Annotated in this window: 52 protein-coding genes, 3 tRNA genes, 1 rRNA gene and 2 pseudogenes (2 of these 58 only partly in view); 35 read left to right on the top strand and 23 right to left on the bottom strand. The window is 23.8% G+C overall.

The window, feature by feature from the left end; genetic code table 11:
* The 3 genes from D9V63_RS01250 to D9V63_RS01260 all read left to right on the top strand — a co-directional run.
* A 16S ribosomal RNA gene (locus D9V63_RS01250) occupies nt 1-506 on the top strand (it extends 1,043 nt beyond the left edge of the window).
* A gap of 57 nt (nt 507-563) precedes the next feature.
* Nucleotides 564-640, top strand: a tRNA-Ile gene (locus D9V63_RS01255).
* A gap of 36 nt (nt 641-676) precedes the next feature.
* Nucleotides 677-749, top strand: a tRNA-Ala gene (locus tag D9V63_RS01260).
* Here the strand turns inward: D9V63_RS01260 and gloB are convergent.
* Nucleotides 731-1,498 (bottom strand): hydroxyacylglutathione hydrolase, encoded by a 768-nt coding sequence (gloB, locus tag D9V63_RS01265; protein WP_158368662.1) that lies wholly within the window; start codon nt 1,496-1,498, stop codon nt 731-733. The two genes, D9V63_RS01260 and gloB, sit on opposite strands and share 19 nt — an antisense overlap.
* Nucleotides 1,495-1,986 (bottom strand): ribonuclease HI, encoded by a 492-nt coding sequence (gene rnhA / locus D9V63_RS01270; RefSeq protein ID WP_158368664.1) that lies wholly within the window; start codon nt 1,984-1,986, stop codon nt 1,495-1,497. The genes gloB and rnhA overlap by 4 nt, the downstream gene beginning before the upstream one ends.
* A 36-nt stretch (nt 1,987-2,022) precedes the next feature.
* On the opposite strand from rnhA, the gene dnaQ reads away from it, so the two are divergent.
* The 5 genes from dnaQ to D9V63_RS01295 all read left to right on the top strand — a co-directional run bounded on the left by dnaQ (nt 2,023) and on the right by D9V63_RS01295 (nt 4,733).
* Nucleotides 2,023-2,730: a DNA polymerase III subunit epsilon gene (gene dnaQ, locus D9V63_RS01275; protein ID WP_158368666.1), complete on the top strand. Its 708-nt coding sequence runs from the start codon at nt 2,023-2,025 to the stop codon at nt 2,728-2,730.
* A gap of 88 nt (nt 2,731-2,818) precedes the next feature.
* Nucleotides 2,819-2,892, top strand: a tRNA-Asp gene (locus tag D9V63_RS01280).
* Between the two features lie 36 nt (nt 2,893-2,928).
* Nucleotides 2,929-3,507: a D-sedoheptulose 7-phosphate isomerase gene (lpcA, locus tag D9V63_RS01285; protein ID WP_158368668.1), complete on the top strand. Its 579-nt coding sequence runs from the start codon at nt 2,929-2,931 to the stop codon at nt 3,505-3,507.
* 100 nt (nt 3,508-3,607) lie between these two features.
* Nucleotides 3,608-4,072: a xanthine phosphoribosyltransferase gene (gene gpt, locus D9V63_RS01290; protein ID WP_158368669.1), complete on the top strand. Its 465-nt coding sequence runs from the start codon at nt 3,608-3,610 to the stop codon at nt 4,070-4,072.
* A gap of 91 nt (nt 4,073-4,163) precedes the next feature.
* On the top strand, nt 4,164-4,733 hold the full coding sequence (locus D9V63_RS01295) for a nucleotide exchange factor GrpE (RefSeq protein WP_187308583.1): 570 nt from the start codon (nt 4,164-4,166) through the stop codon (nt 4,731-4,733).
* Between the two features lie 76 nt (nt 4,734-4,809).
* On the opposite strand, the gene D9V63_RS01300 is transcribed toward D9V63_RS01295, so the two are convergent.
* A complete protein-coding gene (locus tag D9V63_RS01300) occupies nt 4,810-5,106 on the bottom strand; it encodes an RnfH family protein (protein ID WP_158368673.1) in 297 nt (98 codons plus the stop codon).
* A gap of 113 nt (nt 5,107-5,219) precedes the next feature.
* On the opposite strand from D9V63_RS01300, the gene smpB reads away from it, so the two are divergent.
* Nucleotides 5,220-5,699 (top strand): SsrA-binding protein SmpB, encoded by a 480-nt coding sequence (gene smpB, locus D9V63_RS01305; RefSeq protein ID WP_158368675.1) that lies wholly within the window; start codon nt 5,220-5,222, stop codon nt 5,697-5,699.
* A gap of 15 nt (nt 5,700-5,714) precedes the next feature.
* On the top strand, nt 5,715-6,170 hold the full coding sequence (gene tadA, locus D9V63_RS01310) for a tRNA adenosine(34) deaminase TadA (protein WP_158368676.1): 456 nt from the start codon (nt 5,715-5,717) through the stop codon (nt 6,168-6,170).
* Between the two features lie 13 nt (nt 6,171-6,183).
* Here tadA and acpS read toward each other — a convergent pair whose 3' ends face one another.
* The 5 genes and pseudogenes from acpS to lepA all read right to left on the bottom strand — a co-directional run bounded on the left by acpS (nt 6,184) and on the right by lepA (nt 11,046).
* Nucleotides 6,184-6,564, bottom strand: a complete 381-nt coding sequence (gene acpS, locus D9V63_RS01315; RefSeq protein ID WP_158368678.1) for a holo-ACP synthase — start codon at nt 6,562-6,564, stop codon at nt 6,184-6,186.
* A gap of 124 nt (nt 6,565-6,688) precedes the next feature.
* Nucleotides 6,689-7,507 carry a GTPase Era gene (gene era, locus D9V63_RS01320; protein WP_261979550.1) on the bottom strand — a complete coding sequence of 273 codons (819 nt, stop codon included), beginning with the start codon at nt 7,505-7,507 and terminating at the stop codon, nt 6,689-6,691.
* Nucleotides 7,504-8,184 (bottom strand): ribonuclease III, encoded by a 681-nt coding sequence (gene rnc, locus D9V63_RS01325; protein WP_158368682.1) that lies wholly within the window; start codon nt 8,182-8,184, stop codon nt 7,504-7,506. Before rnc ends, era begins: the two co-directional genes overlap by 4 nt.
* A 121-nt stretch (nt 8,185-8,305) precedes the next feature.
* Nucleotides 8,306-9,243 (bottom strand): annotated as a pseudogene (lepB, locus tag D9V63_RS01330) (signal peptidase I).
* 12 nt (nt 9,244-9,255) lie between these two features.
* Nucleotides 9,256-11,046: a translation elongation factor 4 gene (gene lepA / locus D9V63_RS01335; RefSeq protein ID WP_158368684.1), complete on the bottom strand. Its 1,791-nt coding sequence runs from the start codon at nt 11,044-11,046 to the stop codon at nt 9,256-9,258.
* Nucleotides 11,047-11,310: 264 nt separating this feature from the next.
* On the opposite strand from lepA, the gene mnmA reads away from it, so the two are divergent.
* From mnmA to ribA, 10 genes are all read left to right on the top strand, one after another.
* Entirely contained in the window at nt 11,311-12,414 is a 1,104-nt protein-coding gene (gene mnmA / locus D9V63_RS01340) for a tRNA 2-thiouridine(34) synthase MnmA (RefSeq protein ID WP_158368686.1), read from the top strand.
* 157 nt (nt 12,415-12,571) lie between these two features.
* On the top strand, nt 12,572-13,945 hold the full coding sequence (purB, locus tag D9V63_RS01345; RefSeq protein WP_158368688.1) for an adenylosuccinate lyase: 1,374 nt from the start codon (nt 12,572-12,574) through the stop codon (nt 13,943-13,945).
* A gap of 36 nt (nt 13,946-13,981) precedes the next feature.
* Complete coding sequence (locus D9V63_RS01350; RefSeq protein ID WP_158368690.1) at nt 13,982-14,593, top strand: transglycosylase SLT domain-containing protein; 612 nt, start codon at nt 13,982-13,984, stop codon at nt 14,591-14,593.
* 91 nt (nt 14,594-14,684) lie between these two features.
* Nucleotides 14,685-15,467 carry an enoyl-ACP reductase gene (locus D9V63_RS01355; protein WP_158368692.1) on the top strand — a complete coding sequence of 261 codons (783 nt, stop codon included), beginning with the start codon at nt 14,685-14,687 and terminating at the stop codon, nt 15,465-15,467.
* A gap of 111 nt (nt 15,468-15,578) precedes the next feature.
* On the top strand, nt 15,579-17,519 hold the full coding sequence (gene rnb, locus D9V63_RS01360) for an exoribonuclease II (RefSeq protein ID WP_158368694.1): 1,941 nt from the start codon (nt 15,579-15,581) through the stop codon (nt 17,517-17,519).
* Nucleotides 17,520-17,626: 107 nt separating this feature from the next.
* Nucleotides 17,627-18,268 carry a YchE family NAAT transporter gene (locus D9V63_RS01365; protein ID WP_158368696.1) on the top strand — a complete coding sequence of 214 codons (642 nt, stop codon included), beginning with the start codon at nt 17,627-17,629 and terminating at the stop codon, nt 18,266-18,268.
* A 55-nt stretch (nt 18,269-18,323) separates the two neighbouring features.
* Nucleotides 18,324-18,977, top strand: coding sequence for a lipoyl(octanoyl) transferase LipB (gene lipB, locus D9V63_RS01370; RefSeq protein ID WP_158368698.1), 654 nt, complete (start codon nt 18,324-18,326; stop codon nt 18,975-18,977).
* A 73-nt stretch (nt 18,978-19,050) separates the two neighbouring features.
* Entirely contained in the window at nt 19,051-19,950 is a 900-nt protein-coding gene (gene lipA / locus D9V63_RS01375; protein ID WP_158368700.1) for a lipoyl synthase, read from the top strand.
* A 53-nt stretch (nt 19,951-20,003) separates the two neighbouring features.
* Nucleotides 20,004-20,714 carry an orotidine-5'-phosphate decarboxylase gene (gene pyrF, locus D9V63_RS01380; RefSeq protein WP_261979551.1) on the top strand — a complete coding sequence of 237 codons (711 nt, stop codon included), beginning with the start codon at nt 20,004-20,006 and terminating at the stop codon, nt 20,712-20,714.
* Nucleotides 20,715-20,793: 79 nt separating this feature from the next.
* Nucleotides 20,794-21,384: a GTP cyclohydrolase II gene (gene ribA, locus D9V63_RS01385; protein WP_158368705.1), complete on the top strand. Its 591-nt coding sequence runs from the start codon at nt 20,794-20,796 to the stop codon at nt 21,382-21,384.
* Nucleotides 21,385-21,603: 219 nt separating this feature from the next.
* Here ribA and cls read toward each other — a convergent pair whose 3' ends face one another.
* The 8 genes from cls to trpD form a co-directional block, all read right to left on the bottom strand.
* A complete protein-coding gene (gene cls, locus D9V63_RS01390) occupies nt 21,604-23,064 on the bottom strand; it encodes a cardiolipin synthase (protein ID WP_158368707.1) in 1,461 nt (486 codons plus the stop codon).
* Between the two features lie 253 nt (nt 23,065-23,317).
* Nucleotides 23,318-23,728, bottom strand: coding sequence for an acyl-CoA thioester hydrolase YciA (gene yciA / locus D9V63_RS01395; RefSeq protein WP_158368709.1), 411 nt, complete (start codon nt 23,726-23,728; stop codon nt 23,318-23,320).
* A 30-nt stretch (nt 23,729-23,758) separates the two neighbouring features.
* Entirely contained in the window at nt 23,759-24,292 is a 534-nt protein-coding gene (locus tag D9V63_RS01400) for a septation protein A (protein WP_158368711.1), read from the bottom strand.
* Nucleotides 24,293-24,318: 26 nt separating this feature from the next.
* On the bottom strand, nt 24,319-25,062 hold the full coding sequence (locus D9V63_RS01405; protein ID WP_158368713.1) for a YciC family protein: 744 nt from the start codon (nt 25,060-25,062) through the stop codon (nt 24,319-24,321).
* A gap of 119 nt (nt 25,063-25,181) precedes the next feature.
* The gene (gene trpA / locus D9V63_RS01410) at nt 25,182-25,985 is read right to left on the bottom strand and encodes a tryptophan synthase subunit alpha (protein ID WP_158368714.1); all 804 of its coding nucleotides are present in this window, start codon (nt 25,983-25,985) and stop codon (nt 25,182-25,184) included.
* Nucleotides 25,982-27,169 (bottom strand): tryptophan synthase subunit beta, encoded by a 1,188-nt coding sequence (gene trpB / locus D9V63_RS01415; RefSeq protein WP_158368716.1) that lies wholly within the window; start codon nt 27,167-27,169, stop codon nt 25,982-25,984. Before trpB ends, trpA begins: the two co-directional genes overlap by 4 nt.
* A 38-nt stretch (nt 27,170-27,207) precedes the next feature.
* The gene (trpCF, locus tag D9V63_RS01420; protein ID WP_158368718.1) at nt 27,208-28,563 is read right to left on the bottom strand and encodes a bifunctional indole-3-glycerol-phosphate synthase TrpC/phosphoribosylanthranilate isomerase TrpF; all 1,356 of its coding nucleotides are present in this window, start codon (nt 28,561-28,563) and stop codon (nt 27,208-27,210) included.
* Nucleotides 28,541-29,572, bottom strand: coding sequence for an anthranilate phosphoribosyltransferase (gene trpD / locus D9V63_RS01425; RefSeq protein WP_158368720.1), 1,032 nt, complete (start codon nt 29,570-29,572; stop codon nt 28,541-28,543). The genes trpCF and trpD overlap by 23 nt, the downstream gene beginning before the upstream one ends.
* Nucleotides 29,573-29,779: 207 nt before the next feature.
* Between trpD and D9V63_RS01430 the strand changes: the two are divergent.
* The 3 genes and pseudogenes from D9V63_RS01430 to topA all read left to right on the top strand — a co-directional run bounded on the left by D9V63_RS01430 (nt 29,780) and on the right by topA (nt 34,397).
* Nucleotides 29,780-30,681, top strand: a pseudogene (locus tag D9V63_RS01430) (DMT family transporter).
* The gene (locus D9V63_RS01435) at nt 30,678-31,412 is read left to right on the top strand and encodes a pseudouridine synthase (protein ID WP_158368721.1); all 735 of its coding nucleotides are present in this window, start codon (nt 30,678-30,680) and stop codon (nt 31,410-31,412) included. Before D9V63_RS01430 ends, D9V63_RS01435 begins: the two are co-directional and overlap by 4 nt.
* A gap of 417 nt (nt 31,413-31,829) precedes the next feature.
* Complete coding sequence (gene topA, locus D9V63_RS01440) at nt 31,830-34,397, top strand: type I DNA topoisomerase (protein WP_158368723.1); 2,568 nt, start codon at nt 31,830-31,832, stop codon at nt 34,395-34,397.
* Nucleotides 34,398-34,407: 10 nt separating this feature from the next.
* Here topA and D9V63_RS01445 read toward each other — a convergent pair whose 3' ends face one another.
* The gene (locus D9V63_RS01445; RefSeq protein WP_158368724.1) at nt 34,408-35,199 is read right to left on the bottom strand and encodes an inositol monophosphatase family protein; all 792 of its coding nucleotides are present in this window, start codon (nt 35,197-35,199) and stop codon (nt 34,408-34,410) included.
* Between the two features lie 208 nt (nt 35,200-35,407).
* Here D9V63_RS01445 and rlmN point away from each other — a divergent pair, with 208 nt between their 5' ends.
* From rlmN to glyA, 4 genes are all read left to right on the top strand, one after another.
* Nucleotides 35,408-36,490, top strand: coding sequence for a 23S rRNA (adenine(2503)-C(2))-methyltransferase RlmN (gene rlmN / locus D9V63_RS01450; RefSeq protein WP_158368726.1), 1,083 nt, complete (start codon nt 35,408-35,410; stop codon nt 36,488-36,490).
* 105 nt (nt 36,491-36,595) lie between these two features.
* Nucleotides 36,596-37,708: a flavodoxin-dependent (E)-4-hydroxy-3-methylbut-2-enyl-diphosphate synthase gene (gene ispG / locus D9V63_RS01455; protein ID WP_158368727.1), complete on the top strand. Its 1,113-nt coding sequence runs from the start codon at nt 36,596-36,598 to the stop codon at nt 37,706-37,708.
* Nucleotides 37,709-37,751: 43 nt separating this feature from the next.
* Entirely contained in the window at nt 37,752-39,029 is a 1,278-nt protein-coding gene (gene hisS, locus D9V63_RS01460; RefSeq protein WP_158368729.1) for a histidine--tRNA ligase, read from the top strand.
* A gap of 56 nt (nt 39,030-39,085) precedes the next feature.
* Nucleotides 39,086-40,339: a serine hydroxymethyltransferase gene (gene glyA, locus D9V63_RS01465; RefSeq protein WP_158368731.1), complete on the top strand. Its 1,254-nt coding sequence runs from the start codon at nt 39,086-39,088 to the stop codon at nt 40,337-40,339.
* 59 nt (nt 40,340-40,398) lie between these two features.
* Here the strand turns inward: glyA and bioD are convergent, their stop codons facing one another.
* Both bioD and bioB read right to left on the bottom strand, forming a co-directional pair.
* Nucleotides 40,399-41,103 (bottom strand): dethiobiotin synthase, encoded by a 705-nt coding sequence (gene bioD, locus D9V63_RS01470; RefSeq protein ID WP_158368733.1) that lies wholly within the window; start codon nt 41,101-41,103, stop codon nt 40,399-40,401.
* 199 nt (nt 41,104-41,302) lie between these two features.
* Nucleotides 41,303-42,325, bottom strand: coding sequence for a biotin synthase BioB (bioB, locus tag D9V63_RS01475; protein WP_158368735.1), 1,023 nt, complete (start codon nt 42,323-42,325; stop codon nt 41,303-41,305).
* Between the two features lie 79 nt (nt 42,326-42,404).
* On the opposite strand from bioB, the gene bioA reads away from it, so the two are divergent.
* Nucleotides 42,405-43,691 carry an adenosylmethionine--8-amino-7-oxononanoate transaminase gene (gene bioA / locus D9V63_RS01480; protein ID WP_158368737.1) on the top strand — a complete coding sequence of 429 codons (1,287 nt, stop codon included), beginning with the start codon at nt 42,405-42,407 and terminating at the stop codon, nt 43,689-43,691.
* Nucleotides 43,692-43,698: 7 nt separating this feature from the next.
* On the opposite strand, the gene pgl is transcribed toward bioA, so the two are convergent.
* Together pgl and mfd are read right to left on the bottom strand one after the other, a co-directional pair.
* On the bottom strand, nt 43,699-44,703 hold the full coding sequence (gene pgl, locus D9V63_RS01485) for a 6-phosphogluconolactonase (RefSeq protein WP_158368739.1): 1,005 nt from the start codon (nt 44,701-44,703) through the stop codon (nt 43,699-43,701).
* Nucleotides 44,704-44,751: 48 nt separating this feature from the next.
* Entirely contained in the window at nt 44,752-47,160 is a 2,409-nt protein-coding gene (mfd, locus tag D9V63_RS01490) for a transcription-repair coupling factor (protein ID WP_158368741.1), read from the bottom strand.
* Nucleotides 47,161-47,538: 378 nt separating this feature from the next.
* On the opposite strand from mfd, the gene D9V63_RS01495 reads away from it, so the two are divergent.
* From D9V63_RS01495 to gap, 4 genes are all read left to right on the top strand, one after another.
* Nucleotides 47,539-48,738, top strand: a complete 1,200-nt coding sequence (locus tag D9V63_RS01495) for an ABC transporter permease (RefSeq protein ID WP_158368743.1) — start codon at nt 47,539-47,541, stop codon at nt 48,736-48,738.
* Nucleotides 48,731-49,423 carry a lipoprotein-releasing ABC transporter ATP-binding protein LolD gene (gene lolD, locus D9V63_RS01500; protein WP_158368745.1) on the top strand — a complete coding sequence of 231 codons (693 nt, stop codon included), beginning with the start codon at nt 48,731-48,733 and terminating at the stop codon, nt 49,421-49,423. The genes D9V63_RS01495 and lolD overlap by 8 nt, the downstream gene beginning before the upstream one ends.
* Complete coding sequence (locus D9V63_RS01505) at nt 49,420-50,658, top strand: FtsX-like permease family protein (RefSeq protein ID WP_158368747.1); 1,239 nt, start codon at nt 49,420-49,422, stop codon at nt 50,656-50,658. Before lolD ends, D9V63_RS01505 begins: the two co-directional genes overlap by 4 nt.
* Nucleotides 50,659-50,758: 100 nt before the next feature.
* Entirely contained in the window at nt 50,759-51,757 is a 999-nt protein-coding gene (gap, locus tag D9V63_RS01510) for a type I glyceraldehyde-3-phosphate dehydrogenase (RefSeq protein ID WP_158368749.1), read from the top strand.
* Between the two features lie 95 nt (nt 51,758-51,852).
* On the opposite strand, the gene queF is transcribed toward gap, so the two are convergent.
* Both queF and fldA read right to left on the bottom strand, forming a co-directional pair.
* Complete coding sequence (gene queF / locus D9V63_RS01515) at nt 51,853-52,644, bottom strand: NADPH-dependent 7-cyano-7-deazaguanine reductase QueF (RefSeq protein ID WP_158368751.1); 792 nt, start codon at nt 52,642-52,644, stop codon at nt 51,853-51,855.
* Nucleotides 52,645-52,730: 86 nt separating this feature from the next.
* Entirely contained in the window at nt 52,731-53,240 is a 510-nt protein-coding gene (gene fldA / locus D9V63_RS01520) for a flavodoxin FldA (protein WP_158368753.1), read from the bottom strand.
* A 274-nt stretch (nt 53,241-53,514) separates the two neighbouring features.
* On the opposite strand from fldA, the gene phrB reads away from it, so the two are divergent.
* The 3 genes in view from phrB to D9V63_RS01535 are tightly spaced (at most 57 nt apart) and all read left to right on the top strand, a layout consistent with a single transcriptional unit that may run on beyond the window.
* Nucleotides 53,515-54,939 carry a deoxyribodipyrimidine photo-lyase gene (gene phrB / locus D9V63_RS01525; RefSeq protein WP_158368755.1) on the top strand — a complete coding sequence of 475 codons (1,425 nt, stop codon included), beginning with the start codon at nt 53,515-53,517 and terminating at the stop codon, nt 54,937-54,939.
* A gap of 15 nt (nt 54,940-54,954) precedes the next feature.
* Nucleotides 54,955-55,698, top strand: a complete 744-nt coding sequence (locus D9V63_RS01530; protein WP_158368757.1) for a Nif3-like dinuclear metal center hexameric protein — start codon at nt 54,955-54,957, stop codon at nt 55,696-55,698.
* A gap of 57 nt (nt 55,699-55,755) precedes the next feature.
* Nucleotides 55,756-57,671, top strand: partial view of a 2-oxoglutarate dehydrogenase E1 component gene (locus tag D9V63_RS01535; protein ID WP_158368759.1) — the 5' portion only. 865 nt of this gene lie beyond the right edge of the window; the window shows 1,916 of its 2,781 coding nt (coding positions 1-1,916); it begins with the start codon at nt 55,756-55,758; its stop codon lies beyond the right edge, outside the window.

Here is a 57,671-nt window from a genome sequence, read left to right on the forward strand (position 1 = left end):
TGAGACAGGTGCTGCATGGCTGTCGTCAGCTCGTGTTGTGAAATGTTGGGTTAAGTCCCGCAACGAGCGCAACCCTTATCCCCTGTTGCCATCGGTTCGGCCGGGAACTCAGAGGAGACTGCCGGTTATAAACCGGAGGAAGGTGGGGACGACGTCAAGTCATCATGGCCCTTACGACCAGGGCTACACACGTGCTACAATGGTTTATACAAAGAGAAGCAAATCTGCAAAGACAAGCAAACCTCATAAAGTAAATCGTAGTCCGGACTGGAGTCTGCAACTCGACTCCACGAAGTCGGAATCGCTAGTAATCGTGGATCAGAATGCCACGGTGAATACGTTCCCGGGCCTTGTACACACCGCCCGTCACACCATGGGAGTGGGTTGCAAAAGAAGCAGATATCCCAACCATTTTTTGGAAGGCGTCTACCACTTTGTGATTCATGACTGGGGTGAAGTCGTAACAAGGTAACCGTAGGGGAACCTGCGGTTGGATCACCTCCTTAAAAATATATACTTTTTTTTAAGTGCCCACACAAATTATCTAATAAAACTTTTTAGAAAGGCTTGTAGCTCAGATGGTAAGAGCGCACCCCTGATAAGGGTGAGGTCGGTGGTTCAACTCCACTCAGGCCTACCATATAAAACAAGCTATATAGACCATATAATATAATATGGGGCTATAGCTCAGCTGGGAGAGCGCCTGCCTTGCACGCAGGAGGTCAGCGGTTCAATCCCGCTTAGCTCCAAAAATATCTTTATTTTTTCTTAAATAGCAAAATATTTCAAAATCATCTTTATTCTTTTCAAATCCCATAGAATTTTTTAAAAAATACTCATTTGTTCTTAAAAATATATTTATTTTTTTTTCATTATTAAGATAAAATGGAAATATATTTTTTCTTAAAAATATTTTTTTCTGTACTTTTTTATAATAATGTTTAATATTTTTATCGTTTGGTAAAAAATACATAGAAAAAATCAAATTCGATAAAGTATATTCATGAGAACAACACAAAATAGTATTGCCTGGAAATGATTTAATTAATTGAATAGAATTATACATACTTATATAATTATTTTGAAAAACTTTACCACAACCAGCTGAAAAAATAGTATCCCCACAAAACAAATATGGTTTTAAGTAGTATGAAATATGACCTAATGTATGACCAGGTGTGGAAATAATATTAATATCTTTTTCTAATAAATGTATTTTATCTCCTCCTTGAATAATTTTATGAACATTAAATTTTTCTGTTTCTCGCGGACCAAAAACAATAATTTTAGGATATATTTTTAAAATTTTTTTTACTCCATCTGTGTGATCTTGGTGATTATGAGTAAGTAAAATAGCTTTAGGATTCCATTTTTTTTTAATAATTTTTTTTACTACAATTTTTGATACACCTGGATCAATAATGATACAAGAATTATTTTTATCATATAAAATCCAAATATAATTATTCTCTAGTGCTTTTATACTTGTTAAAATCATAATTTTTTCTTCACTTTATTATAAAAAACTATTTCATAAAATTTATCTTGCATTGATGGATGATTTGCAGATTTTCGTGCAATTTTATCACATATTTCGTTTTCTAGATGACCAACATGCGCTTTTATCCAAAACCATGTAATGCAATGTTTTTTTAATAAATCATTAATACGTAACCATAAATCTATATTTTTTATTAATTTTTTATTATTTTTTTTCCATTTTTTTTCTTTCCACTTATGCATCCACTTTGTTACTCCTTGCTGGACATATTTACTGTCTGTAAAAATTTCAACTATACAAGATTGCTTTAAAAATTCTAGTCCTGATATTACACCTATAAGCTCCATTCTATTATTAGTAGTTAAAAAAAATCCTGAAGTTAGTATTTTTTCAGTTTCTTTGTAACGTAATATAGTTGCATATCCACCCGAACCTGGATTTCCTAAACAAGAACCATCTGTAAACATTTTTACTAATTTTAACATTATATTAAATATTCCAAAAGATTAGTTAAATTAAAAATGACAAATAATAAAAAAAGAACAATTGTATTAGATACTGAAACTACTGGTATGAATAATTTTAAAAAACCTTTTATTAATCATAGAATTATTGAAATTGGAGCTGTTGAAATTATTAATCGTCGTTTTACAGGAAATAATTTTCATGTATATATTCAACCTAATAGATCAATTGATTCAGAAGCTTTTAAAATTCATGGGATTAGCAATAATTTTTTATTAGATAAACCCTTGTTTAAAAATATAGCCAAAAAATTTTTTAAATATATTCAAAATTCACAGTTAGTTATTCATAATGCATCATTTGATATAGGATTTATAAATCAAGAATTTTCTCTATTAAAAAATCAAGTAATAGACATATCAAAGTTTTGTTATATTATTGATACTTTAAAAATTGCAAGAAAATTATTTCCTGGAAAAAAAAATACATTAGATGCACTTTGCAATCGATATAAGATAAAAAATTCTCATAGAGTTTTACATGGCGCTCTTTTAGATTCTTTTTTGCTAGGAAAATTATATCTTTTAATGACTAGTGGTCAAGAATCTATGTCATTTTATAATGATATTGAAAATATAAAAAATTTTGAATCTTGTGGCAAATTAATAATAAATAAAAAAAAATCTTTAAAAATATTAAAAGCAAATTCAGAAGAATTAAAACTTCATACAAAATATATAAATTATATAAAAGCTAGAAAATAAAAAATATTTTTAGAAATTAAATATTAATAACTATAAAAAGATCATTGACTGATTTTTTTAAAATATGTACAATAATAGAAGTATAAAAGGTGCGGTAGTTCAGTTGGTTAGAATACTGGCCTGTCACGCCGGGGGTCGCGGGTTCGAATCCCGTCCGCACCGAAAAAAATTTTTATCTTTTTAACATAAGTTATAAAAATGTATAAAAAAATTATTTTTTTTGAATTAAATATTTCATTAAATGTATTAAAAAATTTTTTAGAAAATAAAGATCAAATAAAAAATATTGAAAAGTCCGCTATTTTAATTTCCGAAGCATTTAAAAACAAAAAAAAAGTAATTGCCTGTGGAAATGGAGGCTCCCATTGTGATTCTATGCATTTTGCAGAAGAACTCACAGGTCTTTATAGAGAAAAAAGATCAGGATATCCAGCAATTGCTATTTCCGATACAAGTCATATTTCTGCAATAGGCAATGATTTTGGATACGATTATGTTTTTTCACGTTATATAGAAAGCGTAGGAAATTCTAGTGATATATTATTAGCTATTTCTACATCAGGTAATTCCAAAAATATTATTAATGCAATAAAAGCAGCTCGAAAAAAAGAAATGAAAATAATTGTTTTAACAGGAAATGACGGAGGAAAAATTAAAAAATTATCTGATATAGAAATATGCGTACCATATTATGGTTACTCAGATCGAATACAAGAAATGCATATTAAAATTATTCATATATTAATCTTAATTATTGAAAAAGAAATGAACAAATAAATTAATCAATAATTTTATTTCAATATTTTAACATCCTAAAATAACTACACATTATTTCCACTTTTCTAATAAATACTATTTTATAGTTTTGGAATTTTTTATGAGTGAGAAATATATTGTCACTTGGGATATGCTTCAGATTTATACTAGAAAGTTAGCTAGTCGATTGATTAAAATAAATTCATGGGATGGCATTATTGCCGTTAGCAGAGGTGGTTTAGTTCCTGCTTCTTTATTAGCAAGAGAATTAAGTATTCGATATGTTGATACAATCTGTATTGCAAGTTATAATTATAATTGTTTGCAAAAAAATAGAAAAATTATAAAAAAAACAAAAATTAATGATGAAAAAATTATTGTAGTAGACGATCTTGTAGATACAGGTGGAACTGCAAATATTATTCGATCTTTATATCCAAAAGCATACTTTGTGACTATTTTTGCAAAACCTATGGGTAAATTATTAGTAGATGATTATATTATTGATGTCGATCAAAATATCTGGATCGAACAACCTTGGGATATGTCAATATCTTACACCCCCCCTCTTATTAAAAAAAAATAAAATATTTTCAATTTATTATTTTTAAAATTTTTAGTAAATTTTTATCAAGATAATTAGCATATTTATAAAAATGTATAAAAAGGATATGTTTATGACAAATGAAAAAAAAATAAACAACGAAATAATAAGCGATGTAAATACAAAAGAAGTTTTAAATGATACAAACAATGAAAATAATTTAACTAATACTTTAGAAAATCAATTAAAAATATCTGAAGAAAAAATAAAAGAGCTAATTTTACAGCAAAATCAAGAGGTATTAAAAGTAACAAATCGATTAAAAAAAGAAATTAAAAAATATCAAAAATTTTCTTTAGAAAATTTAATTGTTGAATTTCTTTCAATTACAGATAACATTGAACGCGCTTTTACTTTAATACAACAAAAAAAAGAAAATATATATATTGAAATTTTAAATAATATTGAAAAAATTCTTTCTTTAATAAAAAATATGTTTATTCAATTTCAAGTATCTAAAATAAGTGATATAAAAGTTGTGTTTAATCCTAATATTCATCAAGCTATATCGATTAGATGTGATAATACAATTGAACCTAATAAAATACTTGAAGTTATGCAATCTGGTTATATCATGTATAATACTCGTTTATTACGTCCAGCAATGGTAGTAGTATCAAAAAACAGTATGAATAATTCTTGAAAAATTAAAAATACAATTTTTTAATTGTAATAGTACTAAAAATTAAATATTATTTTCTTTCATCTATATGAAATTTTTAATTTTTAAATAATTTTTTTAAAGAATAATACTTATTTCTTCTTCTTTCTTTTGGATCTATTATTAAATTTCTATAAATTTCAATTCGATCTCCATTTTTTATTTTTTTGTTTAAATGAACTAATTTATTATAAATACCGACATTATTTTTATAAAATTGTATATTTTTTACTATACTAAGTATATTCGAAGCCAATATAGCATCTTTTACAGTTGAATTAGATTTTATATACACTTTTCTAATATATTGTATGTCTGATAACGCATAAATGATTGTGACTTGAATCATATTCATAAAAATTTTAATTTTTATATTATTTATAAAAAATTTATTAACATAATTTTTTTAAAAAATCAATTTATATTAATTAAAAAAATCAAATCAATTTCTTTGGATTATATCCAACTATGTTAAATAAAAAAAAGTATAATTTACAATCTCCTATTTTTTGCATAAATAAAAAAGCACATTATAATTACTTTATAGAAGAAGTTTTTCAATCAGGTTTAGTTTTAAAAGGATGGGAAATTAAATCGATTAGATTAGGAAAAATTAATATTTCTGAAAGTTATATTAGCAATTTTTCAGATGAAATGTATCTGTGTAATGCTATTATTCAACCTTTACAAACAGCTTCAAATCATTTATTTTATAATCCTACAAGAAAAAGAAAATTACTTTTACATAAAAATGAAATCAAATATTTGTCTATAAAAAAAAATCAAATAGGTTACACCTTAATTTCACTTTCTTTATTATGGAAAAAATCTTGGTGCAAATTAAGTTTTGGATTAGCTAAGGGAAAAAATAAAGTGGATAAAAGAGAAGAAGAAAAACAAAATACATGGAAAAAAGAAAAATTAAGAATACTTAAAAAACTAAGATGATAAATTAAAAATTTTATGATATCTAAAAATGATGAATATTGGATGAAAATTGCTTTAAAACATGCACATTATGCTGAAAAAAAAGGAGAAATACCTATAGGAGCAATATTAGTTTTAAAGGAAAAAATTATTGGACAGGGATGGAATAGTTCAGTTATTAACAATGATCCTACTGCTCATGCTGAAATTATAGCTTTACGTCAAGCTGGAAAAATAATAAAAAATTACAGACTAAATAATACTACATTATATGTTACATTGCAACCTTGTATAATGTGTTTTGGAGCAATTATACATAGTCGTATTGAAAGATTAGTATTTGGAGCTAGTTATAAAAAAGATAAAAAATGTCCTTTTAAAGACATTTTTTTTGATTTGCAAAAAAAATATAAATTTAAAGTACAAAAAAATATTATGGAATTTCAGTGCGCTCAAATATTAATTAATTTTTTTAAAAATAAAAGAAAGTAATTGAGTTAACTAGTTAGCTTTCTAAAATTACTATAGCATGTGCATATAGCTTTTGATCAGTTATACTAACATGTATAAATTTACATTTTTTTTCTTTAAATTTTTGAAGAGCATAATCTAAAAAACGAAAATTTGGTTTTCCTAAAGAATTATTATATAATTCCAACTGATTAAAAGTTATTCTATTGCTGATACCTGTTCCTAATGCTTTAGCAGCAGCCTCCTTAGCTGCAAATTTTTTTGCAATAAAATTAATTTTATTTTGAGATTTTATATATTCTTTCCATTCTTTTATAGATAAAATCTTTTTAGCTAACTTATTTCCAAATTTAAAAAAAATTTTTTTAATACGTTCGATTTCTACGATATCAATTCCTATACCTATAATAGACATCAATTTGATTCCTTCTAATGTTCTAAAATTAAAAAAAATAATTTTATTTTTAAAATTAGTTAAAATCTTTTAAGTATTTTAACTAATTTTAAAAAATAAAGTTATTTTTTTAACATTTTTAAATTTATACGTTTTCTCTTACCCATATTAATAAATGTACTTTTTTATTATTTTCTTGTTCTAGATAATACCTAGATGACATACTAATTTTTTTAATCATTTCGCCTTGATTGCCAATAACAATTTTTTTTTGTCTTTTGTTCTCCACACAAATAATTGCATTAATATGTATTTTTTTTGTATTATATTTAATTGATTCAATTTTTACTTTTAATATTGATGGCAATTCATTTCTTAAAAAAAATATTAATTGTTTTCGAATAATTTCAGATATAGAAAATTCAAAAGAATTTGTAGTAATATAATTTTTAGGAAAAATATGTTTATTTTTTGGTAAATATTTTTTTACGACTTTTTCTAGTGTAATAACATTTTGTTTTTTCTTTACTGAAATTGGAATAATTTCTGTTGAATTAGTTTTTTTTGAAAGTATTTTAATATAGGATAAAATATAATTTTTATTTAACAATTGATCCATTTTATTAATTGCATAGATTATTGGAATATTCATTATTTTAATTTTATTATAAATAATTTCATCTTCTTTTTTCCATATATTTCGATCTATAACAAATATAATTAAATTTGTATTTTTTATTATTTTTAAGTTTTTTATATCATGATAGTATACTCCAGGTGTATCTATATAAATAGATTGATAATTTTCATTATTCTTAATACCTATAATATTAAATTGTGTTGTATTTTTCTTTTTTGATGTAATAGAAATATTTTTTCCAACTATTTCATTAATTAAAGTTGATTTTCCAACATTCGGTCTTCCGATAATAGTTATATATCCGCAATATTCTTGTGTTTTCACTCTACACCTAACTGAATTAATGCTTTTTTAGCTGCATTTTGTTCTGCTTTTCTTCTACTTGTGCCTTTACCAATAAACATTTTTGAATTAATACTGATTTCGCAATGGATAGTAAATAGTTGATTATGAGCTTCTCCGCACACCTTTACTATAAAATATGTGGGTAATGATAAATGTTTAGATTGCAAATATTCTTGTAATCTTGTTTTTGGATCTTTTTGCGTATCTCCCGGGCTTATTTTTTCTAAACGTTTTTCATACCATTTAAGTATTAGTTCTTCTACTGTTTTAATATTACTATCTAAATAAATACTTCCAATTAAAGCTTCTACTGTATTTGCTAAAATAGATTCACGTCGAAAACCCCCGCTTTTTAGTTCTCCCTGACCTAATTTTAGGTATTCTCCTAAATCAAATTCATATGCTATTTCTGCTAAAGTATTTCCTCGAACTAAAGTCGCTCTCATACGACTCATATCTCCTTCGTTAATATATGGAAAATGTTGATATAAAGCATTAGCAATTACAAAACTTAATATAGAATCGCCTAAAAACTCAAGTCTTTCATTATGGTTACTACTTGCACTACGATGTGTAAGTGCTTGTTTTAATAATTCTTTTTGATTAAAAGTATATCCTAATACTTCCTGTATTTTATTTGTTACGATATGGTTCATGTTATACCAATTTCAACGAGATTTTAATTGATTTGTATATATAACAGGAAAAACAGTAAAATTTGATAGAATTAAAAAAAACATTTTAAAATTTATTAGATTAATATTATATAATTTGTTTTTAATATATTTTTTTTCCAATTCTATTAATACGTATACCTGTCGGCCATTCATTTTCTTTTTTTTCAAAACTCATCCATACTCTTAAAGCTTTTCCTAAAATATTTTCTTCTGGTACAAAACCCCAATAACGACTATCTAAACTATTATCACGATTATCTCCCATTACAAAATATTTATTTTTTGGTACTATCCAAGTAAATTTTGGTATTTGATCTTGTTGATAATAGTTATTTGTTTGGTTGTTAATTTCATCTAATAATAATATATTATGTTTAAAATTATTAATGTTTTCTTCTGTTACTTTAAAGTAAACAGAATTATATATTTTTTCTTTTTTTAGATGATTTTCTTGGAATAGATATATTTTTTGAGTAAATTCAGTTAAATGTTTTTTTGAGTAATTAATGGGTAATGCATGTTTACAATCGTTTGTGTTTATGTAATTAACACAAATTTTAATTTTTTTATTATATATATTGTACTCAATTTTATCTCCTGGTAATCCTATTATACGTTTAATGTAATTTGTACTAGATTCTATAGGATGCTTAAAAACTATAATATCTCCACGTTGAGGATATTTATGAAATATTAAAGTTTTATTCGAAATAGGATTTTTAATGCCATATGAAAATTTTTCTACTAAAATAAAATCTCCTACTAAAAGTGTAGGCATCATAGAACTTGAAGGAATTTGAAATGGTTCATATATAAAAGAACGTATTATAAAAACAATAAATAGCATTGGAAATAACGATGATATAAATTGGAAAATATTTTTTTGATTTTTAAAAAATATTTTTTTGTTTGAGAAAATTATATTTCTTTTTTTTTATTAAAAAAATAATTGATAATCGATTGAATATGAGTAAAAAACCAAAAAAAACCAGTAAATAATGTACTAAATATTATAAATAAAGTTAATATGTTAGGCATTTTTTTCTCTTTTTAATTATTAATGTTTAAAATAGTAAGAAACGCTGTTTTTGGCATATTAACATTGCCTATTTTTTTCATTCTTTTTTTTCCATCTTTTTGTTTTTTTAGCAATTTCTTTTTCCTACTAATATCACCACCATAACATTTAGCTAATACATTTTTTCTTAATTGTTTAATTGTAGCTCTAGCAATAATTACGTTATTTATGATTGCTTGAATACTAATATCAAATTGATGCCTAGGTATGAGTATTTTCATTTTTTCAACTATTTCGCGAGCTCGATATTGTGCATGTTTATAATATGTAAGAGTAGTTAATGCATCAACTCGTTTTGAATTAATTAATATATCTATGCGAACAATTTTAACTGATTTAAAATGTTTAAAATCATATTCTAGCGAAGCATATCCACTAGAAATTGATTTTAATTCATCAAAAAAATTTAAAACAACTTCACTCATTGGTATATAATACTTTAAAGCAACTTGACTTTCATAATATACTAAATCAATTTGTACCCCTCTTTTTTTTATACATAATTTCATTATTGAACCAAGAAATCTAGGGGGTAATAAAATATTACATTCAGCAATTGGCTCTTTAATTTTTTTAATTATATTCGTCATAGGAAAATTTGAAGGACTGTCTAAATAAATTTTTTTCCCATTAGTTAATTCTATTTGATAAATAACAGTTGGAGCAGTTGAAATTAAATCAAGCGAATATTCTCGTTCTAATCGAGCTTGTACAATTTCCATATGCAATAAACCTAAAAATCCACATCTAAAACCAAATCCAAGAGCATTTGAATTTTCTGGTTCATAAAATAAAGAAGAATCGTTTAAACTTAGTTTTTCTAACGCATCTCTAAACGTTTCATATTGATCTGATGTAACAGGAAATAGACCTGCATAAATTTGTGGTTTTATCTGCTTAAATCCAGCTAACATTTTTTTTGACGGATTATAATAATTAGTTAAGGTATCCCCAACTGGTGCTGCAGAAACATTTTTAATACCACATATGATCCAACCTACTTCACCACATCGTAATTTTTTTTTATTTATTTTTTTAGGTGTAAAAATACCTACTTGATCAACTATATAGCTTTTACCAGTGCTCATTACTTGTATTTTGTCTTTTATAGATATAAATCCATTTTTAATTCTTATTAAAGAAACTACACCTAAATAATTATCAAACCATGAATCAATTATAATTGCCTGTAATGGTTTTTTTTCATCTCCATTTGGATGAGGAATTTGACTGATAATTTTTTCAATAAGATGTGGAATACCTTTTCCGGTTTTAGCTGAACACTGAACAGCATGAAATGCGGAGATTCCAATAATATCTTCAATATCTTTTATAACTCGTTCTGTATTTGAGCTGGGTAAATCAATTTTATTTAAAACTGGGAGAATAGATAAGTTCATTTCTAAAGCAGTATAACAATTAGCTAATGTTTGTGCTTCTATACCTTGGGTCGTATCAATAACTAATAATGCACCTTCACAGGCTGCTAACGATCTAGATACTTCATAAGAAAAATTTACATGACCAGGTGTGTCAATAAAATTTAGTTGAAAAACATTTCCTGTTTTATCCGTATAATCAATCATAACACTCTGTGCTTTAATGGTGATCCCTCTTTCTTTTTCTAAATCCATAGAATCTAAAATTTGATCAGACATTTCTCTTTCAGATAATCCTCCACATTCTTGAATTAAACGATCAGATAAAGTTGATTTTCCATGATCAATATGAGCGATAATAGAGAAATTTCTTATATTTTTCATTTTTTTAATTTAACTTATTTAAAATGCATTAAAAATATTTAATTTTAATTTAAAATTTATTTTATATTAATATTTTTTAAAAGTATAAATATTTAATATATTTCTTATGTTTATTTCAATATAATATATGCTAATTATTATTCATTGTATTTAATAAATAATATTATTTTGAACAATTTTTTAAAATTATACATCAATTATATTTTGGTTTGAACATTATTCAATTTAATATTCTTTTAATAAAAAAATAAGATGTCATTTTTTATGAGAAATCAAAAAAAAAAAGTTATTGTTGCCATGTCTGGAGGTGTAGATTCATCTGTGGCTGCATGGTTTTTAAAAAAAAAGTCTTATGTAGTCGAAGGCTTATTTATGAAAAATTGGGAGGAAGACGACAAAGATGGTTATTGTCATGCAGCACAAGATTTATACGATACTGAGAATGTTTGTAAAAAATTAAACATTTATCTTCATAAAATAAATTTTTCTCAAGAATATTGGGAGAAAGTATTTAAGAATTTTTTAAACCAATACAAAAAAGGAAAAACTCCTAATCCTGATATATTATGTAATAAAGAAATCAAATTTAAACTATTTTTTGATTATTCTATTATACAACTTAAAGCAGATTATATTGCCACTGGTCATTACGCTCGTATTTTAAAAAAAAATGGAATTAATTATCTTTTAAAAGGAATAGATAAAAATAAAGATCAAAGTTATTTTTTATATACTTTAAATACTAAGCAATTAGAAAAAATTTTATTTCCTATTGGTAAATATAAAAAATATCAAATTAGAATAATCGCAAAAAAAATAGGTTTAAAAGTTGCAGAAAAAAAAGATTCTACTGGAATTTGCTTTATAGGTCCAAAAAATATAAATATTTTTCTTTCTAGTTATCTTAAAGAAAAAAACGGTAATATAATTACAATTAATGGAGAAATTATTGGAAAACATCATGGCTTGTTTTATTATACTTTAGGTCAACGTAAAGGTTTAAAAATTGGAGGAATGAAAGAAAAATATAGTATGCCATGGTATGTAGTTGATAAAAATGTAAAAACAAACTCATTAATTGTAGCGCAAGGGTCTAATAATGTTTATTTAATGTCAATAGGTTTAATAGCTGAAAAAGTTAACTGGATAAATAATATTACATTTAAATTACCATTTTTTTGTAAAGTTAAAACAAGATATCGTCAACATGATATTTCTTGTAGAATAAAATATATAGATAATCTTTATACTAAAGTTTTGTTTGATCTTCCTGTACTTGCAATTACACCAGGACAATCAGTAGTGTTTTACTTATCTGATATTTGTATTGGAGGGGGAATTATTAAATATAAATTACCTTTAATTTAATTTTTTTATAATTTATAAAAATTTATATTAATTATATAAACATTACTATGTATCATCATCTTAATAATTATACATTAAAATTTAAACTAAAAAAATTATTAAATTTGAATAAATTGTAATTTTTATCAAAACATTTTGAAAAATAGGAATAAAAAATATGTGTTTAACTTTATTAACAGCTATTTCTCCTATTGACGGTAGGTATTTTGAATCAACTAAATCATTAAGATGCATATTTAGCGAATTTAGTTTTTTAAAATATCGTCTCAAAGTAGAAATTTTGTGGTTAAAAAAAATAATAAAGATGGATAATATAATTAACACTGAAAAGATACAAAAAACAGATATTTTATTCATTGATAATATTTTAAAAAATTTTACTATAAAAGATGCAATATATATTAAAAATATAGAAAAAAAAATTAATCACGACGTTAAATCCTTAGAATATTTTTTAAAATATAAATTTTCTAAATCAAAAAGATTATCATTTATATCAGAATTTATACATTTTGGATGTACTTCAGAAGATATTAATAATATAGCATATGCTTTAATGATAAAAGATTCGCTTAATCAAGTTATTTTGCCCTTATGGTCTGAAATAATAAGTTTTTTGAAAAAATATGCAATTCAATATAAAAATAGTGCTTTGCTATCTATGACTCATGGTCAACCAGCAACTCCTTCTACTATGGGTAAAGAAATTTTAAATTTTTATTATCGCATGCAACGTCAATTTTTTAAATTAAAAAAAATCGAAATATTAGCAAAATTTAATGGAACTACTGGAAATTATAACGCATATGTAGCAGCATACCCAGATATTAACTGGCATGCCATTAGTCAAGAATTTATAACATCGTTAAATCTCATTTGGAATCCATGCACAACACAGATTGAACCACATGATTATATTGCAGAAATATTTGGATGTATATCTCTTTTTAATAATATCTTAATTGATTTTAATCGTGATATTTGGGGATATATATCTCTTAATTATTTTAAACAAATATCAATCGATCATGAAATAGGTTCATCTGTTATGCCTCATAAAATCAATCCTATTGATTTTGAAAATTCTGAAGGTAATTTAGGATTATCAAATGCTTTAATGAATCACATGAGAAACAAACTGCCTATTTCTAGGTGGCAACGTGATTTAAGTGATTCTACAGTTTTAAGAAATTTAGGAGTAGCACTATCTTATTCAGTTATTGCATATTGTTCTATGTTACGTGGTATAAAAAAGTTAAAAATTCATAATTCTCAACTTTTAAAAAATTTAAATAAAAACTGGTCAGTGTTATCTGAAGCTATTCAGACTGTTATGAGAAAATATAATATTAAAAATTCTTATGAACAATTAAAGAAATTAACTAGAGGTAAAGAAATAAATCAAATTGATATACATAATTTTATTTCTAATTTGAATATTCCAGAGATAGAAAAACAACGTTTAAAAAATATAACTCCAGCTAATTACCTTGGATTATCTGTTCAAATTATAGAAGAAGAAACTAAATAAATATTTTTTAAAAATTTATTTTTTAAGGAATTTTCTATGAGGTTAAAAACTCTTATTTTTTCAATTATTCTTATATTAGGTTGTAATAAATCTTTAAATATAAAAAAAAATTTTTCTTTTAGTAAAAAGCAAATTGAAAAAACAATGTATCATTGGAATTTTCTCATTAAAAATGCATCAAATAAATATAATGTTGATGAAAAATTAATTAAATCTATTATATATGCAGAGTCCTCTGGAGATCCTTTTGCTAGAAGTAGTTCTAATGCAATTGGATTAATGCAAATTAAACCATCTGCAGCAGGTTTAGACATATATCGGATAAGAGGAAAAAAAGGCGAACCTTCTATCAAAGAACTATATAATCCTAAAATTAATATAAATATTGGAACTTCATATATTCGTTTATTACAAAAAAGAAATTTATTTGGAATTAAAAATAAAGAAATAATGAGATATGCAACTATTGTTTCTTATGTTAATGGAGCAAGTGCATTATTAAAAATATTTTCTAAAAATCAACATACAGCAATAAAAATTATAAATAGTATAACAATAAAAAAATTTTTTCAATATGTAAAAAAACATCCTTCTAAGCAAGCGTCAAATTATTTAGAAAAAGTAATAAAAATTTATAAATTAATTTAGATATATTGCTGTTTTTTTATATATCAGTAGAAATTAGATTTTATCTACTATAAAATATTTTATATATAAAATTTACTTTTGGATATACAGTATGGGGTTTTTAAAAGGTAAAAAAATTTTAGTAACTGGTATATCTAATGAAAGATCTATTGCTTTAGGTATAGCAAAATCTTTATATAAACAAAAAGCAGAATTAAGTTTCGTATGTAAAAATAAAAAAATTATTGATAAAATTAAAAATGTGATTAATACAATGAATGTAAGTTCTATTTTTTTTTGTGATGTATCTGATGATGAAAATATTAAAGAATTATTTTTTAATTTAAAAAAAGTATGGAATAAATTTGATGGATTTATTCATGCCATTGCTTATTGCCCTAAAGGACAAATGTATAAAGATTTTATTGAAAATAGTAACAAAGAATCTTTTAATTTAACTCATCAAATTAGTTCATATAGCTTTCTAAGTATGGCAAGAGAATCGAAAAATATGTTAAATAAATTTTCTTCTCTAATTACGCTATCTTATTTAGGATCGCAAAGAGTTTTATCTAACTACAATATGATGGGACTTGCTAAAGCTTCTTTAGAATCTAATGTTCGATATATGGCTTATTCATTAGGTGAAAAAAATATTAGAGTAAACGGAATTTCATGCGGACCTATTAAAACTATATCTTCTTATCAAATTAAAAATTTTTGTAAAATACAAAAATATCATAAATCAGTTTCATTCATTAAAAATTATATTACTAGCAAACAAATAGGTAACGTTGCTGCTTTTTTATGTTCGGATTTATCTATTGGAATCACTGGTTCAATTATTTATGTTGATAATGGATTTAATGTAAATATACCTAATGAAATAATTTGACATTTAAAATCAAAAATTTTTAGATAAAATTTATCTATGATAATTTATAAATAAGTTATATATTAAAATTTCCTAAATAAAATTATTTTTAAATAGTTAGGTCTTATAATCATGTTCCAAAACAATCCATTACTTAAACAATTAAAAAAAAATTTACATAAGACAACACCCAGGGTTGAAGGAATAGTAAAAAGCACAGAAAGAGGATTTGGTTTTTTAGAAATTGATTCGCAAAATAGCTATTTTATTCCTCCTAAAAATATGAAAAAAGTTATGCATGGAGATAAAGTATTAGCTTTATTAAAAATGGAAAAAGATCGTGAAATAGTTGAACCTGAAAAATTAATCGAACCTGTTTTAAAAAGATTTGTAGGAAAGATTGAAAAAAAAGATGATAAGTTATTTATTCTGCCAGATTATCCTTTTTTAAAAGATTTAATTATAATATGTTACCCGAAAAAAAATTGTACTAATTCATTTCAAACTGGAGATTGGGCTATAGCTAATTTAGTGCAGCATAAACTCAATGGTAATACTATATTTTGTGCTGAATTAATTGAAGAAATTGTAAAACATAACGATCCTTTAACACCATGGTGGGTAACTTTATCACGTCATAAACTCGAAAAAAAAGAACCTTTAATTGAGCAAAAAGATTTTCTATTAAAAGACAATTTCAAAAGAAAAGATTTAACACATCTTGATTTTATTACAATAGATAATCTTAATACAAAAGATATTGATGATGCCTTGTTTATTCAGAAAACTAAAAATGGAGATTTTTGTTTAACGGTAGCTATTGCAGATCCAACTTCATATATAGAAATTGGAAGTAAATTAGATATAATTGCTTCTAAAAGAGCTTTTACAAACTACCTACCAGGTTTTAATATTCCCATGTTGCCTAGGGAACTATCAGAAAATATATGTTCATTAATACCGAATGAACGTCGCCCAGTGTTAGCGTGCTCTATAAAAATTAAAAAAGATGGCAATATTTCAAATACAGTTGATTTTTTCTTAGCTTGGATTATATCAAAAGAAAAGTTATCTTATGACGATGTATCAAATTGGATTGAGAATAAAGGATTATGGAAACCATCAAAAAAATCTATTGAAAATCAAATTTTACTTTTATATCAATTATGTTTGTCTCGTATACAATGGAGAAAATTAAATGCAGTATTATTTAAAGATAGTTTAGAATATAGATTTCAATTTTCTGAAACCGGTATAGTAAAAAATATAGTTGTTGAAAAAAGAAGAATTGCTCATAAAATTATTGAAGAATCAATGATTATAGCAAATATTGTAGCTGCAAATTTTTTATCAAAAAATCTTGGATTTGGAATATATAATATTCATTCTGGTTTTGATTCTATTAATGCTGAAAATGCTGTGTCTTTTTTAAAAAATTATCATTTAAAGTTTACTGCAAAAGAAATAATGACATTAAAAGGGTTTTGTAATCTTAGACGCGTTTTAAATGTTTTATCAAATAGTTATATTGATAGTCGTATTCGACGATATCAATCTTTCGGGGATTTTAGTACTACCCCCAGTCCACATTTTGCATTAGGATTTTCAGAATATGCTACCTGGACATCACCTATTAGAAAATATAGTGATATGATTAATCATCGTTTGTTGAAATCAATTATAAAAAAAGAAAAAAGCATTAAACCTAATGAAGAAATAAAATTAAAAATTAGTGAACAAAAACGTAAAAATAGAATAGCTGAAAGAGATATTTCAGATTGGCTTTACACATTACTTTTACAAAAAAAAGAATATCAAAATAAAACATTCTCTGCTGAAATTATTGATGTATCTAGGAGTGGAATACGAGCCAAAATTACAGAAAATGGTGCTAATGTTTTTATTCCTGCATTATTTTTACATCCTGTTAGAGAAGAGTTAATGTTGAATCAAGAAATCGGACAAGTATTTATTAATGGTAATTTACATTTTAAAGTTTCTGATTTAATTCAAATAGTATTATGTGAGATTCGATTAAAAACAAGAAGTATTATTGCAAAACCTGCTTATTAAATATGAATTTAATATTTTAAAATAATTTAAAAATTTTAGTTATTTTTAAAATTTTAAAATCATTTTAATTGAATTATAAGAATTTCAATATTAATAAAGAGTTCAATATGCATATTTCAATTTTTGATTTTTCTATATATATAAAGTTTTTTATCAGTTTATGCGCACTAGTTAACCCGATTGGAATGATTCCTATTTTCACTAGTATGACTGCGCATCAGTCTACTGTAGAGCGAAAAAAAACTAATTTAGTATCTAATTTTTCTGCATTTTTAATATTATTAATATCATTGTTTTTAGGTGATAGTATTTTAAATATTTTTGGTATATCTATTAATTCGTTTCGTATTGCAGGAGGTTTGTTAATAATGGGTATTGCTTTTTCTATGATTAATGGAAAATTTACAAAAAATAAACGAATGAAAAAAGATCAAGAAATAACTCAAGAAAACATTAGTGTCGTTCCATTAGCTATGCCTTTAATTGCTGGACCAGGCGCTATTAGTTCAACTATTGTTTGGAGCACATATTATTCTACTTGGCTTAATTTAGTAGGTTGTACAATATCTATTTTTTTATTTTCTTTAGTTTGTTGGTTATGTTTTCGAGCTGCTCCATGTGTTGTTCAAATATTAGGAAAAACAGGAATTAATATTATTACGCGAGTTATGGGTTTGTTATTAATGTCTTTAGGAATAGAATTTCTTAGTACTGGAATGAAATCTATTTTAAACGAATTATTACATTAATTTTAACAAATTTCATTTGATATTTTACTTGTTAAACATCATATTGGACATTTCTTTGCAAAACAAAATTATTTTTTTTAAAAATATAGGATTAATAGATTGGATTATAACATCTGATAAAATGAATCGTTTTACAGAAAAACGCAATAGTTTTACATTTGATGAAATTTGGTTTGTAGAACATTATCCTGTTTTTACAAAAGGTTTATTAGAAAAAAATTATTCAATAATATCTAAAAATAATTTTATTAATAATATTCCTGTAATGACTTCTAATAGAGGTGGTAAAATTACATATCACGGCCCCGGACAACAAATGTTATATTTTTTAATAGATTTAAAACGGAGACAAATTAATATTCGTCAATTTATAGATATTATGCATATTTTAATAGTAGAGACGTTAAATTATTTTTCTATTAAATCAAAAACTAAAAAAAAATTTCCAGGGATATATGCAAATGATAAAAAAATTTGTTCTTTGGGATTAAGAGTTAAAAAAGGTTGTACTTTACATGGTTTATCATTAAATGTGGATATGGACTTAACTCCATTTAATTATATTCATCCTTGTGGAGATCTGTATATTAAAATGACACAAATAAAAGAATTTAATGCCTTTTTAACATTAGAAGATATTCGTATAGTTTTAATTAACAAAATATCTCAATTATTAAATGTTAAAATTATAAAAAAATTGTGTTTATAGAAATTTGAAAACATTTTAAAAAATATTTTTTTTAATTGTAATATATATTTTTTAAATTAGCGAAATAAAATTTATGAATAAAAAAATTAATTTAATACCTATTAAAAATATTTTAACTAAAAAAAATAAATTGAATAAACCAGATTGGATAAAAATTAAATTACCTATTTATACATCTCAAATCAATAGAGTTAAAAATGCTTTACGAAAAAATAATTTATATTCTGTTTGTGAAGAAGCTAATTGTCCAAATTTATCAGAATGTTTTAATAATGGAACTGCAACTTTTATGATTCTTGGGGCTATATGTACACGTAACTGCCCATTTTGTGCAGTATCACATGGAAAACCTAAAAATATAAATTTTGAAGAACCTAATAAGTTAGCAAATGCTATATTTGATATGGGAATTAATTATGTAGTGATTACATCTGTTGTAAGAGATGACTTATATGATGGTGGCGCACAACATTTTGTTAATTGCATGAATTCTATTAGGAATAAAAATACAGTAAAAATTGAAATATTAGTTCCTGACTTCAGAGGAAGAATTGAATTAGTTTTAAGAATTTTTAATTCTGAATTACCTGATGTGTTTAATCATAATATAGAAAATGTTCCTCGACTTTACAAAAAAATTCGTCCTGGAGCAAATTATAAAAAATCATTATTATTATTAGAATCATTTAAAAAAAAATATAATCAAATTCCTACTAAATCAGGTTTAATGTTAGGAATAGGTGAAAAAGATAAAGAAATTACTCAGGTAATGAAAGATCTTTATTCTAGTGGTGTTACATTATTAACAGTAGGACAATATCTTCAACCTAGCAAAAAACATCTTCCAGTAAAACGTTATATATCACTATCAGAATTCGAAAACATTAAAAAAGAAGCAATATCTATTGGTTTTAAAAACGCTTATTGTGGACCATTTGTACGTTCATCATATCATGCAAGTTTTCAAAATTAATATATAACGTAATTAATTATATTTTTAAAAAATATTTGAATAGAGGTTGAATAGTGCTAAAACTAAATTGTGCTAATATTCCAAAAATAATTATTGCATTAGATTTTAACGATAAAAAAAATGCCATGAAATTAGTAGATCTTCTTAATCCAGATGTATTTTATTTAAAGATCGGAAAAGAAATGTTTACAATGTTAGGAAAAAAATTTATTTATGAATTACATCAATTAGGATTTAATATATTTTTAGATTTAAAATTTCATGATATTCCTAATACTGTTTTTAATGCCACAAAAGCAGCAGCAGACATGGGAATATGGATGTTAAGTATACATGCATCTGGTGGGAAAAAAATGCTAATATCTGCTAAAAAAGCATTGCAATCATTTAAAACACGTCCTTTATTAATTGGTGTTACTGCATTAACTAGTTTAACACATACAGATTTAAAAGATATTGGTATTCAAATGCCATTACAAGATTATATTTTAATTTTATCTAAGCTATCTAGCGATTGCGGTTTAGATGGTGTTGTATGTCCGGGAAAAGAGGCTGAAAAAATTAAATTATTATGTGGTAATAAATACAAAATAATAACCCCAGGTATTAGATGTTTAAATGATTCTACATTTGATCAAAATCAAATTATTACTCCAAAACAGGCAAAAAAATTTCCAATCGACTATATAGTAGTTGGGCGTTCTATTACTTCTTCAAAAAATCCAATTAAAAAATTAAATTTTATAATACAATCTATGCAATAATATTTTATATTTAAAACATTTTTTATATATTTATATTAATTTAAATCTATAAAATACTAATAGAAATAGTGGAGTCTTTATGCAATTAATTAAAATAGAAAAAGCTATATTACCTACTCGTTGGGGAGATTTTATCATATTTGGATTTGAAGAGAAAAAAAATGGAAAAAATCATATTGCTCTTGTTTACGGTGATATAAAAAAAAATATACCTATTTTGTCTAGAATACATTCTGAATGTTTAACAGGAGATGCTTTGTTTAGTTTGAGATGCGATTGTGGAGATCAATTAAAAATGGCAATGAATAAAATTGCACATGAGGGTAGAGGCATATTGATATACCATCGTCAAGAAGGTAGAAACATTGGTCTTCTAAATAAAATTAAAGCATACTCTCTTCAAGATCAGGGTTTAGACACTGTTGAAGCTAATTTAAAACTTGGTTTTTCTGCAGATGAACGAGATTTTTCATTATGTGCTGATATTTTTAATATTTTAAATGTCAAACAGATTCGATTATTAACCAATAATCCATATAAAGTCGATATGCTTACTGCTGCTGGAATTGATATTGTAGAAAGAGTTTCTCTCATAGCTAAAAAAAATAATAAAAATTATTGTTATTTAAAAACTAAAGCAGAAAAAATGGGTCATTTACTATTTAAGTAAAAATTTTTTTAAAAGATATATATAATACAAATTTTATTAAGCGAACTTTAATATACTATTTAATAGTATTACGTATATTTTTTAAAAAATTTTATACTCTCTAGAATAGAAGGGGTTTTATTAAACCCCAACTGAATCATTTAATTAAGTTATCTTTTTAAATTAAAAATTGTTTTACTATGTAAAATAGTTTAAAAATATAATTTTTTTGAAAAATATTTATAATAACGGACTTAAAAAATAAAAAAGTTTTTCTAATATCTTTTTCCAATATGCACGATTAGACCAAATATTTTCATCTAGTAATTCAGAATGAGAAATATACTCTTTTTGTATTAAAGATAATTTATTACTAAAATTAGTATCATCAATGACTAAAGTAATTTCAAAATTTAACCATAAACTTCTCATATCTAAATTAGCAGTGCCAATTAAACTCAATTGACGATCAACTAATATACTTTTACTATGTAATAATCCATTTTTAAATTGATAGATTTTTACTCCTGCTTCTAATAATTCACTAAAAAAAACTCTACTTGCCCATTTCACTAAAATAGAGTCGTGATCGAGTGGTATAATAATACTTACTTTTACACCTCTTTGAGCTGCTGTGCAAATAGCATGTAATAAATCATCACTAGGTACTAAATATGGAGTAGTCATAATCAATTCATTTCTTGAAGAATAAATTGCTGTTAATAAAGCCTGATGAATCATATTTTTAGGAAAACCAGGTCCTGATGCAATAACTTGAACGCTAGAATTTTGACTAGATGTATTCTTCAACATTTCTTTGTTAGGTAATTTAGGTAAAATTTTAAAACCGGTCTCAATTTCCCAATCACATGAGTAAATCATACCTATTGTTGTCGCTATTGGACCTTCAATTCGTGTCATTAGATCAATCCATTGACCAATTCCTGAAGATTTTTTAAATAGATTTGGATCCACTAAATTCATGCTTCCAGAGTATGAGATATAATTATCGATTAATATTATTTTTCTATGTTGTCTTAAGTCTAATCGGTGTAAAAACATTCTGACTAAATTAACTTTTAATGCTTCTACAATTTGAATTCCAGCTTTTTTCATTTTTTGAACCCATGGACTTCTAAAAAAATCGAGACTACCAGCTGAATCTAGCATTAGTCTGCACTGTATTCCTCGTTTCGCGGAATCCATAAGTGCTATTGCTACATCATCAGCAAGTCCTCCTGGTTTCCAAATGTAAAATACCATTTCAATGTTTTTACGTGCTAGATAGATATCTCGAATTAAAATATTAATAGTTTTTTTATTATCAGTTAACAATGTAATTTTATTATTTTTAATTCCAGACATTCCTTGTCTATGTTTACATAATTGAAACAAAGAGGTAGCGACATCACTATTTTTTATTTGAAAAATATATTTACAAGATTTAAGTTGATTGAGATATTGATTGGATATAGACCAGATTTTTCTTGCTATTTTTTTATGTCGTTTTTCTAAGTAAAACTCACCGAAAAAAAACCAAATTGCAATACCAATAAAAGGAATAATATAAATAGTTAAAAGCCAAGACATAGAAGTCGGTATGCTACGACGTTTAATTAAAATACAGTAGGTAATATTAACAATAATTAACCAATATATTAAAACAACTAGACACGTAGTTGAATCATAAAAAATATCCATTCATTTAAAGATCCTATTTATACTTTTTTAAAAAAGTTTTTTATTTAATTGAATGTTTTATGTTTTTAAATAATTTTATTTATACGTAATAAAATTATTACTTTTTGTAAAGTATTTAAAATTAAATTTATTTTCAACACTTTTAAAAAAGTAATATTTTAAATAAAAATATTCATATTATTACTTTTTTAAAGTGTTAATTTTATTTAAAAAGTTTGATTTTTATTTAATTTAAAACTTTTTAAATATATTTTTAAATAATGCTCATTGGCAATAATTCACGAGGTTTTCCCATTTTATCAATTGCTACATAAATAAATATTGCTTCTGTAGCACAATAATATTGTCCTAATGGTTTAGAATAAATTTTTTTAATCCAGACTTCTACATTAATAGTAATCGAACTTTTACCAATTTTAATACAATTTGCATAGCAACTCACAATGTCACCAACTGATACAGGTTTTAGAAAAGTAATCCCATCTACTCTAACAGTAACTACTTTACCTCCCGCTAGTTCTTTAGCTAGTATAGCTCCTCCCATATCCATTTGAGACATAATCCACCCCCCAAATATATCACCATTAGCATTCGTATCTGATGGCATTGCGAGAGTTTGCAATACAATTGTTCCCTTGGGTAATAATTTGTTTTTTTTTGGCATTATTAAAATATTCACTCTATTATATAAAAATTATTTCTTTTTTAATGTTTTATAATTTATATAAACACTTGTAATTACAATAGAAAAAAGCATTAAAATTGAAAGTCCAAAAACTTTAAAATTTACCCAAGCTTCTTCTGAAAAACAAAACGCGATATAAATATTTAAAATACTACAAAATAAAAAAAACAATGCCCAAAAAAAATTAATTTTTTTCCAATAAATACTAGAAAGTTTAATATTCTTTTCTAAGAATTTTTGTATCATTGGTTTTTTTTCATAAAATTGACTAATTAATAATATAATAGAAAAAAACATATAAATTATTGTTATTTTCCATTTAATAAATTGACTATTATGAAAAAGTATAGTTAATGAACCTAAAATACTAATTAAAATAAAACTAATTAAATTAATTTTATCTACTTTTTTGTAAAAAATAAAATGTAATATGCAAGTTAAACCTGATGTAATAATTAAAAATTTAGATGCTATAAAAATATCATATGTTTTATAAAATATAAAAAAAGTTATTATTGGTAATAAATTTAGTATTTTTTGCATATCAAGACCTAAAAAATTTTTTATTTTTAAGTACGTAACAACAACATATAAAACCTAAACAAATATATTATTAAAATAGAAAAAAATACATTTATATTGACATTTAATATAAAAAAAATAAAATTTTTATTCATAAAATGAAGATTTAGTAAAACTTTTGTTGAAATAAATTTCATACACATCCAAAATAATACTCCTGTGCTTATGATATTTATATATTTCCAAGAAATAGAAATACTTAAACGTATAGATTCTATTAAAGTATTTTTTTGAAATGATAAAATAATAGGTGATAAAGCAAGTAATATTGATAAAAATATACCTGGAAGAACAAAAAACATAAAACCTATTTGTATAATAATATTAGTAATACAATTTAATATAAATAAACTTGGCAAAATTTTAATAAAAAACATTAAAGAAAGCGTAATTCGTTGTTTTGTGTTATTAGATAAATATGTAATTAAAGTGATTATACTTCCCAATAAAAAAGTTTTACTAGTTAAAAATTCAATTATTTTAAATATTGAATATTTTAATAATTCTTTTTTTTCATATTCACTCATATTGTTTATAAAATCAAAAACTGAATAAGAATTAATAAACTTATTATTTTCTATTATAGAAATAATATGCATATCCGGTTTAATTAAAATATTTATTATAATACTTATAAAAGTAGTTATAATAGATATAAAAAAAATAGATTTGATTTCTTTAGATACAAAGTGAGATGTATCATTATATAATTCACGTATTGTAATAAACATATGCATATCCTCTGTAGATATTATATAAAATTTTAAGATAATACATATTATTTTAGATTAATATATTCTTTAAAATAATTTAAAACATAAAAAATAAATTTTTTAAAAATTTATTAAAATTATTTCGTAGCTTGTATTAATTTAAAACTAAAATTTTTTATTTTTTTTATCATTTCTTTTTCTTTGTTTAAATTTTTTTCAATAATATTTATAATTGCTGAACCACATATTACACCATTAGTACCGGATAAAATTGATTTTTTAACTTCTATAGCATTTTTAATCCCAAATCCCTGTAACAATGGAAGAGTATTATATTTTTTTACTTTTTTTACAAATGTATTTGAAAGTGTAATTGTATTTTTTTGAATTCCAGTTACACCGGGACGAGATAACAAATAAATATAACCTTTTGCATATAGAGAAAGTTGGATTAAAAATTTTTTATCTGCATCAGGAGGGCATATAAAAATAGAGTCAATATTAAATTTATTAGCATATTTATAAAAAATATTATATTCTTCAATAGGAACGTCTGCTATTAATACAGAATCTAAATCATATTTTAAACATTGTTTATAAAAACTTTTAATACCCTGACTATATATAAGATTAGCATATAATAATATACCTATAGGTAGGTTAAAATATTTTTTACGTACTATTTGAATAACTTCAAAATATTTTGAAATACTGTAATTGTTAGATAAAGCACGTAAATTTGACTTTTGAATTATAGGCCCATCTGCTAATGGATCTGAAAAAGGTATTCCTAATTCTAATGCATCTGATCCATTTTCAATTAGCGTTTCTATAATTTTAATTGAAGTTTCTAAAGAAGGATCTCCCATTACTATAAATGGAACAAAACATCCTTTTTGAAGAAGATTTGTTTTTTTAAACATTTTTTTATAACGACTCACAATTTTTTCCTATTTTTTAAAATTTTGTTTACTGTAAAAATATCTTTATCTCCACGACCAGAAAGATTAACAATTAAAGTTTGATTTTTACTAGGATTAAGATTCATTATTTTTAATGCATAAGCTATTGCATGAGAAGATTCTAAAGCTGGAATAATGCCTTCTTTTTTAGATAAAATTTTAAATGCTTCTAATGCTTCTTTATCAGTAATTGAGACATATTGAGCACGATTAATACTATTTAACCAAGCATGTTCAGGACCTACAGAAGGAAAATCTAAACCTGCAGAAATTGACCAAGATTTTTGAATTTGACCTTCTTTGTTTTGCATTAAATAAGACTTCATTCCAAAATAAATGCCTGTTCTACCAGCATTTAATGGTGCTCCATGTTTACCCGTATCCATGCCTTGACCAGCTGGTTCTACTCCAATTAAATTAACTTTCTCGTTTATAAAATCAGAAAATATACCAATAGCATTCGACCCTCCTCCAACACATGCGATAATAGAATTAGGTAATTTTTTTTCTCTTTCTAAAATTTGTTTCTTCGTTTCTTCACCGATAATTTTTTGAAATTCTTTAACAATTCTTGGATATGGATGAGGACCTGCGGCTGTTCCTATCATATAATATGAATGTTTATAACTGCTAGACCAGTCTCTTAATGCTTCATTACATGCATCTTTTAAAGTACCAGAGCCAGTTTTAACTGGTATCACTTCTGCACCCATCAATTCCATACGAAATACATTTGGTTTTTGGCGTTCAATATCTTTAAATCCCATATAAATACGGCATTTTAAATTGAGTAATGCACAAGCAATAGCAGTTGCAACACCATGTTGTCCAGCACCAGTTTCAGCAATTATTTCTTTTTTATTCATCTGAGTCGCTAACATCGCTTGGCCTAATACTTGATTAGTTTTATGCGCTCCTCCATGTAATAAATCTTCTCTTTTTAAGTAAATACGTGTTTTTGTACCTTGAGTCAAGTTTTCACATAAAGTTAAAGGTGTGGGTCTTCCTGCGTAGTTTTTTAAAAGATATAAAAGTTTTTTTTGAAAATTTAAATTTTTTTTTGCAGAAACGAAATTTTTTTCTAACTCATATAAAGCTGGAATCAATATTTGAGGAACATACATCCCTCCAAATTCCCCAAAATAAGGATTAAGTAAAGTCATTGACGGTTTTTCCTCTTATTTTTACAAAAAATAATTTATTAACATCTTAATTTCTGAAAAATTAATTTTATTTTTTTATGATCTTTAATACCAGGAGATATTTCTACTCCAGAATTTAAATCTAATCCATAACAATTGAATCTTAATGCAAGACTACAATTTTCTATGTTAATACCTCCTGCTAAAATTACATTGTTTAATATACATTTTTTTAAAATAGACCAATTAAATGATGTATTGCTTCCCCCAGAATAAGAATCAAATACATATTTATTTATATAATTCCAGTTAAGTAAAGGTAATTTTGATTGAATAGAAAATGCTTTCCAAATTTTAATGTTTTTAGATAATTTTTGTCTTAATAAATCAATATATTTTTGGTTTTCGTATCCATGCAATTGTATAGCATGTAAACATAATTCATTAGAAATCTCTACAATAGTTTTAATATCTTGATTTTGGAAGATTCCTACGTACCTTAAATGACTATTAAAAATAATATCTTTTGCGGCTTTTTTTGTAATCTTACGAGGTGAATTTTCTGCGAAAATTAAACCTCCATAAATTGCACCATATTTTTCACTTATTTGAGCATCAATAGAACGAGTTAAACCACATATTTTATTATTACCAAAAATTAAAGATTTAGTACTAATTTCTAAATTTTTCTTTGACATTAAACTGGAACCAATTAAAAAACCATTAACTATTTGACTAAGTTCTTTTATTTGAGAGTGTTTAGTTATTCCTGATTCGCTAATAATTATTCTGTTTTTTATTAATGGTGATAAAATTCTAGTACGATTTAAATCAATTGATAAATCATGTAAATTACGATTATTTATTCCGATGATTAAAGCATTTAATTCAAGCGCACGATTTAATTCCTTTGTATTATTAACTTCGGTTAAAATTCCCATATTAAGTTTTTGTGCTATTTTAGACAATGTAATATATTGATGATCATCTAAAATAGATAACATAAGTAATATAGCATCTGCATTATAATATCTAGCTAAATAGACTTGATATGAATCAATAAAAAAATCTTTACATAAAATTGGTTGAGAAACATTGTTTTTTACAATATTTATAAATTTTAAGTTTCCATGAAAATATTTTTCGTCTGTTAATACTGAAATTGCAGAAGCGTATTTTTTATATACATTAGAAATTTCAATGAGATTAAAATTTTTTTTAATAATCCCTAAAGAAGGAGATGATTTTTTACATTCTAATATAAAAGAAGGATTTTTATCTTTTAATGCATGTAAGAAATTTCGAGTTTTTATATTAATTTTTTTTTTGATATCTTTGAAGGGTTCTTTTTTTTTTCTATCTTTAATCCAAGCTATTTTGTGTCTTATAATTTTATTTAGTATTGTTTCTTCCATATTTGTCTTCTTTTAACATATTAGAAATTTTAATTATATGTTTGTAAATCTCGCCGCTACGAATTTTACTCAATACCATTTTCGTATTTTTTTTTAAGTCTGTATATCCAAAAATTTTTAATAAAATTGCAACATTAACAGCAATTAATTCTTCATGTAACTGATCCCCTTTACCTTGCATAGTTTGTTTGATAATATCATAGCTTTCTTCCGGAGAACTGACTATACATGTTTGTTTAGAATGTGCTTTAAGACCAAAATCTTTTGCTTCTAATTGATATGAATAAATTTTATTATTTAATAATTCTGAAATATATGTAACACCATTTAGTGTAATTTCATCAGTGCCATCACCATGAACGACAATTCCTCGTTGATATTTTAATTCTTTTAAAATTTTTACCATAGGATTAATTAAATCTTTTTTATAAACACCTATTACTGTAAATACAGGGCGAGAGGGATTTAAAAATGGTCCTAACAAATTAAAAATAGTTTTAATTTTTAAAGTTTTGCGAATACTAGAGACGTATTGAAAACCATCGTGATATCTAGGTGCAAACAAAAAACAAATATTTAATTTATCTAATGTTTTTAAGGAGTCTTGTATAGATGGATTTAAATTAATTTTAAATTTTTTTAAAATATCGGATGAACCGGATGTACTTGATACACCTTTATTACAATGTTTAATAATCTTGAATCCACAGTAAGATGCAACAAAAGCACTAGCAGTTGAAATGTTAATTGTGTTTTTATTATCTCCACCTGTACCAACTATATCAGAAAAAATATAATTAGGTCGAGGAAAAAACTGCATAGTTTCCAAACAAGCGAAAATTGCCCCTAATATTTCTTCTATTGATTCATGTCGAACATGCATAGCTGTTAAAATAGATGATAATTGTATTTCATTTATTTTTCCAGAAATAATAGACTTAAATAACATATAACTTTCTTCTTGATTCAAAGAATCTAATTTATAAAGTTTTTTAAATATATTTTGCATTGATAACCTTTTAAAATTTTAATCTATAATTAAAGTTTTTATTATTTTATAATTTTTCACAATAATCGATTGAATTAAATAATTCAATTTAAATTTAAAAAAACTTTATTTATAATATCATTTATATTTAAAAAAATTTTATTCATATATTATATGACTATTAATGTAATATGTTATATATGATAATTTTATTATTGGAAATTTAAAATGAACAAGATAATAATATTATTATTATTTTCCTTAGTCTCTATTACTTGGGGGACTACTTGGATAGCAATGAAAATTGCTGTAGAAACCATTCCTCCATTATTTGCGACCGGAATGCGATTTTTAATTGCTTCTCCTTTACTCATTATTCTTTCTTACGTTAAAAAAGCACCTCTTTTATTTCCATATGGTCAAAGAAATCTTCAAATTGTTATTTCCTTTTTTTATTTTTCAATACCTTTTACATTAATGTTATATGGAGGAAAATATGTCAATTCTTCTATTTCTTCGGTTATTTTTTCCGTTATGCCAGTTGTTGTGCTAATACTTTCTTCTTTTTTTTTAAAAAAAAAATAAATTTAATTAAAAAAATTGGTATATTTATTTCTTTAATTACATTGTTTATTATTTTATTAATTAATTTAGAATCAGAATGTTTTTTCCAATGGAAGGGAATTTTAGCTTTAATTTTAGCACTTTTTAGCCATGCATTAATTTACATAGAATGTAAAAGAAAATGCACTAATATTTCGGTTATCACATTTAATGCACTACCATCTTTAATATCAGGAGTATTTTTATCTGGTATTTCTTGGTTTTTAGAAAATCCTAATATTTATTTATTTTCTCATAAGTCAATTTTAGCTATTTTTTATCTTGGAAATTTTTCAGGAGTATTTGGTATTTTATCTTATTTTTATTTACAAAAACAAGTTAGTTCGTTTTATGCTTCTACTATTTTTTTAATTTTTCCTTTAATTTCCTATATTTTAGAAATTTATTTTTATAAAAAAATATTTTATTTCTATGAATTATGGTGTATTTTACCCCTTTTTATAGGAATATTGTTAACATTAGTGCCAATAAAATTTTTTAAAAAAATTAAAAGGTATTTTGAATGACAGAAAAAATACAAAAAATACTTTCTAACTTAGGATATGGTTCACGTCGTTATATAGAATCAATAATTAAAAAAGGAAATGTATTTATAAATGGGGAAAAAGCAATTATTGGGCAATATTTAAATAAAGACAATCCCGGAGAAGTCTTTATTGAAAAAGAGAAAATAATCTTTAAGAAAAACAAAAAATTAGAAATTATTATTTATAACAAACCTATAGGTGAAATTTGCACTAGAAATGATCCAAAAAAACGATTAACTGTATTTAATAATTTACCTTTTTTAAACTTAGGTAGATGGATTAGCATTGGACGTTTGGATATAAATACAAAGGGATTATTACTATTTACAAATAATGGAGAATTAGCGAATAAACTTATGCATCCAAGAAATCAAATTGAACGTGAATATTATATACGTGTTTTTGGTGAAATAAATAAAAATCAAATAAACAGTTTAAAGAAAAAAGTTAAAATCAAAGATGGATATGTTGCATTTAAAAACATTCAGTTAATTTCAAAAAATAAAAGCAAAAATAAATGGTTTAAAGGTGTTTTATGTGAAGGTAAAAATCGTGAAATTAGATTAATTTTTCATTCAATTAAATGCCAAGTAAATAAATTGATTAGAGTACGATACGGTAATGTTGTTTTACCAAAAAATTTAAAAGAAGGACAATGGAAAAAGTTAAATGATACATTGATAAATAATTTATGTAATTTAACTAAGTAATATATTTCAATTGATTAATAATGTTTTATCAGATTAATATAAAAATTATTATAACCTAATGGTAAGTTTTTATAAAAATATAATTATATTAAGTTGTAATATTTTATTAAAAATTAAATTACATGTTTTTTAAATTATTTAAATTTTATTTGTTGAAAATTCAATGAATCATGAATTATTAACAAATGTTTTTTAAAATTATATAATACTAAGTCAAATAAAACTAAAATTTTTTAAAAATAAACAGATGAAGTAATTTGTTCAATTCAAAAATTAAATAAATTGTCTGTTATTTTAATTATCTAAAATAATAAAATTTATATTTTTATTTTATTATTAAAAATGTTTTTAAATAAAATAGTAAAAATTTTAATTATAATGCTTATATAATATTCACATTATTTATTGGATTAAAAAATGTATAAATCTCTAGTTATAGTTGAATCACCAGTTAAAGCAAAAACTATAAATCAATATTTAGGCGATAAATATATAGTTAAATCTAGTATTGGTCATGTACGAGACTTGTCAAGCAATCAAGCCAAAAAAAGAAAAAATTCTAAATATTCTTTTTCAGAATATTATGAAAAAAAAATTTTAATTCAGCAAATGGGGATTAATCCATATAAAAATTGGAATGTTGAATATCATATTTTACCTGGTAAAGAAAAAATTATTGAGGAATTAAAAAAAATTGCAAATACAGTTGATTATATATATCTTGCCACAGATTTAGATAGAGAAGGAGAAGCAATAGCTTGGCATTTAAAAGAAGTAATTGGAGGAGATTCCTCTAAATTTATTCGTGTAGTATTTAATGAAATAACTCAACATTCAATTAAAAAAGCTTTTCAAAATATTGGACAAATTAATATGCACCGAGTTTATGCGCAGCAAGCTCGTAGATTTATGGATCGAATTGTAGGGTATATGATTTCCCCTTTATTATGGGGAAAAATTTGCAGAGGTTTATCTGCAGGTAGAGTTCAATCAGTAGCTGTAAGAATTGTTGTTGATCGAGAAGATGAAATAAAAAACTTTGTATCGAAAGAATATTGGAAACTAAATATTAATTTAATTACATCTAAAAAAAAAAATATTATGATGGAAGTCACACATTATGAAAATAAAATACTTACTTTAAATAATAAAAAACAAGTTAATATAATGATTGAAAAACTCAAAAATCAATCCTTTTTTATTACCGATCGAAAAGATAAAATTTTATATAGAAAACCAACTGCTCCTTTTATCACATCTACTTTACAACAAGCATCTAGTCTGCATTTAGGGTTTAGTGTAAAAAAAACTATGTTTTTAGCACAAAAGTTATATGAAGAAGGATACATAACATATATGAGAACTGATTCTTGTTTTTTAAGTAGTTATGCAATTAAAAAAGCAAGAAATTATATAAAATATTTTTATGGCGCACATTTCTTACCTAACATACCTAATATATATTTAAATACTAAAGATGCTCAAGAAGCTCACGAAGCGATACGTCCTACAGATATAACAATAACAACTATTGATCAAGATAAAATTAATTCTGATGCTATTAAATTATATAAACTAATTTGGAATCAATTTATAGCTTGCCAAATGAAACCAGAAAAATATAAATCTATTATAATCAAAGTAATAGTAGATAAATTTATATTACACGCATCTGAAAATATAACAATTTTTTCAGGTTGGACGACAGTCAAAAAAAAATTAAATTTAATTCAAAATCAATTCGAAGATCTTATAGTAAGTGAAGCGTTATTTTTAAAAAAAATTTTACCTATCCAAACCTTTACGAATCCATCTCCAAGATTTAATGAAGCATCATTGGTTAGAGAATTAGAAAAAAAAGGCATTGGAAGACCTTCTACTTATGCAAGTATCATAACAAAAATAAAAGATAAAGGATATTTAAAAATTCAAAATAAAAAACTTTATGCTACAAAAATAGGTAGAATTCTTATTACTCAATTGAAAAAATATTTTACTGATTTAGTAGATTATGATTTTACTGCACGTATGGAAAAAAAGCTCGATCAAATTTCTGATAACAAAATTTTTTGGAAAAATGTACTCAATGTATTTTTTAAAAATTTTTTAAAACAATTTGAACAAGCAAAAAAACCTTCAGAAGAAGGTGGAATGGAAAATAACACTATTATTTTGACAGATATTAATTGTTGTAATTGTAATAAAAAAATGGGTATTAAACATGCTATTACAGGTGTTTTTTTGAGTTGTTCAGGATATAATTTAAAATCTAAAGATCGCTGTAAACACACTATCAATTTAATTTCATCAAATGATTTTAATTTCATAAAAAAAAAATATGTTACTAAAAAAGAAATAAAAAGAAAATGTGAAAAATGCAATATTATAATGGATGATTATTTAATTAATAAAAATTTAAAAATTTATATTTGTAGCAACAGTCCTACGTGTATTGTTTATTATATCGAAAAAGGAAAATTTGATAGCCCTGTTTATTTATCTAAAAAATTATATTGTGAAAAATGTAAAAATCATATGTTATTAAAAACAGGAAAATTTGGTAAGTTTTTTATGTGTGTTAATCAAGCATGTAAAAATACAAGAAAAATTTTATCTAATGGTAAAGTGTCGGAACCTAAATTAGAGCCTATTCCATTCAAAGATATACTATGCGATAAGTCGGATACATGGTTTGTTTTAAGAGAAGGAATATCTGGTATTTTTTTTGCTGCTCATACTTTTCCTAAATCAAGAGAAACTAGATCACCTTTCGTAGAAGAATTAGCTAAATTTAAACATTTATTACCTACAAAACTACATTATTTAGCTGATGCTCCAAAAATAGATGAAAAAGGAAATAAAACTATAATTTGTTTTGATAAATTAAGCAAAAAACAGTATATTGCTTCTAAAAAAGAAGGTAAATTTACAGGTTGGTCAGCGTTTTTTATTAAAAATCAATGGTTTATTTCTAAGAAATCATAACTAAAAAAAATTATATTTTTAATATATAGTATTTACGTATTTTTTCAGCGATTAATTTAATAAATTTAGGACTGCTAGTTAAATTTAAAATAAAATCAATATTTTTTTCTTGAAGATTACTTATTAAGCATCCAGATTCTCTTGCTTGTAGCTGACCTGCAATAAAATTATTAGAATTTAATAAATTATAATTAATAATTAAACAATCTATTTTTCCAGAAGATACATATGCTAGATCAAGCAAGACTGAACCAGTACATCTAAATGAAATACCAGATAAAATTAATTCTTTATATATCTCTAAATATGATTTAGATTGTATTTTTTTACATTTCAAATTTGTTGATATTATAACGTCATTTAAAGTTTTTATATTGGTACAACGGGTACGGTATCCATTTAATTGTGATCCTTGACCTCTAACAGAAGTAAACAAATCATTTTTTATCGGATCATATATTGCTGATATTTCCGTATTTTTTTTTATTATCACTGCTATTGATATACAAAAATGTGGAAAATTTTTAATAAAATTTTTTTTACCATCTAATTCGTTTATGATCCATAAAATTTTTTTATCATTTAATATACAGTTTGTATTTTTTTTAATAACAATATGACTTGGATAATATTTGTAAATAATTTCACTAATCACTTGATATGTTTTATACATTACTTGCTTGATAAAGTATTGTTTTTTTTCATAATCGTCTTTAATAAATTTTTGAGCATCATAATTTTGTATAATAATATTCCCTCCTTTTCGAATTGCACGAATTGCGATATTTAACATGGGATGCATTAAATTCTCCTAATTTAAAAATAATTTGTTTATTTTAAAAATATATTTCATATAAAATAATAGTATCATAATTTCTATATATTTAATATTTTTAATCTTTTAAATGAACTGATATCACCAAAATTAAATTATTAATTAAATTTTTTTAAACATAGTTTTATACTTATTTTATAGATAAAATTATTATTTTTTAATTAAGGTATTGTAGATGGATACAAACATTAATTTAAACGTTTTTAATTCTCAAGTAAATTTATTAGATTTAGATTTTAAAAAAATTCAATTATTTTTAACATCTATTGGGGCAAAAAATTTTACTACTGAACAAATTATGACATGGATTTATAATCATAATTGTTATGATTTTGATAAAATGTCAAATATTAGTAAAAATATTAGAAAAAAATTAAGTCAAAATTCTTATATAAAAATATCAAATTTTTCCGAAGAAAAAGTATCTTCTGATGGAACAATAAAATGGGTTACATCTTTAAATAATCAAAAAATAGAAACAGTTTATATACCGGAAAAAAAACGTTCTACTCTTTGTATTTCATCACAAATTGGTTGCGCTTTAAAATGTGATTTTTGTGCTACAGGCAAACAAGGATTTAGTAGAAATTTAAAAGTATCTGAAATTATTTCTCAAATTTTACAAGCTAAAAAAAAATTAAAAGGTACAAGATTAACTAACATAGTCTTTATGGGAATGGGTGAACCATTGTTAAATTTAAATAACGTTATTACAGCATTAAAAATTATTTTAAACACAAATGGTTTTGGATTATCTAAACGTCGTATTACTTTATCAACTTCAGGAATTATACCTGCACTAGATAAATTAAGTAAAAAAATTGACATTAATTTAGCAATTTCTTTACATGCTTCTAATAATCATATTAGAAACCTTATTATGCCAATTAATAAAAAATATAATATTGAATCTCTTTTAACTGCAGTATCTCGATATTTAAAACATTCTAATGCAAATCGAAACGGAGTTACTATAGAATATGTAATGCTGCAAGATATTAATGATTCTATTAAAAATGCTGAGGAATTAGCTTACATTTTAAAAAAAATACCTAGTAAAATAAATCTTATTCCTTGGAATTCTTTCAAAAATTCAAACTTTGTATCTAGTAATAGAAATACAATTAACGTTTTTGCAAACATTTTAAGAAAAAAAGGATTTAATACAACAATTCGTAAAAATAGGGGAAAAGATATTCACGCTGCTTGCGGTCAATTAACAGGAAATGTAATTAATCGTAGCAAAAATCATTTATAAATTTTTAACAATATTATATATTAGTTTCATTTACTTTAAGATTAATATAATTAAAAATTTAAAATTACTTATTTATTCTAATCTTAACAACGTATATATAATAACATGAATAAATATAAAACTATTGATAGAAGAAAATCTGATCGTATTTATGTAGGAAATGTACCTATCGGAAATAACGCACCTATTTCTGTACAATCCATGACAAATACAAAAACAACAGATATTCAAAAAACAATTGATCAAATTAATCAATTAAAAAAAGTAGGAGTTGATATCATAAGAATTTCTATTCCAACAGAAGAAGCAGCAGAAGCATTTAAAATAATTAAAAAAAAAATAAATATTCCGTTAATAGCAGATATACATTTTGATTATAGATTAGCTATAAAATCTATAAAATATGGAGCTGATTGTTTAAGAATTAATCCTGGAAATATTGGTCAAAAAAGAAAAATCAATGAAATAGTAAGCTGTGCTAAATATAATAACATTCCAATCAGAATAGGTATTAATTCTGGATCACTAGAATATGATATACTAAAAAAATATAAATCTCCTCTTCCAGAAGCTTTAGTAGAATCTGCTATAAGAAATGTAGAATATTTAGATAGTTTAAATTTTAATCAATTTAAAGTTAGTGTAAAAGCGTCTAATGTTTTTTCTGCAGTACAAGCCAATAAAATATTAGCAAAAAAAATTACACAACCTATACATATTGGGATAACAGAATCCGGTAGTTTACGTAACGGTACAGTAAAGTCGTCCATTGGAATTGCTTCTTTATTGTTAGATGGGATTGGAGATACTTTAAGGGTCTCTTTAGCAGCGCATCCCATTGAAGAAGTAAAAGTAGGTTATGATATTTTAAAAGTTTTAGGAATTAGGTTTAGAGGAATTAATTTTATTGCGTGTCCTACTTGTTCGAGACAAGAATTTGATGTTATTAAAGTAGTAGAGGAATTAGAAAAAAAATTAGAAGACATTGACACTGCTATGGATGTTTCTATTATTGGATGTGTTGTTAATGGAATAGGAGAAGCTAAAATGGCTACCTTAGGAGTAACTGGGGGGTATAAAACAAGCGGATTATATAAAGATGGTGTACGTCAAAAAAATAAACTAAACAATAAAGATATAGTTCAAGAACTAGAAACTTATATTCGTAAAAAATCAAGTGAATTAAAAATGAAAATAAAAAATGAAAATGATAATTAATTTATTAACAATTTATAAGTATCTTCATACATAAGAGATCATAGTGAATAAGCAAATTAATTCAATTAGAGGAATGCATGATTATTTTTCTGAGGATTTAGATATTTGGCATAAATTAGAAAAAAAATTTAAACAGGTTTTAAATAGTTATTCTTTTGAAGAGATCAGGCTTCCTATATTAGAAAAAACAGAGATTTTTCAAAGAGCGATTGGCAACGTTACAGATATCATAGAAAAAGAAATGTATTCATTTTATGATAAAAAAGGAAACAGTTTAACTCTAAGACCTGAAGGAACTGTCGGTTGTGTTCGAGCTATAATACAAAACAATTTATTGCATAAAAAAAAATTAAAATTTTGGTATTTAGGACCGATGTTCAGATATGAACGTCCTCAAAAAGGACGTTATCGTCAATTTTATCAACTAGGTGCAGAAATTTTTGGATTAAGCTCAATAGATATTGATTTAGAAGTAATTCTATTAACAAATCGTTTATGGAAAATTTTAGGTATTAATTGTTACTTAACATTAGAAATCAATTCAATTGGTTTACAATTAGATCGAATTAAATATCAAAAAGAACTAGTTTTATTTCTTGAAAAACATAAATCTTTTTTAGACGAAGAATCTAAAAGGCGTTTATATTCTAATCCATTCCGAATTTTAGACTCTAAAAATTTAAATATTCAAAATATATTAAAAAAAGCTCCATTGTTAAATAATTTTATTAATGAAAAATCATTAAATCGATTTGATAATTTATGTCATATGATGAATTTATATAGTATTGAATATAAATATAATCCTAATTTAATAAGAGGTTTAGATTATTATAATGATACAGTATTTGAATGGAAAAGCGATTTAATCGGAGCTCAAAACACTATTTGTGCGGGTGGTAGATATAATTCTTTAGTTCAAGAATTAGGAGGTATAAAAAAATCAGCAATAGGATTTGCTATAGGCATTGAACGTTTAATTTTATTGATAAAATCATTAAATATTTTTTCTAAAAAAATAGAAAAAATTAATATTTATATTATTTTTATAGGAGAAGAAAATAAAATTCATGCTATTAATTTATCAGAAGAAATAAGAGATATATATCCTAAACTGAAAATATTTGTAAGTTTTTCAAATTGTAGTCTTGTAAAAAAAATCAAACACGCTGTTGAATCATTATCTCGCATTGCTATTTTAATAGGTCCAAATGAAATTGAAAAAAAATATTATTTGACAAAAGAACTAGAAACAAAAAAAGAATTTTATCTTTTTAAAAGTGAATTAATGCTAAAAATTAATAGTATTTTTAGCAAATAGTTTTTAAAGATAATTAATTGCTTAAAAATTTATTTAATTTTAATTATAGGAAAACAATGTTCAATAAACAGATAGAATTCGAAAAATATGATCCAGAATTATCAATAGCTATGTTAAAAGAGCAAGAAAGACAAGAAAATCATATAGAATTAATTGCATCAGAAAATTATGCCAGTACTTATGTAATGCATGCTCAAGGGTCTCAATTAACTAATAAATACGCAGAAGGTTATCCAGGGAAGCGATATTATGGTGGTTGCGAACATGTAGATGTTATAGAACAATTAGCTATTGATCGAGCAAAAAAGTTATTTGGCGCTGATTATGCAAATGTACAACCTCATTCAGGTTCTCAAGCAAATTTTGCAGTGTATATGGCGCTTTTAAAACCTGGAGATATAATTTTAGGACTGAATTTATCTCACGGAGGTCATCTAACACATGGTTCTTCCGTAAATTTTTCAGGAAAATTATATAACGCTATTGCATATGGGGTAGATCATAACGGAGAGATTAATTATAAAGAAATATATGAATTAGCAAAAACACATCGACCTAAAATGATTATTGGTGGTTTTTCTGCATACTCTGGTATATGCGATTGGTCAAAAATGCGTAATATTGCAGATGAATTTAATGCTTATTTAGTTGTCGATATATCTCATGTTGCTGGCTTAGTTGCTACACAACTTTATCCAAACCCAATAGATTATGCACATGTTGTTACGAGTACTACACATAAAACACTAGCAGGACCTCGAGGAGGAATTATTCTTGCTAAAAACGGAAATAATGCATTTTATAATCGATTAAATTTATCTGTTTTTCCAGGTGGTCAGGGCGGTCCACTCATGCATGTAATTGCAGGAAAAGCAATTGCTTTTAAAGAAGCTTTAGAACCAAATTTTAAAAAATATCAAAAACAAATTTTAAAAAATTCTAAAATTATGGTTCAAACATTTTTAAAAGAAGGATATGAAATCATTTCAGGAAATACTTTTAATCATTTATTTTTAATAAATCTAACAAATAAAAAAATTACAGGTAAAGATGCTGATCTTGCATTAGGTAAGGCTAATATTACTGTCAATAAAAATACTATTCCTAATGATATCAAAAGTCCTTTTATTACTTCAGGTATACGTATTGGAACACCTGCGGTCACAAGAAGAGGTTTTAAAGAATCAGAAGTTTCACAAGTTGGATTATGGATTACAAATATTTTAAATGACATTCAAAATACAAGAAAAATTTTAAAAATCAAAAATCAAGTATTAGAAATGTGTTCTAAATACCCTGTTTATATTTAAATTTTTATCAATATATCCATCTTTGTTAAATATAATATTAATTTTGCTAAAAATATATTTTATTCAGGTAATTTAATGTTAATTTTATTAACATCTATTTCATTTATATTTTTTAAATAAGGCACTATCCCTAACAATGGCGATTTAATATAACTTAACAAAGTTTGGATATAATATGCGGTATATTTATTTTCTGGAAAAATGTTATTTGCAATCCATCCTATGCATATTAAATTGTCTGAAAAAATAGATTTTTCAGTTAAAATCGCATGATTCATACATCCTAATTTTATTCCTACAATTAAAATCACTTTTAATTTTTCTTCTTGAACCCAATCTGAAAACGTATATTGATTTGATATAGGTGTATACCATCCACCAGCGCCTTCAATTAAAATCCAATTAGATTTCAAAGCAAGTTTTTTTAAACCTAAAGATAAATGTTTTTTTTCTATGTTTTTTTTATTTATAAGACTTAATATATTAGGTGGAGCATTTTCAAAAAATGAAATTGGATTAATTTCTTTATCAGTTAAATAAATAGAACTGTTTTTTTGTAAAATACAAGTATCTTCATTAATAAATTGATATTTTTTTTTATTGATATCAGAAGTTATATGTTTATGCTTTTTTACTCCAGAAGATATTGGTTTATAACCTGCTGTTATATAACCAAAATTACTCGCTTTTTTCAATAAAATTCCACTGATAGTGCTTTTCCCGATATTTGTATCAGTTCCGGTAATAAAAAATTTTTTTATCATAATTAATTATTTATATCTATTAAGAGATAATATATTTTAAAATAACTAATTTTTAAAATATACAAAATTTATAAATTCAAATTTGACGTAACTCAAACCAGTTTATTCTATGTATTTGAATAATCAATACAAGAATATCATGGTCGGTTACTTAATGAATAATTTTTATTTAAAATTCAAAAAATAAAAATTTTTACAGTTAAATTCCAGCATTATAATATTTTTCTTGATTTAATTTTAGAGTTGTTAAATTAAAATCTTTTTCTTTTACTAAACGTTCTTTTTTATACTCAGGATGTAAATTTAATTTATTAAAAAGTTTTACATCACTTTCTTCTTCAGGATTATTAGAAGTCAATAATTTACATCCATAAAAAATAGAATTTGCTCCAACCATAAAACACATAGCTTGTGTTTGATCATTCATTTCTTTTCGACCTGCTGATAATCGAATATAAGATTGAGGTAACATTATACGAGTAGCTGCTATAACTCTAATAAAATCAAATGGATCTACATCTAAATTATTTTCCATTGGAGTTCCTGATATTTTAACTAACATATTAATTGGAACACTTTCAGGTTGTACAGATAAGTTAGATAATTGCATGAGTAATTCCATTCGATCTTGTATTTTTTCTCCAAGACCAATAATTCCTCCAGAACAAACTTTCATTCCAGCATCACGTACTACTTTTAAGGTTGTTAAACGTTCTTTATACGTTCTTGTAGTAATAACATGTTTATAAAAATTTTCAGATGTATCTAAATTATGATTATAAAAATCTAATCCTGCGTTTGACAATCTTTTTGCTTGAGCATTGTTAATTGTTCCTAAGGTCATACAGGTTTCCATACCCATCTTCTTTATTTCTTTAATTATTTTTTCTAAATATGGCATATCTTTTTCATTAGGATTTTTCCACGCTGCACCCATACAAAAACGAGTAGAACCTGAAGCTTTAGCATGTTTTGCAGATTTTAAAATCTGTTTTAATTCTAACAATGGTTGTTTTTTTAATCCTGTTTTATATCTAGCACTTTGTGGACAATATTTACAGTCCTCTGGACATGAACCGGTTTTGATAGATAATAATGTACTAATTTGTATTTTATTAGGATTAAAATTCTCACGATGTTTTTTTTGAGCTTCAAAAACAAGATCAAAAAAAGGCTTATCAAATAATAATTTTGTCTCTTTTAGAGTCCATTTTTGTTTCATATAATCTCCAAAAAAAAATATGATTTTTTAAATTAAATGCTTATAATAAGGTATTCAATATTTTTATACATAAATCATAATGAGTCAATCTGATATATTGTTTGATTATAAACATATTTGGCATCCATATTCTTCTATTATAAATCCACTTCCTTGTTATTCTGTTATATCAGCTAAGGGAGTATATTTAAAACTAAAAAATGGAAAGAATATAATAGATGGAATGTCTTCATGGTGGTCTGCTATACATGGATATAATCATCCTATATTAAACAAATCTTTAAAGAAACAAATAAAAAAGATATCTCATGTTATGTTTGGAGGGATAACACATCCTTCGGCTATTCTACTTTGTAGAAAATTAATTAAATTAACTCCAAAAAAATTAGATTGTATCTTTCTTTCAGATTCTGGATCCATATCTATTGAAGTAGCAATAAAAATGTTAATGCAATATTGGGAATCTTTAGGACAAAACAGAACAAAAATATTAACTATTCGGAATTCTTATCATGGCGATACCTTTGGTGCTATGTCTATTTCTGATCCTGATAATTCTATACATCACATATATAAAAAATTTTTACCAAAACATTTATTTGCGCATGCTCCTGTTTCTAATTTTAATCAAGAATGGAACTCTAATGACATTATATCGTTTCAAACAATAATAGAAGAAAATCAATTCAATATAGCTGGTGTAATATTAGAACCAATAGTACAAGGTGTAGGTGGGATGAAATTTTATCATCCTATATTTCTCAAAAAAGTTGAAGAATTATGCAAATATTATTCAATCCCGTTAGTTTTTGACGAAATTGCCACAGGGTTTGGTCGCACTGGAAAATTTTTTGCTTTTCAACACGCTAATGTCGTTCCTGATATATTGTGTCTAGGAAAAGCTATGACTGGTGGAACATTAACACTAGCTGCAACTTTAACTTCACGTAAGATCGCTAATACTATTAGCAAGAGTGATGTTGGTTGTTTTATGCATGGGCCAACTTATATGGGAAATCCATTAGCATGTTCTGCAGCTCATGCTAATATAAAAATATTAGAAAAAAACGAATGGAAAAAACAAGTTATTAATATTGAAAAAGAGCTATTAAATAGTTTATCACCTTTAATTGATCATCCAAGAGTTATTGATGTTCGTGTTTTAGGTGCTATAGGTGTAGTTGAATGTAAACAACATGTGAATTTAGAATTAATACAAAATTTTTTTGTAAAAAATGGCGTTTGGATAAGACCTTTTAAACAATTAATTTATATTGTTCCACCTTATATTATTAGCATGAATAATTTAAAAAAACTTGTTAATGTTATTAAAAAATCTTTAAATGAAAATGTTTTATTTATTTAAAAATATTTTAAATTGTACAGATTAGTGTCCATATTGGTTCTTCTCCTGTAGAATATGTATGCAATGTCTTTAAACATCCTGTTTTTTTATTAATGCTATGCACAGTAAACTTATTAGATTTTTGACCTGCGACAATTATATATTTATTATGAATGTCAATACAAAATGCCCGGGGTTGTTGTTCTGTCACGTAAACACTGATAAAAGAAATTTTTCCATCATTTTTATTAATATGAAAAAGTGAAAGGCTATTTAATATTCTATCAGAGATATATAAAAAATTACCGCATGATGTTAAGTGAATGTCAGCGGACCAATATTTATTGGAAATAATATGATTTTTTACTATCGAGATATTTTGTATATTTTTTAATTGGGGTATGTTGTTTTGTATATATATTTTCCAGACATCTATAGTGCCATTTAATTCATTTATAGTATACACGAAATCTTCGTTAGGATGAAATGTAACATGACGCGGTCCTGAATTCAATTGAGTTTGAATCAATTTTTGTTCTGTATTTTTTAATATACCATTTTTTGTTAAATAATATAAATAGATGCAGTTGTCTTTTAACGCTGTTACAAATAATATATTATATTTTATATTTAATAACGCTGCATGACATCCTTTAATATTGTAAATAATTTGAATTGGATCTTTAGGTGTACCATTTTTACTCAATGGTATAACACTCAGGGAATTAGTATGGTATGAACTACAAAACAAAAAATTTTTATCAGAACTAAAAGAAATATAGTTAGGGCTCCCTGGAATATAACTTTCACTTTTTTTTTCTAAATGACCATTATTTTTGATAGTGTATACAAATATACGATTTTCAGGTCGAACACCAGCATATAATAAATTTTTATCTTTAATGTAATTGATTGGTTGCACTTGACCATTAGTATGAACTGTTTGAATTAATTCCATATGGCCATTAGAATATAAATTCCATGCTTCTATAGTTTGACCTTTTGCATTAGCAATATAAACAATTTGTTTCATATATTTCCTTGTATAAAATAAAATTTTATTTTTTATAATTAATTTTAATTATTTCATGTTCTTTAAATTTTTTAATAAGTTTAAAATCCAATTTACACGTATAGAATCATCTTTAAAATCATGCAAAAATTTTAATTTCGTAGAATTAATCATTTTCCAAAGATGAGGTTCTTTTTGAAATATTGACAGTAAGTATTCCGTATTAATTAAATTACTTTTATTAAATTTTATAATTCCTATTTTTTTATTAGATTTAATATGTGTAATTCCCATTTTCTTTGCTAATAATTTAATTTTTGTAATTAATATTAAATTTTCAGCAAATCTTGGTAATTTTCCAAATTGATTTAAAAGCTCGAAAAATATTTTTTCAATTTCTTTTTCACTGTTAGCATTTTCAATTTTTTCATAAAAAAACAATCGTTGATTTATATCAATAATATAATTTTTTGATAAAAAAGCAGGCACATATAGTTCAATATCTGATTTTTTTACTAAATCGTCTAATAATATTTTTTTTTCTCCATGTTTATACAGTTTGATAGTTTTATTTAATAATTTCATATATAAATTAATTCCTATACCATCTATATGACCGCTTTGTTCTTTTCCCAGCAAATCACCTATCCCTCTAATCTCTAAATCTCTATTAGACAAACTAAATCCACCTCCAAAATTATTTGTCATCGAAATCGATTCTAATCTTTTTTGAGCATCTAGTGTAATTTTTTTGAAGCTATTAACAAGTAAAAAAGCATATCCTTGATTATTAGATCGTCCAATTCTACCTCTTAGTTGATGTAACTGAGACAATCCAAAATGATCTGCGTTTTCAATAATAATAGTATTTGCTTTAGGTATGTCAATACCACTTTCTATAATAGTTGTACAAACTAATATACTAAAATAGTTTTGATAAAATTCATTCATTATTTTTTTTAACTCAATATGATTCATTTTACCATGACCAACTTTAATTTTAACACCAGGAACTAAATTCAATAGTTTTTCAGCTATATTATTAATTCCTTGAACTTTATTATATATATAATATACTTGACCACCTCTTGAGATTTCCTGAAAAATTGCTTTTTTTATTACAATAGGGTTATACTCTTCTATAAAAGTTTTTATTTTTTTTCTTTCTTCCGGAGGGTTAGATATAATAGATAAATCTTTTATCCCATTCATTGTCATATTTAATGTACGAGGAATTGGAGTTGCTGTTAAAGTTAAAATATCAATATGAGAGTATATTTTTTTAATTATCTCTTTGTGAATTACACCGAATCGATGCTCTTCATCAATGATTAACAAACCAAGATTGTACCATTGAATGTTTTCAAATAAAACTTTATGAGTACCTATTAATATATTAATTTCACCAATGTTAATATTTTTTAAAATTTCTTTCTTATCTCTTTCGTTTCGAAATCTAGATAATATATCAATATTTATAGGCCAATTAGAAAATCTTTTTGAAAAAGTATTAAAATGCTGTTCTGCCAACAATGTTGTAGGAACTAAAACAATAACTTGTTTTTTATTTGATATACATACAAAAGCAGCTCGCATTGCAACTTCTGTTTTTCCAAAACCTACATCACCGCAAACTAACCTGTCCATAGGGATAGACTTATACATATCATTTAATACAGATTGTATAGCTTTTTTTTGATCTAAAGTAATCTTAAATAGACAATCTTGACAAAAAAGATTATATTCTTCTTCATTTTTTTTAAATGAAAAACCTTTTTTAGATAATCTATTTGCATAAATATTTAGTAAAATTGCAGCATGATCATATAAATTTTGACTAATTTTATTTTTTTCTTTTTCCCATTTATCATGGCCTAATTTATGTAAAACAATATTTTTTTTCAAGTTTCCTACATATGGCGAGATTAAATGTAAAGATGAAATAGGTACATATAACTTATTTTCTTCTGCATATAAAATTACTAAATATTCAGATTCATAACTAGCTGTTTTTATTGTAGTTAATCCTTGATATCTTCCGATTCCATGTTGAATATGTATAATAAGATCATTAAATTTTAACTGATATAAAAATTGATTGTTAATTAGTACGGTATTTTTATCATTAAAACTTTTAATTATTTCTTGTGTAGCAACAAATAAAAAATTTTTTTTAACATCTATAAAACTATTTTTTAAACTTCCTATAATGTAAAAAAAATTATTTTCATTATTGACATCATAAATATTTTTTATATATTTAGGATAAATATTTTTTAAATTTAAAAATTTTAAGACTGTTATTAAACATTCTTGTTTTTTTATAAAAAAAATAGTTTTTCCTGAAAAATTATATAAAAAAGTAAAAATTTTATTAAAGTTTTTTTTACTTTCATTTTTTTTGAAAAAACTTGGCAATTTTTGATACTGATAATTTAAAAAATTTTTATTTTCTATATTTTTTAGGACGGTTGTCATGATAGAATATTTTTAAATAAAATGAAAATTCTTTAATTTTAATTAAGAATTTTCAAAAAATGGTTGTCAAAATTAGATTTTATTTATGCTTAAAATATTTTTATGTAAATTAATTATATTATTTCAAACTTTTTATTTATTTCATAATAAAATTAAAATAAATCTTATTATTTTAAAAAAAATAAACTAATTTATTTTAAAATAAATGTTAAAAAATATAAAATAAAGATTATATTTATAATTTATTACATTAAAATTTTTTTAATTATAATAAAATATTATTTCTGATTTAATTAACTAATTTTTTACTAATAAAATTTTTGTTTAGAAAAATATTAAAGTTTATTATAAAAAATTTTATCGATAAAAGATATTTTAATGTATAAGCCTATATATGTATTTATTGGTTTGCGTTATTTATGGAATTCTCGTTTAACAACTTTTAAAAAAATTATTACTGTTTTATCTATTATAGGTATTAGTATTGGCATATCATCTATTATTATTACAATATCTTTAATTAAGGGAGTCCAAAATGAATTTAAAAAAAATATTCTTTCATTTATTCCTCATTTAATTATTACAAATAAAAATTTTTATATCAATGAATCAGATTTTCCTAAAAATATTTTAAAATTAAAAGATATTCAAAAAATATCTAGTTTTATTAGTAATAAAGTTTTGATTCAAAGTAAAAAGAATATAACTATAGGTGAAATTATTACTTTTAAAGAAAAAAATTATGATACCTTTGAACTCTATAATATTAAAGACCATTTATACACACTTAATTCGAAAGAAAATAACGTTATTTTAGGGAAAAAGTTAGCAGAAAAATTACATGTCAATATTAATGATTCAATTAAATTGATGATTTTACCTAGTAGTCAAAAAAACTTTTTAAAAAAAAAATTTAATGCACAAACATTTAAAATCACTGGTTTATTTTATACAAAAAATGACATTGATAATTACCAAATATTAATTAATACTAAAATTGCATTAAATTTTTTAAATTATTATAAAAATTATATTACCGGTTGGAGAGTTTGGTTGAAAGATCCATTTTCTTTTGATATCAACACATTTAAAACAAAAAAAAACAATTTGATTTTTTTAGATTGGAAAATAAAACAAGGTGAATTATTTAAAGCAATTCAAATTGAAAAATATATTATGTTGCTTTTTTTTATTTCAATTTTGTTAATTGTAGGAATTAATATAGTTATTACTTTAACAGTAAATATGTTAGAAAAGCAAAACATCATTGCAATTTTACAAACACAAGGATTATGTCGAAAAAAAATTATGCTAATATTTATTACGTTAGGTTCAAGTACTGCTTTCATTGGTAATTTCTTAGGGACATTAATTAGTTTGATATTAATATTCCAAGGAAAAATTATAAATTTTTTAATAAATGCTTTTTTTAATAATATCAATATTTCAATAAAAATTTTCCCCTTTCACACTTTCTTAGTCAACATCGTATGTATATTAATTTCTATTTTATCTACATTATACCCAATTTGGAATATTACTAAATCAACTCCTTCTAAAATTTTATCTCATGAATAATACAATTTTACAATGCATTAATTTAACTAAATCTTACCAAGATAAAACAAGCATAACTCATATCTTAAAAAATGTATCATTTTATCTTAATAAAAGTGACATAGCAGTTATTATTGGAAAATCAGGATCTGGAAAAAGTACTTTTTTACACTTAATGAGCGGATTAGAACAACCTACTTCTGGAGCTATTTTATTTAATGGTATATCATTAAGTTCGATGTCATCTAATCAAATAGCTCAATTAAGAAATTTACATTTAGGATTTATTTATCAATTTCATCATTTACTTTTAGATTTTAATGTACTTGAAAACGTTGCAATGCCGTTACTTATTAGTAATAAAAGCATCAAAGAAGCTAAAGAAAAAGCATATGAAATGTTAATGAAAGTTAATTTAGAAAAAAAAATTAAAAAATATCCATCTGAATTGTCTGGCGGAGAAAGGCAACGAGTAGCTATTGCTCGAGCTTTTATTAATCAACCCAAGCTAATAATAGCAGATGAGCCTACTGGAAATTTAGATTCTTATAATGCGAAAATAATTTTTGATTTAATATATGAATTAAATGTTAATTTAAAAACTTCTTTTTTGATTGTAACACATGATCTTTTTTTTGCAAAAAAAGCACATGTTTTATTTGAAATAAAACATAACCGATTAAATATAAAAAAACATATTCAATGAATTTTTTATCTTTTTTTATTGCAAGACGCTTATCTTTACAAAACAATAAAAATTATATATTTTTTTTAATTTCTATTTTATCTAAAATAGCTATTTCTGTAAGTGTTTTTATATTAATTATTAGCATTAGCGCTTTAAATGGATTTAAAATACTAGTTAATAAAAATATTTTGTCATCTTTGCCTCACGGAATTATACAATCAATAGATAAACCATTTTTCCATTGGGAAAAGATGATAAAAAAAATTAATTGTGTATCAGGAGTTAATTATTCTGAACCATATATTTTCATGAATGGAGTTTTATTAAAAGAAAATAAAATTAAATTTTTTAATGTTAAAAGTTTTAACAATATAAAATATATAAAAAAATATTTTTCTTTTCAAAAAAAATATCAGTTATCAAAGTTAAATAGTGTAAAAAATAACCAAATAATTCTTTCTTCTGATTTATCTAAAGATTTACTAATAAAAGAAGGAGATTGGATTAATTTAATAATTGTTGATAATAAATTTTCTTTTCAATTAAATAAAATAAAAATATTTTCTTTTCAAATAAAATCTATATTTCATTCTAATGGAGTTTCAAACTCTAATATTGGATTAATTCCATTTTCTTTTTTTCAAGATAATTTTAATATAATAAACAATATTAATGCTATTGAATTATATATGTCCAACCCATTAGAGGCTAATAAAATTATTTTAGATGTAGCTAAAAAAATTCAAAATCCTATTTTTTTATATACTTGGATAAATAATTATAAATATATATATAATGATATTAAAAAAATTAAAATAATAATATACATTACATTATTCATGCTCATAATCATTTCTTCTTTCAGTGTGATTTCTATATCTTTACTATCTATTTCAAAAAAAATAAAAGATATTTCTATTTTACGTAGCATGGGTGCTAACAATATTCTTATTCAGCTTATTTTTTTATATTATGGTTTTCGTTTTGTTTTGGTAGGAAATTTAATAGGTTTATTATCTGGAATTGTAATTATTTTAAATTGTAAAAAAATTATGTTTTTTTTAGAAAAATATTTTAATAATAGCTTATTACTGAATAATGTTTATTATCATAATTTTTTATTATTAAACCTACATTTATCAGATATAATTATTATTTTTATCAGTACTATAGTAATAGGAATTATCTCGAATTGGTATCCTGCATATTACGCTGCAAAAATAGATCCGAGTAAGGTGTTAAAAAAATTTTAGTTATTTAATATAATAAAAAATATTTTTAATTAATTAAAATTTTTTTATAAATATAATATTAATTTTTTATGATTTACTAACAAAATAATTTGGTGAAATTATGACTATTAAAGTAGGTATAAATGGCTTTGGTCGTATTGGACGAGTTGTATTTCGGCTAGCTCAAAAACGTAAAAATATTGAAATTGTCGCAATAAATGATTTAATTGATCCTGAATATATAGCTTATATGCTAAAATATGACTCTACACATGGTGTTTTTCAAAGTCATGTTGAAGTAAAAAATAACAATATTATTGTTAATGGAAAAAAAATTAGAACTACTTCAATAAAAGATCCTAAAAAATTAATGTGGAATAATTTATCTATTGACGTAGTAATTGAATCTACAGGTCTTTTTTTAACCAGGGAAACTGCTTATCAACATATTTTAGCTGGAGCAAAAAAAGTTGTAATAACTGGACCTTCTAAAGATGATATTCCTATGTTTGTTAAAGGAGCTAATTTTGATAAATATCAAGGCGAAAATATTGTTTCTAACGCATCTTGCACAACTAATTGTTTAGCTCCTTTAGCAAAAGTAATAGATAATAATTTTAATATCATCGAAGGTTTAATGACTACTGTGCACTCTACTACAGCTACCCAAAAAGTTGTTGACAGTCCTTCAAATAAAGATTGGAGAGGAGGTAGAGGAGCGTTTCAAAATATTATTCCTTCTTCTACTGGAGCAGCTATAGCTGTAGGAAAAGTGTTACCAAATTTAAATGGAAAACTAACAGGTATGGCATTTCGCGTTCCTACACCTAATGTATCTGTTGTGGATTTAACAGTACGTTATGAAAAATCAGCTACATATGAAGAAATATGCGCTGTAATTAAGAATGCTTCAAAAGAAGAAATGAAAGGAATATTAGGATATACAGAAGATGAAGCAGTATCATCAGACTTTAATGGAGAAGAATTAACTTCAATATTTGATGTAAAAGCAGGTTTATCATTAAATAAAAATTTTTCTAAACTAATTTCTTGGTATGACAATGAAACTGGTTATTCTAGTAAAGTTTTAGATTTAGTTACATTAGTATCTACACAATAAATAAAATATATTTATAATTTATAAGCACAGCAGTATTAAGTTTTTACTTAATACTGTGTATTAAAAAAATCATAAAATATCTAATAAATAAATTATTATTGTCTCGCTAATCTAATAAAAGAAGGTTCAAAACAAATATTACTTCTCCATGGATTAATATCAATACCCCCTCTTCGAGTGTATCTTGCATAAACACTAAGTTTTTGAGGGTTACAGATATTTTGAATATCATTAAATATTCTTTCAATGCATTCTTCATGAAATTCGTTATGGGTACGAAATGAGATTAAATATTTTAACAGCGCAGTATGACTAATTTTTTGACCACTATATGTAATATTTATTGATGCCCAATCAGGTTGATTAGTTATAGGACAATTTGATTTAAATAAATTACTGTATAAAGATTCCGTAACTAATTCTTTCTTTGTAGAAGAATTTTTAAGTAATGATTTATTATAATTATATGATTTTATTGAAATATTTTTATTATCTATACATGTTCCAAAAAATTTTGATATACCTATGTTTTCAATATCATGTAAATTAAATAATTTTACTGAAACTTTTCCTATGACACATTTATGAAAATCAGATGTAAATTTCTCTATTAAATTAACACTATTTTCAAATTTAATTTGATTAAAACTATTTATATAAATTTTTAAACTTTTAGATTCAACAATATTTTTAGTTGTGCTATCAAATTCTATTCTAGCGATAGCAATTTGTGGCATTCCATATAAATTTAACCAAGATAGCTCATATAATGTCCAAATATCTTTACCTATAAATGGAAGATTTGTATGATTTATTTTAATATTTATACGATGTTTTTTTCTTGGTATACTTTTTAATAAATGAAATTGATTTATTTTAACAATCATATTATTTCTTTTTAAATAGAGAAATGAATTAACATATTTCTTTGTTTTTTCAAAAAAATTATTTACAATAAAATTGTATAATATTTTTAATAAAATTCAAAAATAATATTTTTTATCCATTGTACAATGCGACATTTTGTTTGATCTGATTGACGATCTTCATCCAAAATTAATCCTATAAAATAATCTTTATTTAACAAAGCTTTAGAAGAATCAAAATTATATCCTTTTGTTGGCCATTGACCAATTATTTTTGCTTTATTTTTTTTAATAATTTTATATATTACACTTAACGCATCACCAAAATATTCGCCATAATCTTCTTGATCACCACATCCAAATAGTGCAACAGTTTTATTTGAAAAATTTATTTTCTTTAACGTAGGCAAAAAATCATCCCAATCACATTGAACTTCACCATAATACCAAGTGGGAATACCAAAGATTAAGTTATTAAAACTTTCTATATCTTTTTTGGAGGTATTGCTAATATCATATAAAATAGATTTGTTTTTCCCAATTTTTTGATGAATAATTTTTGCTATTTTTTCTGTATTGCCAGTATCACTTCCAAAAAAAATACCTATTTTTTCCATATTTTTTTCCTATTTATTCAAATACATCTTTTACAAGTTAAATTATATTTTGAAGATATCAACTAAAAAATTTGAAATATATGAAACTAAATGTATTTAATTTGTAAAATTTTTTATAATTTATTTTTATTTCACTTATAATAAATTCATATTTTAAAAATATTTTTTATTTTTAATTTATCATAAAACTATTATTTAAAAAATTAAATAGAATATTTTAATAAAAATATCATATGCCATTTTTTATAAATATAAAAACTTTAAAATTAAAACAATGAATAAAAATTTAATATGGTTTCGCAATGATCTTCGTATACATGATAATAAAGCTTTATATAATGCATGTTTATCTGATACAGATGAAGTTATAGGTTTGTTTATTTTTACACCGAAGCAATGGGATCAACATTTTGTTTCTATAAAAAAAATATCTTTTCTTTACCAAAATCTAATATATTTACAAAAAGAATTATTAGAATTAAACATTAATTTATATCATCATGAATCTACTAATTTTTTACATTCTACGGAATATTTATCTTATTTTTGCGAAGTAAATAAAGTTAATCGTGTATTTTACAATTATCAATACGAATTGAATGAAAAAAATAGAGATTTTTTAGTAACACAAACATTATCTAAACAAGGTATTTTTGTACAAGGTTTTCATGATAATATTTTAATTAAACCTAATACAATAAAAAATAAAAATAATCAGCCTTATAAAAAGTTTTATTTTTTCAAAAAACAAATAATAGATTGTTTATCTAAAAAAATTCCTGTATGTCTTCCTATTCCCAAAAAGAGAATTTATAATCAATACAATGTAATTCCAATTCATTTCAGTAAAAATAATAACATAAATTTTAATACAAATTTATTTCCTATTGGCGAAAAAGAAGCAATTAAAAGACTAAAACATTTCTGTAATAATAAACTGGAACATTACTTTTTTAAAAGAAACTTTCCATATTTAAATAATACTAGTATGCTTTCTCCTTATTTATCTTTAGGAGTAATATCTATTAGATTTTGCTTAAAAATATGTTTAGCAAAATATAAAAACACGCCATTAGATACAATACTCAATTCATCTTGGATAAATGAAATAATATGGCGTGAATTTTATTATCATTTATTGATTAATTTTCCTATACTCAGTAAATCTCAATCATTATTAAAATGGGAAAAAAAAATTAATTGGGAAAATAATATAAATTATTTTAATGCTTGGAAAAACGGAGAAACTGGATTTCCTATAATTGATGCTGCTATGAAACAATTAAACACAACAGGATGGATGCATAATAGATTAAGAATGATTACATCTAGTTTTTTAGTAAAAAATCTTTTAATTGATTGGAGAAAAGGTGAAAAGTACTTTATGTCTAATTTAATTGATGGCGATTATGCATTAAACAATGGAGGATGGCAATGGTCTGCTTCAATTGGTAGCGATTCAACTAATTATATACGTATTTTTAATCCATCACGTCAATCTATAATTTTTGATAAATCAGGATTATTTATAAAAAAATATTTACCTGAATTAAAAATAATACCACATAATTATATTCACAACCCACATGAATGGATAGTTCACAATAATTATAAAATAGATTATCCAGAACCAATTATTAATTATAAGTATAGTAAAAAAAAATTTTTATTGTGTTATAAACTAGCTAAGTTACTTTAAAAAAGATGAAATTATATGAAAAATTTTGTTTTGGAAAAAGTTATTAATGAAAAATTATTTAACGATTATAATAAAGATATTGTACATAATGGATTGCAAATAGAAGGAGATAAGATTATTAAAAAAATTGTTTTAGGGGTTAGTGTTTGTCAAGATTTATTAGATTCAGCTGTATACTATGAAGCTAATGCGATTATTGTTCATCATGGATTTTTTTGGAATAAAGAACTTAACTACATTCACAATATACAAAGAAATAGATTAAAAACTATATTAACTCATAATATTAACCTATATAGTTGGCATTTGCCATTAGATATTCATCCAGAGCTAGGTAACAATATACAAATTGCAAAAAAATTAAACATTATTGTTCAAGGTGAAATTTTACCTTATGTTTTATGGGGCGTTTTAGAATCTAAAATTCGTGGTTTTGATTTTGCAAAAAAAATAGAAAAAATTTTTAAAAAAACACCAATACATTTTTATCAAAATGCTCCAAATTATATTCATCGTATAGCCTGGTGTAGTGGAAAAGGACAAAATTTTATTAAAAAAGCATATAAATTTGGAATTGATGCTTTTTTAACAGGAGAAGTTTCTGAAGAAACAATATATATTGCTAAAGAACTAGGTATTCATTTTTTTGCACTTGGGCATTATTGTAGCGAAAAAGATGGAATTCAATCTTTAGGAAAATGGTTAAATGAAAAATATAATTTAGATGTTATTTTTGTTGATGTTTATAATCCTTCGTAACCACTAAAACATTATTTAAATTAAAATAAATGATTTATTAAAACTTTAGATAAAATTATGAATAAAAGTATACTAAAAAAATTTTTTGACTCGTCTTGGTTATCTTCTGATAATCGAAAATATATTGAGTTTATATATCAAGAATTTTTAAAAAACCCATCATCTGTGAATACTACATGGAAAAAAAAGTTTATAAATTTATCTATTGATACTCAAGATACTATAGAAAATTATGATCTTTTCAATATAGTTATAAATAAAAAAGAAAATTGTAAAAAATCAAACCAACAAAATAATTATCAATTAAATAAAAAAATTAATCAGATGATTAATATTTTTAAAAAAAAAGGTTATAAAAAATCTTCAATAGATCCTCTTCAATTAGAAAAACAAAAAAAATATTCATATTTAGAGCTTGAATTTTATCAATTTAATAAAGATGAATTAGAACAAACAATAGAAATTTATTTTCAAAAAAATCTCAATTATAAAATAAAAGTAATAGATTTATATAATAAATTAAATAGTAAATATTGTAGTTCTATTGGTTTTGAATATATGTATATTGACAATATATATCAAAAAGAATGGATTACAGAATATATAGAATTATATTTTAAAGAAAACTTGATCTCAAAACAAAAAAAAATACAATTTTTAAAAGAAGTAATTTATGCAGAAACTTTAGAAAAGTATTTAGGGAAAAAATTTTCCGGTACAAAACGATTTTCTTTAGAAGGAGCAGAAACACTGATTTCAGTTTTGCATGAAATAATACGTTATGCAAAAAATAATGATGTTTCAGATATTATTGTAGGAATGGCTCATAGAGGTAGATTAAACGTACTAGTAAATGTATTAAATAAAAATCCTCAAGTATTATTTGATGAATTTTCCGGTAATAATATATCTAGAGAAAAAAGTGGAGATGTAAAATATCATATGGGAGGCTTTGCAAAAATCAAAAATAAAAATAAAATAATTAATTTAAAATTAGCATATAATCCATCACATCTAGAGATAATTAACCCAGTAGTTCTTGGTTTAGCAAGAGCTTCTATAGATAAATCAAGATATTTAAATAATCAAGTTTTATCTATTAGTATTCATGGAGATGCTTCAATTGTTGGCCAAGGTGTAATACAAGAAACATTGAATATGTCTCAAACTGAAGGTTATACAGTGGGTGGTACAGTTCATATTATAATTAATAATCAAATCGGTTTTACTACTTCGAACCCTAAATATCTTCGATCTAGTAAATATTGTACTGATATTGGTAAATTAATTCAAGCGCCTATTTTTCACGTAAATTCTGATGATATAGAATCCTGTATTTTTGCTGTACAGTTAGCTTTAGATTTTAAAAAAAAATTCAATAAAGATGTTTTTATAGATTTAGTCTGTTATAGAAGACATGGCCATAATGAAGTAGATGATCCTTTTGTAACGCAACCTATTATGTATAAAAAAATTCAAAATCATCCTACTATAAGCAATATATATTCTGATTTACTCATGAATCAAAAACTAATTACAGAAAATGAGATTAATAAAATAACAGAAAAATATACTACTAAATTAGTAACAGGAAAATCAATTTTTTGTAAAAAAGAATATATAGATTTTCAATATGAAAATTTAAATTATTTTAAAACACAAAAAAATTTAAACAAATTAAATTTACAAGATATTCAAAAATTATTATATTGTATTAATACTCTTCCTCAATCTATAAAAGTACATAAACGAGTTAAAAAAATTTATCAAGATAGAATTAAAATGTCTGAAGGTAAAAAATTATTTGACTGGGGTGCAGCGGAATCTTTAGCGTATGCAACAATACTAGAAAAAGGCATTTCATGCCGCCTTTCAGGTGAAGATATTAGAAGAGGAACATTTTTTCATCGACATGCTTGTATTCATGACCAGGACAATGGATCTATTTATATACCCTTACAACATATTAAAAA

Source organism: Buchnera aphidicola (Aphis nasturtii) (assembly GCF_005083345.1).
Classification (GTDB): Bacteria; Pseudomonadota; Gammaproteobacteria; order Enterobacterales; family Enterobacteriaceae; genus Buchnera; species Buchnera aphidicola_R.

Coding starts and splice junctions, on each gene's coding strand:
- gloB (WP_158368662.1), bottom strand. CDS start 1,498: ATGATTTTAACAAGTATAAAAGCACTAGAGAATAATTATATTTGGATT.
- rnhA (WP_158368664.1), bottom strand. CDS start 1,986: ATGTTAAAATTAGTAAAAATGTTTACAGATGGTTCTTGTTTAGGAAAT.
- dnaQ (WP_158368666.1), top strand. CDS start 2,023: ATGACAAATAATAAAAAAAGAACAATTGTATTAGATACTGAAACTACT.
- lpcA (WP_158368668.1), top strand. CDS start 2,929: ATGTATAAAAAAATTATTTTTTTTGAATTAAATATTTCATTAAATGTA.
- gpt (WP_158368669.1), top strand. CDS start 3,608: ATGAGTGAGAAATATATTGTCACTTGGGATATGCTTCAGATTTATACT.
- D9V63_RS01295 (WP_187308583.1), top strand. CDS start 4,164: ATGACAAATGAAAAAAAAATAAACAACGAAATAATAAGCGATGTAAAT.
- D9V63_RS01300 (WP_158368673.1), bottom strand. CDS start 5,106: ATGAATATGATTCAAGTCACAATCATTTATGCGTTATCAGACATACAA.
- smpB (WP_158368675.1), top strand. CDS start 5,220: ATGTTAAATAAAAAAAAGTATAATTTACAATCTCCTATTTTTTGCATA.
- tadA (WP_158368676.1), top strand. CDS start 5,715: ATGATATCTAAAAATGATGAATATTGGATGAAAATTGCTTTAAAACAT.
- acpS (WP_158368678.1), bottom strand. CDS start 6,564: ATGTCTATTATAGGTATAGGAATTGATATCGTAGAAATCGAACGTATT.
- rnc (WP_158368682.1), bottom strand. CDS start 8,184: ATGAACCATATCGTAACAAATAAAATACAGGAAGTATTAGGATATACT.
- lepA (WP_158368684.1), bottom strand. CDS start 11,046: ATGAAAAATATAAGAAATTTCTCTATTATCGCTCATATTGATCATGGA.
- mnmA (WP_158368686.1), top strand. CDS start 11,311: ATGAGAAATCAAAAAAAAAAAGTTATTGTTGCCATGTCTGGAGGTGTA.
- purB (WP_158368688.1), top strand. CDS start 12,572: ATGTGTTTAACTTTATTAACAGCTATTTCTCCTATTGACGGTAGGTAT.
- D9V63_RS01350 (WP_158368690.1), top strand. CDS start 13,982: ATGAGGTTAAAAACTCTTATTTTTTCAATTATTCTTATATTAGGTTGT.
- D9V63_RS01355 (WP_158368692.1), top strand. CDS start 14,685: ATGGGGTTTTTAAAAGGTAAAAAAATTTTAGTAACTGGTATATCTAAT.
- rnb (WP_158368694.1), top strand. CDS start 15,579: ATGTTCCAAAACAATCCATTACTTAAACAATTAAAAAAAAATTTACAT.
- D9V63_RS01365 (WP_158368696.1), top strand. CDS start 17,627: ATGCATATTTCAATTTTTGATTTTTCTATATATATAAAGTTTTTTATC.
- lipA (WP_158368700.1), top strand. CDS start 19,051: ATGAATAAAAAAATTAATTTAATACCTATTAAAAATATTTTAACTAAA.
- ribA (WP_158368705.1), top strand. CDS start 20,794: ATGCAATTAATTAAAATAGAAAAAGCTATATTACCTACTCGTTGGGGA.
- cls (WP_158368707.1), bottom strand. CDS start 23,064: ATGGATATTTTTTATGATTCAACTACGTGTCTAGTTGTTTTAATATAT.
- yciA (WP_158368709.1), bottom strand. CDS start 23,728: ATGCCAAAAAAAAACAAATTATTACCCAAGGGAACAATTGTATTGCAA.
- D9V63_RS01400 (WP_158368711.1), bottom strand. CDS start 24,292: ATGCAAAAAATACTAAATTTATTACCAATAATAACTTTTTTTATATTT.
- D9V63_RS01405 (WP_158368713.1), bottom strand. CDS start 25,062: ATGTTTATTACAATACGTGAATTATATAATGATACATCTCACTTTGTA.
- trpB (WP_158368716.1), bottom strand. CDS start 27,169: ATGACTTTACTTAATCCTTATTTTGGGGAATTTGGAGGGATGTATGTT.
- trpCF (WP_158368718.1), bottom strand. CDS start 28,563: ATGGAAGAAACAATACTAAATAAAATTATAAGACACAAAATAGCTTGG.
- trpD (WP_158368720.1), bottom strand. CDS start 29,572: ATGCAAAATATATTTAAAAAACTTTATAAATTAGATTCTTTGAATCAA.
- D9V63_RS01435 (WP_158368721.1), top strand. CDS start 30,678: ATGACAGAAAAAATACAAAAAATACTTTCTAACTTAGGATATGGTTCA.
- topA (WP_158368723.1), top strand. CDS start 31,830: ATGTATAAATCTCTAGTTATAGTTGAATCACCAGTTAAAGCAAAAACT.
- D9V63_RS01445 (WP_158368724.1), bottom strand. CDS start 35,199: ATGCATCCCATGTTAAATATCGCAATTCGTGCAATTCGAAAAGGAGGG.
- rlmN (WP_158368726.1), top strand. CDS start 35,408: ATGGATACAAACATTAATTTAAACGTTTTTAATTCTCAAGTAAATTTA.
- ispG (WP_158368727.1), top strand. CDS start 36,596: ATGAATAAATATAAAACTATTGATAGAAGAAAATCTGATCGTATTTAT.
- glyA (WP_158368731.1), top strand. CDS start 39,086: ATGTTCAATAAACAGATAGAATTCGAAAAATATGATCCAGAATTATCA.
- bioD (WP_158368733.1), bottom strand. CDS start 41,103: ATGATAAAAAAATTTTTTATTACCGGAACTGATACAAATATCGGGAAA.
- bioB (WP_158368735.1), bottom strand. CDS start 42,325: ATGAAACAAAAATGGACTCTAAAAGAGACAAAATTATTATTTGATAAG.
- bioA (WP_158368737.1), top strand. CDS start 42,405: ATGAGTCAATCTGATATATTGTTTGATTATAAACATATTTGGCATCCA.
- pgl (WP_158368739.1), bottom strand. CDS start 44,703: ATGAAACAAATTGTTTATATTGCTAATGCAAAAGGTCAAACTATAGAA.
- mfd (WP_158368741.1), bottom strand. CDS start 47,160: ATGACAACCGTCCTAAAAAATATAGAAAATAAAAATTTTTTAAATTAT.
- D9V63_RS01495 (WP_158368743.1), top strand. CDS start 47,539: ATGTATAAGCCTATATATGTATTTATTGGTTTGCGTTATTTATGGAAT.
- lolD (WP_158368745.1), top strand. CDS start 48,731: ATGAATAATACAATTTTACAATGCATTAATTTAACTAAATCTTACCAA.
- D9V63_RS01505 (WP_158368747.1), top strand. CDS start 49,420: ATGAATTTTTTATCTTTTTTTATTGCAAGACGCTTATCTTTACAAAAC.
- gap (WP_158368749.1), top strand. CDS start 50,759: ATGACTATTAAAGTAGGTATAAATGGCTTTGGTCGTATTGGACGAGTT.
- queF (WP_158368751.1), bottom strand. CDS start 52,644: ATGATTGTTAAAATAAATCAATTTCATTTATTAAAAAGTATACCAAGA.
- fldA (WP_158368753.1), bottom strand. CDS start 53,240: ATGGAAAAAATAGGTATTTTTTTTGGAAGTGATACTGGCAATACAGAA.
- phrB (WP_158368755.1), top strand. CDS start 53,515: ATGAATAAAAATTTAATATGGTTTCGCAATGATCTTCGTATACATGAT.
- D9V63_RS01530 (WP_158368757.1), top strand. CDS start 54,955: ATGAAAAATTTTGTTTTGGAAAAAGTTATTAATGAAAAATTATTTAAC.